A 57671-nucleotide genomic window follows, 5' to 3' on the forward strand; every position below is an offset into this window, starting at 1 on the left:
TTAGATTTTGGTCATTCCAAACCGTCAAATAGGTTGGGTCGATGTCATCTTGTTGACTCCAAATGAGCGAGCTGACGGCATCTTGTTCGATATCTTGGATACCGTCGCCGTTACCGTCACCTGTGCCATCGCCATAACGATTTGGGACGTTGGCCTCATCTAATATCGCGCCCTGATCCGTATCTTGCTTAACATTGAAGGTGGGGCCGTTCGCGCCGCCTAATAGGGCGCGATTGCCGACGTCCTTAATTCCATGCTCTGGGTTAAGGTTCACTTGTATCCGTCCGTTGCCGACAATATCGCTCACGACGATTTGATAGGTCGACGCATCGACGGCAATACAATCACTTAGGTTCGCACCAATCTCACCATCTAACTTTAAGGAGAAGTCAGATAAATCGACTCCGCTGACGCTTTCAGTAAATACGATGGTGTAAATCAATTGGTCTTGGCGTCCTTCCACCGGTGTAACCCGGTAGGAACTAATTTCTGGTGCGAAGCTATCTCGAACTTTGACGGTCAATGCTTGCACTATGTTCAATCCTCCTGCATCAGTACTACGAACTGTGATTTCGTAGTCGCCTGCATCAAGTACCGTTGGATGAGTGATATGTAGTTCATTGTTGATTATGTTGAACCAACGGCTGTTTTCGCTACCTGCTACGATCGTGTAGGAGTGCTGATCACCTGGATTGATGTCATTGGTTGAGAGCGTGCCCACTAGTGCACCGTCCCCAGCGTCTTGCGTTACTCTGCTATTTGAAAGCACGATTTTAGTTGGTGCAGCGTTCACTGCAGTACTTTGTACTGTCGTCAGATTATCGGTGTCGCTTGCAATACCATCATCGACTGTGACCGTGAATGTCGTTGTTTCAGAATCGCCTATCGCGACTCGTCCTTGGCTCGGTTGGAAAATTAGAGCGCGAAGTGCGGCTTGCATTTGTGCGGGGCTCGCCGCTGCGTGTGTATAACTGATGCCACCATCACTGGTACTGAAACCACTCGCGGCGAGTGAGGCAGTCGTGAACTTCCCTTTTGCAGCATTATCAAGTGTAACCGTGACAAATTCGACCGCGCCAGGATCTGGATCCGTGATAACGACATTTGCAAAAGGTGCCAAGTTCGACGTATCTTTGGTTACTTGATTGCTTACTGTTCCACTAATAATTGGATCGGTATTGACGGTATTGATGATGAAGTTATTCGAGTCCACGAAACCCTTGGCGGCATTCCCTGCAAGATCGCTAATGCCATGTAAATCTAGTTCTAAGGTATTCGTATTATCGTCAATCCCGAAAGTGGGCGTGAATGTAGCTGTCCAAGTTTGTCCGCCATCGCTCGAACTTACCGCGCTGAGTATCCCGTTAGGGACAGTCAAGTTGGCGTTGCTAAATCCTGTAACTCTTTCATTGAAGTTGAAAGTAACTACCGCAGTATCGCCAACCCCTAATTCGGTATCAGAGAACGAAATCGTGGCGTCGGGCAATAAGGTGTCGACCGCAAAATTGCTTGATTGATTCTTACCGTAACCGGAATTGCCTGCTAGATCTAGTACCCCCGTGTTATCGATGCTAATCACATTTATGGCGTCTTGTATCCCCACGTCAGGTGTGTAAGTCGCAGTCCAAGTTATTCCGCTATCAGCGCTCGAAAGTGCGCTGATTGTCGCATGTTCGACATTGATATCGGCAGTGGTAAATCCTGTCACCGCTTCGGTGAACTTGATTGTCAGTGTCGCCGTTTCTCCCTCGATTAGTGCAGCGTCACTGATACTGACGGTAGAAGTTGGTTGTAAAGTGTCTATCTTGTAGTTGCCTGAATCAACAGATCCTGTTCCCGCATTGCCAGCGACATCGGTGATCTTGGAGTAATCCAAACTGATCAAATTTTTTGTCGATTCAATAGCAGCAGTGGGAGTCAAGATGGCAGTCCACGTTGTGCCACCATCTGCGCTCGACAATTTAGTGATCGCGCCGTGATCGACTGTGAGGTCGGCAGTTGTAAAACCCTTGATGGCTTCGGTGAATGTGAACGTGATATCGGCGGTTTCTCCAACTTTTAGTGCGGTATTGGAGATGCTGATACCCGTGGCCAAACTCGGGCGCTCAGTGTCGATTTCGTAATTATTGGATTGACTGCTGCCGACACCTGCATTTCCGCTTGCATTGTTGAACCCGGTATTATCAACACTGACAAGGTTTGAACTATCTTCGATGTTCGAAGATGGCGTGAATGTGGCAGTCCAGGTGATGCCACCATCCTCTGTCGCTACATCGGTCAAAATGCCGTTGTCTACCGTAATATCCTTATTATCGAATCCAGTGACCGCCTCAGAAAATGTAAAACTGACTTTCGAAGATTCTCCGATATGCAGTTGTTCGTCATCGACAGAAATCGTGACCGTAGGGCGTTGGGTGTCAATCGCAAAAGTATTCGATTCGGTCGTGCCTGCTCCTGCATTGCCTGCAATGTCTTTGATGCCTGCATTATCCAAGCTGATCAGATTGCTTGCCGCTTTGGTGTTGACTGATGGTGTCAATGTAGCCGTCCATGTGACGCCACTATCGACTGATGACAAGCTGCTTAAAATGCCGTTGTCGATGGTAAGGTCATCATTGGTAAAATCAGTGACTGCTTCCGAAAACGTGATGGTGACCAATGAAGTCTCACCTGCAAGAAGATTGGTATCTGCCACGACGATACTGGCGGTAGGGCGTTCGCTGTCAATCGAATATTGAGCGGAGTCAGTCGTACCACTGCCACTATTTCCGGCCGCATCGAAAATCATGCTGTTATCAAGGCTAATCACGTTCCCAGATGCCGTAACATTAAGATCAGGCGTTAAGGTGGCGGTCCACGTGACTCCTCCATCTTTGGTCGCAGGATTGGAAATCGTAGCGTTGTCAATCGTCAGTGCTTTCGAATCAAAACCGGTGACGGCTTCCGAGAAGGTGAAGCTGACCGTCGCGCTTTCGCCAATGGCGAGATCTGCATCGTCGAAACTTATACTCACAGTGGGTCGTAAGCTATCGATAAGGTAGTTCGCTGAATCCGTGGAGCCGATACCCGCATTATCTTGTAAATCTGTATAGGCAGAATTATCGACACTAATTTGATTCGTATCATCTTCGACATCATCATCTGGCGTCAACGTCGCCACCCAAGTCTGTCCCCCATCACTGGAGCTAACCTTGCTTAAACTACCATGGGCAATACTGATATCTGTGTTGTCGAAATCTTTGACTGCTTCGGAAAAACTAAACGTGACTTCTGCTGTGTCACCAAGTTTGAGCGAACTCTTGTCAATCGAGATGTTGACAGTCGGTCTAGCGGTATCAACTGCGAAGCTATTTGAATCTGTGTTTCCATTTCCTTTGTTACCAGCGAGGTCAGCGACACCAGTGTTATCAAGTGTGATCAGATTGCTCTTCGATGTACTGTCTGCGGTTGGGGTAAAGCTAGCAGTCCATGTGATGTCGCCGTCGGTCGAACTCAACTTGCCTAGAATGCCGCCTGTGACGGTCAGATCATCTTGATCAAATCCGCTGACGGCTTCGTTAAAAGTGATTGTTACGAGAGAAGTCTCCCCAGCGCTAAGAGCTGTATCGCTGACGAGAATTGATGCGGTTGGACGCAACGTATCGATCTTGTAGTTGCCGGAATCGCTAGATCCGAATCCCGGATTGCCACTAGCGGAGCTAATATAGCTACTATTGTTGACACGAATGACATTCGAAGTTTCTTCTGTATCTGCGTCAGGTGTGAGGGTGGCAGTCCACGTGACGCCACCGTCGACGCTGCCAACAGTGCTGAGGGTGCCGTTCGACACCGCAATACCCCAATTGGCAAATCCATTCACCGCTTCCGAAAAGGTGAAGGTCACTTTTGTTGTTTCGCCAATTTTGAGCGCTGTATCCTCGATACTGATATTCACTGTTGGACGCACTGTTGTCACTGCATAATTAGGTGAATCACTTGTCCCCTTGCCTTCATTCCCAGCGAGATCTTTTATACCAGTATTATCAACACTGATGATATTGCTGGTATCTGTCGTTTCCGCTGTAGGCGTAAAGACAGCAGTAAAAGTAATGTGATCGCTGGTTGTTAGCGTGCCTAAAGTGCCATTTGCAACGCTAATATCAGCATCGGTAAAATCGGTGACTTCTTCGGAAAAAGTGAACGTGACAGTCGGATTTTCATTTGCAGTAATTCCATCATCGTCCATGCTAATAATTAGCGTGGGCCTAGTAGTGTCAATGGCATAGGTGTTGGATGTCGTTGTCCCTACTCCGGCATTGCCGGTAGCGACACTAAGCACTCCGGAATTGGCGACGCTTATCTGATTGCTGCTGTCTTCCACCTCTGTATTGGGAGTCAATGTCGCGGTCCATGTGATGCCATCGGAGGTGTTAAGTGCACCGAGGCTACCGTTCTCAACGGTGATATCGTCACTCGTCAAGCCACTCACAGCCTCAGAAAAGGTGAAGGTAACCGTGGTGGTATCGCCGATTTTTAAGCTAGTTGCGTCGACATCAATTGTGAGCGTTGGCCCGGCAGTCGCGACGCTGTATTTTCCGGAGTTACTTGAACCAACGCCATCGTTGCCAGCCATGTCTTTAACGCCAGACTGATCAACGGTGATGACATTGTTTGCGTTGGTGGTATCTGCTGTCGGCGTGAATGTCGCGGTATAAATAATGTTGTCAGAAGTCGAAATGCTGCCGAGGCTGCCGCTACCGACGGAAGTCACATCAGCGATGTCGAAGCCCGAAACCTTCTCAGAAAAAGTAAAAGTCGCCGTCGTCGTCTCACCTGCAGTTAAATTAGTGTCGTCTAAACTGATAGTGACCGTTGGTCGAGCAGTGTCAATATTGAAATTGCCAGAATTGGTGCTACCAGTTCCAGCATTTCCCGCGAGATCGGTGTAACCCGTGTTATTAACGGTGATCATATTCGAGGTGTCTTCTACGTCCGTATCCGGCGTAAAAGTCGCGGTATAAGTGAGACCGCCGTTACTGGTGCTGGCAAGCCCCAAACTGCCATTTGGGATGCTTGTTACATCGGCATTATTAAAGCCTGATACGACTTCGTCGAAAGAGAAAGTCACTGTCGCAGTTTCTCCCGCTTTCAGGTTTGTATCGGACAAGCTAATTGTTACGTGGGGGGCGGCTGTATCGATAGCAATGTTTTTATTGTTTGCCAGCGACCCTGCCGTACCAGGCGACGGCAAAGTTAATACCGCATCGGCTGCATCACTGGTTTGCTTGATAGTCCCGCTATTAAGCGTCAGTGAGGTCGTCGCCACATAATCAAGGTCTGCTGCCGTATCGCCTGCTTGAACGGTATATTGAAATACCAATGTTGCCGAGCCGCTTCCCGAGGTGTAAGTGGCTGAGCGATCGGTGCTACCAGTTTCCAATAATAGTCGCGGAACACCGCCTGTGGTGTCGACCGTAACTGCAGCACTGAACGTCACTTCGATAGAAATAATGTCGCCGGCGTTGTAGTTTCCATTGCTGCTGCTTGCGCTGACGTTGGTTACAGTCGGCGGGGCTACGACAGATTGGAATGTCCATACAGAATTCGAGCTAATTCCACTAAAGCTATTGGATCCGCTATCAATGAAAGCACCATTATCAACGCGAATATAGTAGTTGGTTTGACTGGACAAGTTAGACGTTGGATTAATGGTCACGACACTATTGCTTGCAAGACCATTGCTAAAGCTCACTTTTGCAACATCGTTCGCGGCGATGGTCTCTAGAACTGCGTTATCTGACTGGCGATAAATAACAATATTTTTTGAGGCCACCGCCGTCACCGTTTTACCAAAATCCATGCTGAAATTTTGGTTGATTGGCACGTCTACCGCGCCATTGTTGGGTGAGAGCGTGCCAGAAAATTGGAAAGTGTTGTCGTCATTAAACTCGTACGCGCCGATATCAATACTGCTACCTCGACCTAAGCCGCGAGCATCGTGGCTTGGTGCGCCTGTGCTGGTGCCCGCATTGATCGCATTGCTGCCAGTTGTGATCGAGATGGTTTGCACGACGCCACCATTAAACGCGAGCGAGCCTAATGCACTCCCGAGGCTTGTGATGGTTCCCGTTAGAGAATTGGTAGCCGAGCTATCCGTACCGATAGTGGATGTAATTAAGTTATTGCTGCCGGATAGCTCCGCATTGTTACCGATGAATACGTCGGTATCGATGGTTTGATTATTGGTACTCGTGTTATTCGCAATAATCGTGTTTTTAAGAACAACACTTGCTGCATTTGTTCTCAGGTAGAGTCCACCTCCACCTCCATTAAAACCATCGCCACCGTTGAATGCATTACCGACGATGGTTGAGTTGGTGATGGTTGTGACACCTGGCCCACCAATCGATATGCCGCCACCGCCACCAGCTAAGTCTCCGCTTTTGCCGATAGAATTATTGGCAATCGTGACATTGCTTAAGGTCGCACTATTCTCAGTATAAATTGAAATGCCGCCACCAAATCGGCCTTCACTATTCGAATTGCCGCTTATGGTGGTGTTGTTGATGCTAATTTGTGAAGCGTGTGCGTAGATAGCAACCCCATCCCCTGCGCTGTATTGTGCGGTCGATGTGTTATTCGAAAAAGTGCTATTACTGATAGTTAAGCTGCCTTTGTAAAAGGACAGTCCGCCGGTATTCGTTGATGAGGTACTGTTGGTGACGATGACGTGGTCGAGAGTTAGTGAGCCGGAGTATTGAAACGAAATCGCTCCTCCGCCAAATCCAGAGTCACCTACTTGCCCTTTGGCGTTAGTCAGGGTCATGCCAGAGAGACTCAATGAGGACGTATTCTGTGTCGCTCCGGTACCAGCGAAAATGCGTGAGCTATTGTTTCCGCTAATTGTGAGCAATTTTTCGCCTGGACCTATGATAGTTAGATGATCGCCATTGTCGGGTGCGTCGACATCCAATTCGCCAGTCGTTAAGGTCAAGGTTGCCGCACCACTCGCAAATAAGGCAGGGTCGAATACGATGGTGTCTGCTCCGCCGTCGCCAGTGGCGTTCGCAATCGCGTCACGCAACGAGCCTGTTCCACTATCATTCAAATTGGTGACTTTGATGGTAGCCAAATCATATTGGTAGTCGGTTGATGCGATTGCAAGTGCTTCAATTGCACCACTTTTGTATTCGAGTACCCAGTCTCCTCCTGACCCCGTATCGTTAGTCGATGCGGCGATATCGGCACCTGTCATGGCGCGAAATTGACGGACAAATTCTGCCCCTGTATCCCCTTTTGCGACGTCACAACCGTACAAGAGGATGTCGGCATTTTCACCCAGTGCATTCTGGATTGTGGCCATGCTCGTTTCATAGCTCGCTAAATTGTATGAAGAGAGCATGGTATTGCCGAGCACAAGAAATCCTTCTCCGCCATGAGAGACGATGTGTACGGCGGCGACTTGAGATTCTGTGCGCAATGCATCAGCGATTTGCTGGATTCCGTTCTGCAAAGGATCTAAGGTATGAATTTCTGAATTCGTTGGAAGGTCTTTTAATAGACTAGTCCAATTGGTAAGGGTGGTATCGACAAACACAATTGTCTTGCCATGCGAAGTAGCCGCCGTACTCGTGGAAGTTTCCTCACTAGTGGAGGGGAGATTGAGTTTATTGTCTGAGATCATTTTGCATTTCCTATTGAATTGGCGACAAATTTGGCGGTGATAACGTTGGCTTTACTTCCCTGTCCCTCTTTCCAAAATGAAAGTTGACTGTATTGGTGAAATAAATCAGGTGGAAGAATCGTGTCACGTGTTTGGAAGCTCACTTCCGGCCTGACTTTATGTAAGCCACGCATTCCTAGAGGGACATCAAATTCCGGAGCATCGTATTGGAGATGATGAAAATCGTGCTCGAATGGTTCGACGCCGATGAAGTCATAGATGAGAGGTAAAACTTTTTGTGGCGCTTGAGCCAGCAAGTCATAGTCGAGGACAAGCAAAGAGCTTGCATATTCACTGTAAAAAGCACTCTTGAGCGCGGCCCAGGGATAGCCAACCATACGGTTGCGTTGTGCCAAGGTTTCGACGCGGCTATAGACGGTGGCCCGTTCGTTATCGTCGTTGAAGAGTCGAGTGATCTCATAGGGATCGGATGCATATTTGCGCTCGATACTGTCCATAATCCACGCGACGTTACGTACACATGCAATGACTTTGGAATCGGGAAATTGATCCATCAGCATAGGCAAGTGCGCCGTCCACATACGATTGGTATCGAAAACGAAAGATTTGTCGGCCTGCTCCGCATAGTAAGAGTCAAATAGCCCACGTACGATGCGCTTTCTCTCTGCTTTTGTGATTACTGGGCCGAACTCAGAGCCAGCTCCGAATTGATGCAAGATGCTGTTGTACAAACTACCGATTGGACTAGTCATCCCCGCATGAAAGCGTGGGTTCTGGCGCAATATCGCCGAGAGCAAGGTTGAACCTGAACGAGGAAGGCCCGATATAAAATGAAATTGTGGCATGTTTGTGCTGAGCTGCTTTTTTGCAAATTAGTTGATGTAAGCGATCATCCCAGCTCGCTGAAGCGCGAACGTAGATAATCAATCTTCAACAATTCTGAGCAATTCGCATGCCACAGGAGATTTGTTAGCTTCTCCTAGTTAAACAAAAAACTTATGAAAATAAAAATTGTGTTTAACATGTAAATTGATACAAATTTATCCGTAAATGGGGCTCGTTACGTGTAATGTGCGGTTTCTTAATTGAAGATTGCTTGGTAGAACTGCAGGGGAGATCGATCGATTGTTTGTGGCTGTTCAAGTGGTGGAAGCGCGGGTGTTAAGCTTAAGAAGTGTCGACCAAGTTGTGCATGATCGAGGTAGTAATTGTCTTGCGCCAGTGCGGGTGATTGAGGCGCAGAGAATACCAAAATCATAGGCGTTCTAAAGCCATTCGCCCCCATGTTCCGGTTGTTCAATTCCTTCGCTTCGATCAGGCGTAATTCAACAGTTCCTGCTGAAGTGTGGGCAATAAAACTGGTGTGCAGTGACTGTACCGCTTGGGTAAATGAAATAGACATAGATATGGTCAATTAAGTTGAAAGAAGTGACAATGATTTTCTGGCACCCATTCGATTGGCGCCACGGCAGTTCGAAAATAGCAATTCGTATGCCAATTGATTTTCTATTGAGGCGCGATCCGCCATCGGATGATCGACACCCGAATTTGGATTTGGTACGTTTAGTGCTTGAGCAGAAACTGATTGTAAAATTCGTTGTTCATTGGATGCTAGGAGAATGTGTGTTTGAATTACCCCCTCTTTTGTCTGCGCGTAAAGCGATTGAATCCGATGCGGGAATTGTTTATCAACTGTTCCGTGATAGTCGGCCTGATCTGATGGATTTACCATTACCGATGGAGCGCAAAGAGCAGCTTATCGAGCTACAATTTTTGGCTCGGCAACAGGGAATTGTGCAAACCTATCCGGAGGCACAAATTTGGATTGTTGCTGAGCGAGGACAGGATATGGCTAGTTTGGTGTTAGCTTTCGAACACCAGACAATCCGATTGATTGATATCACCCTACTGAGTACGGCGCGTTTGCGAGGGCTAGGAACGCAGATGATCATGGCTTTGCAGCGTCACGCTGAACAGACGAATGCTTCACTGCATTTAGCGGTAGTTCGTGGAAATACCGTTGCGTTTCGCGTTTACCAAAAATGTGGATTTGTGATTGATGACGACGATGGATTTGTTCTGCAGATGTCGTATCGCACCCCGAATACGATGGAATCTCAAGTATCGCTATGACCCCTAGCTCTTATCTGAAACTGCCATTAAGTTTTGACCTTAGTCGCTTACGGCAGGACTTAGACACTGCCATGCATGCGAAGTGGATCAAGCATTTTAATACACGGGATTATGTCAAAGATTGGTCTTGTATTCCTTTGCGTTCTATCGATGGAGGTTCCGAGCATATTTTGCCGATAGAGAGTGATCGGTATGGGAACACAAGTATCTTGGATGCCTGTCCTTATTTTATTCAAGTATTGGATCAATTTGAATGTGAGAAGACATCTGTGCGTTTGATGTCGCTTGAAGCGGGCGGGGAAATTAAAGAACATCGAGATCAAGGGACCTGCCTAGAAGACGGTATCGCAAGACTGCATATTCCTATCCAAACTAGTCCGGAAGTACTCTTTCGTATCGACGGTGAGGAAGTGCATTTTTCTGCAGGAGATACCTGGTATTTGAATGCCAGTTGCTTGCATGGAGTGACTAACCATAGCAGTTTGGCACGGATACATTTGATGATTGATTGCATAAGCAATCCTTGGCTAGAAACATTGTTTCGACAAAGTCATTGGCAACCGCGCTCAGCGCCAGTTTACGGTGACCCTGCAATCAATGATGAGAATGTGAGTGCAATTATTGCGCAACTGCGTCTAAGTTCCTCGGAAACAGCTCAGATGATGGCGGATCAACTTCATACCATTTATGCGCAGCGTCAATTGAAAAAACCAACCTGACTTTTCTTTATACGACTGGCACATCGTTTGCTTATTGCTAAGAATACGGTGCCAGTTTGCTTTTCTGCGGTCAGCAACAACTATCGTATTGTTCATGAAAAATAAAGGCGACTAGGTTGCGGTGCCTGACTCATGAAAAAACGACCGCTTATTATTGTTTAAAGGAAATCATGATGGATGCTTTTATGGGAACAATTATGGCCGTAGGGTTTAATTACGCGCCACGTGGTTGGATGTTTTGTAATGGGCAAGTCATTTCAATCGCGCAAAACAGTGCAATGTTTGCCTTGCTCGGCATCACCTATGGCGGCGATGGACAATCGACTTTTGGTCTGCCCGACTTGAGGGGGCGGGTTGCGGTTGGATCACAGGCGCAAGGTCCAGGCTTGTCAAATGTTGTTCAAGGTGAGAAAGCAGGCACCAATAATGTCACTATCATCGCCAATGGTTCAGTCAGCGTGACCCTGACTTTGGCAAATATGCCAGCGCATAGCCATCCGGCTACACTGACGCTCAATCCTTTTAATGCGACAACCCAAATTACCGTCGGTACGGGCACCAATGGTCAAACCAACGCGCAGGCAAATAACGGTGGTTTGACGAATACCGCTGCACAAGGGCAAACCAGTGCGACGCTTTTCCTACCGCCAAATGCAGCACCCGCAAATCCAGTGAATCTTGGCGGCGTCTCCACCACGGTGACAGGTGGAGGCACGGTCACCACCAACAACGTTGGATCCGGAACCCCTGTTGTCGCACCGGTCATGACAACGGCAACGACATCAATCATGCAACCCTATCTCGGATTGAATTACATCATTTGTATGGAAGGAATATTCCCGTCTCGTAATTGAGATAAAGCGTCGACAAACCGTTGCTGATCGCTTTGTGGATATCGCAAATGGACATCTTCATACTGAGATAGTTTCCTAGGTATTCGATGGCTTTCTTTCGCTGCTTTCGACACCCTAAAGTCTTCGTGACTTCATATTGGACTTTAGGGATGTCGGGGCAGATACAAGCGAAGTTAGAGATTCAGTTGGAAAAGGCTGACAGCGATTGGGACAATGTCAACGAAAGCTTGGCTAATAATTTTGCAATTCTGCCACGTATTCACACGCAAGTATTACAATGAGCCTTTATTGAATTTATCAGGAGTCGGTATGAATCTTTTCCGAACCATAGAGGCGCAATTTGTAAAAACATATGGCTGCCAAGTCGTCGCCATCGGCGCCCTCGCGCTATTGAGTGCCTGTGGCGGACAACGCACCGCTGAACCGAATGCGGCTTTTAGTTCGATGCCACCGCAGGCCGCTCCACTCGAAAGTGAAACGCAAAGCTTCAGTGGAAATCGTGCGAATTACATCATCAGTAAGTTAAGCGGGGCGTATGTTGTCACTGACCTCGTTTCAAATGATCACGTCGCCGTCGTCAAGAATAAGAAGCAATTACGATTTGCCGATGTGACAGTCAATTTAGAGATTGGCGATTTGGTGAATCAAATTAGTTTCGAACAATGGCGATCAATCGTTGACTTGTATATTGCTTTTTTTAATCGTGTTCCTGATGCAGATGGATTGCAATATTGGTTGACGAAATTAAAGTCGGGTATGAGTGTCGAGCAAATTGCAAATAGCTTTTACAGCTCTGCGATTTATTTTTCTGCTCAGACAGGCTATACGGCCGAGATGAGTAATCAGGATTTTGTCCGAATAATTTATAAAAACGTGCTGGGTCGGACGGGTGACTTAGCCCCACCCGATGCTGACGTGAATTATTGGGCAGGCGAGTTGGCGCGCGGGGTTAGTAAGGGCAGTATGATCCAAAGTATGCTGAACTCTGCCCGGACCTTTTACGCTGATCCGACTTGGAAGTTCGTACCGCAATTATTGGATGGCAAGTTGCAAGCTGCACAGTATTTTGCCATTAATCATGGACTTACTTACGTCCGATCCGAAGACTCGATCCTAAAGACAGTTGCGATTGCCGCAGCTGTTTTACCAGGAAGTATCACTAACGCACTATCTTTGATGCCTGTTAAAGACATCACCTCGAATCTGGCATCGCCACCGAATGTCGAAAATCTCGCAGGCGTGTGTGTTCCTACCGCTGAGAAAAGTTGGGCGCGTGGCCATTTGGATGAGGTGTATCTCTGGTACAAAGAGATCGTCGAAGTTCCTATTAATGCGCAATTATCGCCTGCTGAATATTTCGATAGTTTATTGGTTCGTTCCAAGGATAAATTTAGCTTCACCTCGCCACAAGCAACTATCGACGACTATTTTCAATCTGGCACAAGTTACAGCTATGGATATTCCTTGCAGCGTCAGGGGACGCGTTTACGCGTGCTTTTTGTTGAGCCAGGATCGCCAGCAGATCGCGCTGGTATAAAACGAGGGACAACAATCGCTGCGGTCGACAATACCTCGCTCGCACAACCCGCGAATGAGGTGCAATACGCGGCTTTGTATCCGAGTAAAGTGGAAACACATTCTTTTACGATAGTGGAAGCTGGTTCCAGTGTGAGTCGAACTATCTCGATGCAGTCAGCCTCGCTTGCTAAAGCACCTGTCCTTGAATCCAAGGTGTTGACCGATAACGGTAAAAAAATTGGTTATTTGGTGTTTAACGATCATATTCGAACTGCTGAGCAGGCTTTGATTAATTCCATTACGTCATTTCGTGAGGCGGGAATTGATGAACTTGTCCTTGATGTGCGTTACAACGGCGGTGGCTACCTCTACATTGCCGACGAGTTGGCGGCGATGATAGGAGGAAGTCGCACAGCTGGGAATATCTTTGAAACGCTCATTTATAACGACAAACGTCCAGAGATGTCGGCTGGGGCAACTTCTTGGTTTTATGCTTACGATACCAAAAATCGCCCTTTACCATGGCTTAATTTATCACGTGTTTTCGTCTTAACCAGCAGCAGAACTTGTTCAGCCAGTGAATCCATCATCAATGGCTTGTCGCCGTTCATGGATGTTATTTTGATTGGCGAAAATACCTGCGGCAAACCGTATGGTTTCAGGCAAACAAATAACTGCGGATTGGCATATTTTGCCATTGAGTTTTCGGGTGTCAATGCAGTAGGAAAAGGTGATTACGTGAATGGATTTGCACCTAAGTGCCAAGTCCCCGACGATTTAGAGCACTTATTGGGCGATATGAATGAGAAGCGATTAGCTGCCGCAATCTCTTATGCGAAGACAGGACAATGTCCCGCCGCGACAAGTATTTATAGTCCCGCGTTACCGCCTGTTGGACCGTCCGAACGCGATCCCTACCCATGGCGTAGTATTCGTCTAGTGCAATAGCGTGAACACAGTGCGATTGATGGTGCCGACCTACGCGATCAATCGCGCTGCTTATCTGTCAATATCGTATGTTTAATGAAATGCGGAAAATGCAATGATTGTCTCCACCATACCGAGTGGTGACAATCATGGGTATTTTGGTAATAAAAATTGAATGCCTATTTGCTCGAATTCGCGCAAAACAGACGGTTTGCAATAATTGGTATGTATTGAGGAAAAACTCGTGTAAATTTTAAGAAAAATGTTGCGATCGACGACCAATGCCCGCCTTGCAGCGAGTCTAATAAATCGATGTTCATTCTCAAATGGGAAAAATTCATTTTTCATTTCTTGGTTTGATTGGATTGATTTTACCGCTGACGCTCAATCACGTTGTTGCCGACATCTTTCGGTGTACCAATGCTCAGGGCAAAATTCTCACTTCCGATCGACCCATTTCTGAGTGCCAGAATCGTGGCATGAAGGTCTATTCCAATGATGGACGTTTCAAAACCGAAATTTCAGCCCCGATGAGTGTCGAGGAAAAGCAAAAACTTGCCCTCGAAGCAGAACGGCAACGAGAAATCAGGCAGCAAGAAGAAGAGCGGAAGAAAGAAGAGCGTTTTCTCATGGCGCATTTTCATAGCGAGAACGATATCGAGGTGGCTCGCAAGAAAGCGGTCGAAGTCTTAATTGACAAGAAGAGATTGGCGACCGAGCAACTGACTTCACTTAGCGAGATCTTAGGTAAGATGCAGGCAGAAGTCAAAAATACAAAAAAGACCGCGAAAGAACTTGAAGCTCTGCGCCAGCGGGCTGAAGATATGTCGACGAATATCTTGACCGCCCGCAAGGCCATTGGATTCTATGACCAAGAGATACTAAGAACCCACACCGAGTTTGATCAGACCTTACAACGGTATCGCACCATCGTCATTCAGAGGCGCTAGCCGCCTCGCAGCAAAGCTGACTAGAAGTCCGTGAGCGATAATCTTCAATAAACTCGTCAAAACTTCCCGTTTGATTTTTTTCCATTGCCACCTGTTCGGCGATGGATTCTGCTGCTAGCTGATCGAAATAGGCTAGCTCGGTCGGATTCGGCGTCTTTGATCTGAATTCCTCTGCAAACTGCTGACTTTGCGCTAAGGCAAATTGCTCAAATGAATTGCCATACGATTTGATTGCCGCAAGCACTTGCGCCGAGGGCGTAGAGTCTGGATCTGCTAATTTTTGTGCCTGTACTGCAAGGCTCTCTTGGTGTTCGTTGAAACCGTGTTGGCGGTCGAGTAATTCAGCAACTGCCTGCATTTGATCGAGCAAATTTTTACCCCATGCTTGTAGGCTGATTGCTTGCCCATTTTGTTGCAACATCAGTCCAGGCTGACGCCCATATTTCACTGTTAAAGCGAAGTTACTTAAGTTTTCATCGCCTTCAATTTGGTTGGTTAGCGGGCTAGAATTGAATGCGCAAAACAGGAGAAAGGTATCCAAGAAGCGTGAACTCTTTAGGTCAATTCCTAGCGGCTCAAAAGGATTGACGTCCATACATCGAACTTCAATGTATTGCACACCGCGAGCACATAATGCCTCGACAGGACGCTCACCCGATTTGATCACACGTTTGGGGCGAATGGTCGCATAAAATTCATTCTCTATTTGCAGCACATTGCTGTTGATTTGCATCCATTCGTCACCTTGCTTGATACCTAATTTCGCGTAGGGAGGATGAGGTTTTCGAACTGCGAGCGATAGGCTTCGCATGTATTCCATCAAAGTGTTATAGGGTGGCACCAAGCCATCTTGCACATTATTTTGATAGCCTAGATCGCTCATCCGCAAACTCGTCGCATAGGGAAGATAGAGCGTATCATCCGAGAGGGTTTCAAGATTGTGTTGACGATTCCGCAGAAAATCTTTTGCCAGTGCAGGGGAGGCGCCAAATAAATACATCAATAGCCAACTGTATCGATGGAAGTTTCGGATTAAGGCGATATAACTTTCAGATTGATAATCTTGTGGGCGGCTATGGTCATTTTCTGCGTTGGCAAAAAGTTTCCACAAATCTTCGGACAAAGAATAATTGTAGTGAATACCTGCAATACACTGCATGCTTTTACCATAGCGGAGTGCAAGTCCTCGACGATAAACATGCTTGATCATTCCAATATGAGAATGGCCATACCAAGCGATTGGAATATCTTGCTCCGGCGGCAGTTTGCACGGCATGGAATTGTTCCACAACATTTCGCCATTAAACTTGGTATAGCTATAGCGATGAATACTATCCAGTTTGGCAAGTGCAATCGCAATATCTTGCTCCGCTGGTGTAATAAATTCCAGTAGGGATTCTGAATAGTCGGTGGTAATTTGCGGATTGGTCAACGCGGATCCTAAGCCTGCTGGATGTGGGGTCAACTTCAATTTGCCTTGCATATCAACACGCAGGGTCTCTCGCTCGATACCACGTAAGCCCTGCTGCAGCAGCGGGCGGTGTTGTGGGTTATCAATGAGTGTGAGACGTTGCTGTAGCAAATTGCGGTGTGAGCTGGTCAAGTTAAACATCCTTTGCCGTTGTCATTCATGCGAAAAAAAATCGCGTTCTTCAAATTTGTGCATAGCATAGCCGAAAATTGCATCATGCATATTTTTGCTCCAATTTTTACCCTAATTGGCATTTGATCTAACACAAGTAATCATAAATCGGCTGTTATCTCTGACTACAGCAATCATTGAATGTTTATAGTTTCTGAACTCATCATCGTGTAGGCCGTAGCGAAGTTTTGTTCGGTAAGGTAGTCAAACAAGCGATCCATCGTGGACATTGGCGCTTTATTCCGTACAGGTATTACTAACTAGTTTAAGATCTCGGCTTTGAAAATACGCTGTAGAGCAAGATAGGAAATGGCATGATGAGTGTTTGTGGTTTGGATTTTGGAACATCTAATTCGACGGTGGGTTTCTGTAGTGGGAGTGAGGTTCGTATGCTCCCACTCGAAGATGAAAAAATGACCTTGCCTTCGGTGGTCTTTTTTAATGCTGATTTAGACGAAATTCAATATGGCAGAGCCGCGCTCAGTGCCTATTTGGAAGGTTACGAGGGGCGTTTAATGCGCTCTATGAAAAGCTTATTGGGCACAGCTTTAATTGATGGTCACACCGAAGTGCAAGGGAGACGCTTGGGATACAAGCAGCTGCTCGTACAATACATCACCGAATTGAGACGACGCGCCGAACAGTCTGTTCAATCTGACTTTCAATACGCAGTTTTTGGACGCCCAGTTTTTTTTGTTGACGATCAGCCTGACGCGGACCGCAAAGCGGAACAAACACTACATGAAATCGCATTGGCGGCGGGCTTTCGCGAAGTGGCTTTTCAATTTGAACCGATTGCAGCAGCGCTCGATTATGAGTCTCGAATCGTACGCGAAGAGCTAGTGTTAGTGGTCGATATTGGCGGCGGCACTGCTGATTTTTCATTGATTCGACTGTCACCCGAGCGACGCCAACAAATGGATAGGCAAACAGATATTCTCAGCAATACAGGCATCCATATAGGAGGTACTGACTTTGACAAATATTTAAGTTTGCAACAACTAATGCCCAAGTTAGGAATGGGCGGGCGTTTGAATAACGGAGCCGATATGCCTTCCGCCAATTATTTTAATTTGGCAACTTGGCATACGATTAATCTGCTGTACTCTCAGAAGGTCGTGCGTGAGATTCAGGATATTTGTCGTGACATTCACGATCCAGAGTTACGCTCTCGATGTGAGTGCCTTCTTCACTTAATCGACCAGCGTGATGGACATTGGCTAGCGCTCAAAGCGGAAGAAGCAAAAATCGCGTTAAGTGAAACAGAGCATGTGACTTTAGAATTAGAACGGCTTCGTGAGATTCATCAATTGGGAAAGCCTATTCTTTCCATGAGTCGGGATCAACTTGATATCGCAATCGCACCTCTATTCGCTCAGTTGAATGTGACGATTACCCAAGCGATTAAGCTCGCAGGCGTTTCTCCGGCACAAATTGACACCGTGTTTTTTACTGGTGGCGCCAGTGGCGTGCGGGGCTTACGACGTGATTTGGCGTCTTTGTTGCCAAATGCAAAATTAGTTCAAGGTGATGTTTTCGGAAGTATTGGCGCGGGTCTTGCTTGGGATGCAATGCGTCGATTTGGGTAGGTTGGTAAGCAGCGATCTACATAAAATTGGGTGAGATTGTTTTTCTTTAGAAGTGGATCGACGCAAGAAAGTGTCTTACAAAATTGGTGAAAAAATATTATTTTTAATTGGCCTAGCCAGGGATGAGTGGATCATATTCAGGTTCGTTGTTTTCCGTTGATCCGTCTCGCAGTCAGGCGAGATTTTGTTGTTGCGTGGAAAGGTACTTGCTATATACTGAAAGTACTTTGTTAATGTGAGTTTCCATTTCTTTTGGGGGCGGCATGTCAGAACACTTCGATGATGACGAGATATTGATTGAGGAAGACCTCGATACAGAAGCCTTGGCGAATATCTCGCAACGCACTTGGAAAATTGCTATCGTCGATGATGACGAAGACGTGCATCGTGCCACCGAATTTTCATTGCTCGACGTCAAAATTTTGAATCGTCGCCTCGAATTCATTCACACCTATTCAAAAGCTGAAACACACGAACGATTTGCCGTTGAGTCGGACATCGCTGTTGTATTGCTCGACGTTGTAATGGAAACCGAGCATGCAGGTTTGGATCTCGTTTGTTTTATTCGCGATGAATTAAAGTGGCGCGACACGCGAATCATTTTGCGCACAGGACAACCAGGCTATGCGCCTGAAGAAGATGCAATTCGTGACTATGACATCAACGATTACAAAACAAAAAACGAATTAACACGTAAAAAATTACTGACAGCACTAACAGCCGCGATTCGTTCCTATGACCAATTGAGGACGATCGAAGCGAGCCGTCGTGGTCTGCATCAAATCATTACATCAAGTGCGGCATTTTCCATGCAAGATGGGATTGAAGGATTCGCATCAGGCGTGATTACCCAAATTGCGGCCTTGTGTGGCGTACCCTCTGAGGGATTGCTTTGTGCCCAATGCGATGAAGCACTGCAATTTGACAATAGCTTTCGCTATAGCGTGATTGCTTCGGCTGGCCACTATCGAAGTTTGATGAATCGACCGATTGATGAGATCGATAATCCCATTATTCGAGATTCTTTGCGACGCGCTCTGTCTGAACGTACCTCGCTGTTTGAGGAACATAACATGACCTTGTATTTTTCTGGTCGTGGTAAGCGTGCGATTGCTGCATTTATCGAACTACCCTATGCATTGTCGTCGATTGATCAACAGTTGCTTGAGATTTTTTGTTTTAATTTAGGTATCTGTTTAGACAATCTTGGCTTGGTCAGTCAGTTAAAAAATTATGCATTTCGGGACCAACTATTATTGTTGCCCAATCGCTTAAAATTTATTGAGCAAATTGGCAGCGTGATTGATCGACGTACGCCAGATCAAATGGTCGTACTCATCGACATCGATGATTTTGCCGAAATTAATGATGTTCTTGGACATCGGTACGGCGACCTTTTGTTGCGCGCTGTAGCCAACCGTTTGCAAAAGGCATTAGGCGAACAGGCGTTCTTGGCGCGTATCGGTGGAGATGTGTTTGGTTTGCTCGGCAGTATGCAAATGCTTCAGCCCGGCGAGTTGCAAAATTTATTTGTTGACCCTTTCATTATCGACGATACCTCGCATTCTGTTTCGATGTCGATGGGGATGGTAGCGTTGGATTCATATGCGCAATCAGGGGCCGATGTGTTAAAGGACGCGAGTATCGCCTTAAAACGTACAAAAGGTTATCAACGAGGATCACACACGCTCTTTACTCGCGAGATGGGGATTGAGATTCGCGAGCGTGCGCTCTTGATGCAGCATTTACATAAGGCTTTTGATGCTGAGCGCCTTTACCTCATGTATCAGCCTCAGCTGGATTTGGTGCAACGACGGGTGATTGGGTTCGAAGCTTTGTTGCGGTGGCGTACAGATGATGGGCAGATGATCCCACCAACGGATTTTATTCCATTGGCTGAGCATTCAGGGCTGATCATTAGTCTAGGAGCTTGGGTTTTACGAACTGCTTGTTTCACGATGATGCAATTGCTCGAAAAAGGATTTCAGCTGGACCGGATTGCGGTGAATGTATCTGTCATTCAATTTCGTCAATCAGACTTTATTGGATTGGTTGAGAATGCATTGCGCGACAGTGGTTTGGCACCGCATTACCTAGAATTGGAGATAACGGAGTCGGTCACGATGAGTGGTGCCGGGATGTTTGAAGAAGCGCTGGCAAGGTTAAAATCACTGGGTATTCAAATTGCGATTGATGATTTTGGTACGGGATTTTCCTCTCTAAGTTACTTAGATAAACTGCCTGTTGATAGACTGAAAATTGATCGTGCATTCGTGACACAGATCGATACGCAAGGTGGACCAAGAATTGCGGAATTAATCACGCAATTGGGTAAGAAATTGGGCCTGAAAGTGATCGCTGAAGGAATTGAGAGCGAGCATCATCTCGATGTCTTGCGAAAAATGGGCTGCGATGAGGGGCAGGGATTTTTGATCGCACGCCCTATGTTGGAGAGTGCGATCGAGCCTTGGCTACGCGAGTGGAAGTCCTTGTAAATCGCCTCGATAGGTAGGCTGCGAAGATAAAATTTTGCGACCGCTTGTTGGCTAATGGCAGCGTTTCAACGTCTACCTAATCTCGACTGAAAACGGCGTTCGATTTATCCTTTGCTCTCTAAATAGCTCCGGTATCCGTTGGCACGAAGTTCACATGCTGGGCATGTGCCACAGCCATGTCCCCAATCATGTAAGTGACCGCGCTCACCCAAATAACAGGTATGGGTATCTTGTCGAATCAAGTTGATCAGGGCAGTACCGCCGAGACGTTCTGCTAAGTGCCAAGAATCGGCTTTGTCAATCCACATTAAAGGGGTTTCGATATTGAGACGAGTCGCCATTCCCAAATTGATTGCTACCTGCAATGCTTTCAAGCTATCGTCCCGACAATCTGGATATCCAGAAAAGTCGGTTTCGCACATCCCACCTACTAGTACAGTGGCTTGACGGCGGAAGGCAAGCGTTGCCGCAGTCAGCATAAACATCAAATTGCGACCAGGAACGAAGGTATTTGGCAAGCCATTCTCTTGCATTTCTATGGCGATATTTTCTGTCATCGCAGTGCGAGATAATTGGGAAATTAGGCTAAGGTCAAGTAAATGATCCTCTCCTAATCCTTCGTTCCATTCAGGCTTGAGCTTACGCATTTTTTCTAACAATTGAGGACGCATAGTCAATTCAATAGCATGCCGTTGTCCATAGTCAAAACCGACTGTTTCAACCTTGTGATAACGTTCTAATGCCCAAGCTAGACAGGTTGTCGAGTCTTGACCGCCACTAAATAGGACGAGTGCTCGTTGCTTCATTTTGCTAGTTATCATATTGGATTATTCGTTGTTTATTCACTGTCTGTTGGATTGCATATCGTTCGGAGATCGAACAAAGGATAGCTCGAACCGAGCCATTGCAAGAGGGGCTAGCGTTGAACGCTGATAATCTTTTGTTCTAGCAAATCGCCATTGCCGTCTTGAAATCGAATTCGGACAGGGTAATAGTCTAACTCAGTTGCTAGCCACAGGTCTAATTGCTGCCCCTGTGCATCGGCAGGTGGTGCTTTGCGAATATGCATGACTTTCAGTTCCCCAATTGCGGTATCGAGTTTGTCAAAATCGAGGACTTTAAAACTCCAAGGATCAGCGTCACGCGTTCCAGCGACCAGCATATTCCACTCTTTTCCGATTTGAACCTGCTCTCCTGCCGCACGTGCAAACCCGACCAATTGCCAAGTCACACTGAGTCGGTCTTGCTCCCCACCTTGGAGCGGGTAATGCAGGTCTGACTCAGAGAAACGGAGGGTTTTTGTTTGCCGATCAAAGTAAGTGATTGTCTCGTTTCGACGAAATCGCTTTTCTGAGAAACGTTCTGGACTCAATCCCGATGTCTTGATTTGACCTTGACTACGACTCTGCAGAATCTTTCCAAATAAAGCAACTTTCGTTTCAGAACTTAATTGATATTGCTTGCCCGTTTCGCTACTTTCGCTCCATTTCCAACTGATTTTCGCTTCGCCACTGACCGGTATTCCCTTCTGACTTGATTTTAAGCTATAAACCAATTCAACATTGGGTGCTAGATTCCAGTTTTGCGCACTTGCGTGACACGACAGCGACGCGGCGTAGACGCAGAGCAGTAGAGATAAAGTAGGGAAATGAAGCCAAGTCTGCACCGACGTTTTAGCTGGCTGTATTGATTTTTTGCTTAAGTGAAATAACGCTTTGATTCGTGACATTACCATTGCTTTCTGTATTGCGAATTTGTACCGGATACCATCCTAATGACGGTGCCAGCCAGATATCGAGCTGGGAGTTATAGGCACCCGATTTGGGCGGTCTCGATATGTGTATTGTTTTTAATTTTTCCGAATTTCCTACGAGCTTGCTGTGGATGTCTTCTTCACCCACCACTTGAAATAAAAAGGGACTCGCGTCTTTTCCCTCGGCGACCTGTATTGAAAACGTCCTTCCAGGCGCAAGTTGAGTCGGATCTGCGTACCCTATTGCAGCCAATTGAATTAAGATGCTAGCGGCATCTTGTGCTCCGTTTTCCATTGATACCGTCTTGTTCGATGCCGAGAAGCTGATTGTTTTGTCCACGTGATTAAAATGTATTGCGGTTGTTGCACGGTTCCGTCGTTGATCTTGGCTGGTTGAAGGCATTAATCCAAAAATATCGATCACGCCTTCACTTTGGATCGTTAATAGATTTAGCGTTGTGATGAGTAAATTGATGCCGACTTCGATCGAAATCTTGTATTTCCCATTGTAACGTTCCCAATGTATGCTACCAACGCCTGTCGTTGGTTCACCGTTGACCTTGGTGTGCGTCACTTCGAGTTGCATTTCAGCAGACTCTGGTACCCGTAGTCGGAATTCCGGTGCGCTCGTAGTCTCTGCGCTCGTGTCGGATTTCATTTCTAGATTTGTGTCAGTTGCAATTGCTTCACTGCTGGTCTCAGTAGCAAGGGGGGACTGTTCAAGCGGCGTTTCAACTTGTGTTGTGGGCAGCACATCTGTCTTAGGAGTTGAGATGGGCTTGTTCTGTTTTTTCTTACTGGGAGAGGAAGCCAGTACAGATTCGTTCGATGGGGATGGCGTCGATATGGTCTGCAAGTTAACTCGAATGGGCGCAGGCGTTTCTAAATTTGCCTGAGGCGTCCATTCTTTCCAGCTTGCGGACTCTAATAAAACGATATGCAGTAAGATAGTGACCAGTACAAATAACCAAGTACTGGGTTTGGTCCATTGGTTGGAAAAATAGCGAGATAGAAAATGCTTGTTCATCATGATAGTGTAATCGTTCTGCTGTAATCTTGCGAATTGGGTTGACGTGTGAATTCCATTTTTGGGCGCGTTTTATGATTGTTAGTGACTGAAAATACTTTAAAACAGACTTAATCTCGATATTGACTTTAGAAACTAGGAGGAGTCCAAATGCAAAATCCGTTTCAACAAGCAGGTTCGCACGTGAATGACCCATTAGGATTTGTCAAAAAAATATGGGGAGACATGCAGCTTCCGGGGATGGTAACGCCAACTCTATCTGTCGATGAGCTCGATAAGCAGATTCAAGATTTGAAGACAGTCGAATCGTGGCTCACTGTGAATATGAATATGTTGAAAGGAACGATTCAAGCTCTCGAAGTGCAAAGAGCAACGATTGCAGCCCTGAAAGCAATGGGCGAGAGCTTTGCACAGACGAGTTCACGTGCGGAGTCAGCAAACGGTTCTCACTTTGGTACTGCTGGGCAATCGCCTTCTGCGTCACCCCACGCAACGTGGCCCATGCATGCTCAAGCTGCGGAGCCAAGTGTGGAAGAGAACGAGGAGGATGAGGAGTTGGATGAACTCGATGACGTTGATGCGCCGATCGAATCGCTGGATGCGGCTAAGGAAGAGGTGGACAGCGCGACAGATAAACCGGTCAAAACTGCTCAAGCGAGTACAGCGGAAGGTTTTCAAAGTCCCGCCGCATGGTGGACGCTATTGCAAGATCAATTCAAACAGGCATTGTCGAATGCGCTGAAAGACGAATCAGATACAGACAAAGCTGATGATATAACCGCCGGCTCCGACGAAAAAGCGCCATCGAAGCCACGCGCGAAGCGTTCACCGATGAATGCTAAAGGGCAAAGCAAGAGTACGGTTACGGCGAAATCGAGCACGGCGAAGGGAGTATCAAAAGCTGTGGCGAAGATTCCAAAAGCCCAGCAGAAAATCGAACCTGGCAAGAAACCCACTGGAACAACAAAACCTCGAGCCAAGCCAAAATCAACAAAGTCAGTACAGGGTGGCGTGCGTCAGACTCGCCAATCCAACTAGATAGAGTCCGCCATTCGGCAATTTAGTGTGCTGTTCATTCACGGAAGCCCTGACTTCCGTGAATGAACAACTTTCTCGTGTGATAGTGCCGGTGCAGTATCGAAAACGACGGATACGAGGTAAAACCGCTATTCCGCGAGTGCTTTTTCTATCGCTGCCACCAAACCCTTGTTTTCTGGTGTCGTAGTGCTTGCATAGGCGCTCAATACTTTGCCGTTACGATCGATCAAGTATTTGTAAAAATTCCACTTCGGGGTTGTCCCCGTTGCTTTGATCAACTGTGCGTAGAAGGGGTTGACATCGTTGCCACTGACAGAAGATTTCGCGAACATCGGGAATTTGACTCCGTAGGTGTTGAAACAAAAGTCGGCGATTTCCTTGCTCGTCCCCGGTTCCTGTTTACCAAAATCATTGGAAGGGAAACCCAGCACGACTAGTCCACGGTCCTTGTATTTAGCGTAGAGCGCTTCGAGCCCCTCATATTGTTTTGTGAATCCGCAATAGCTAGCTGTATTGACGACGAGTGCAACTTTTCCTTGATATTGACAAAGATTTTGTGGCGCCTCGTCTTGTAAGCGATTAAAGCTATGTTGTAAGACCTGAGGACAACTATTATTGCTAGCTGGCGCCTGTGCATGGCTATGAACGGCAAACGAACATAGTGCAAGCGCGAGCAGCTTATTGAATGTAGACATGGTCATTCCTTCATTGATGAGCTAGTGGGATTTGCTGAAAATGTCGAACAGAGTTTGTGTTCGTTTCGCATGGTAACGCAATATTTTGGTCTTTGCTGCGGGTTGCCCAAACTGTGCAGGCAAGGTAAAGTGGTCGCGACTCGCGGAGTAGGGTGAAGTTTGCTGGATCCCAGTTTGTCGTGAGAGGATTTCGTTCTAGATGGTTTACAGCTTGCTAGGGCAAATATGGGTAGTCGGCGCATACTTGTTTTGAGTCGATTCATTGTGTTTATCGGGACATTTTGAATCCAAAATTTTTGTTTATTTTTTTATGAAAATTCTTTATGCCTGATTTTGAGAATAAAGTTTGTGAGCGCGAACAATTGCTTGATCGTGTTAAGGCACTCGCGAAACCCGTTGTCCTGACCAATGGCGTATTTGACTTATTGCATCGTGGCCACGTCACTTATTTAGCGCAGGCTCGAGCGTTAGGGGCATCGCTCATCGTGGCCGTGAATACAGATGCATCCGTACGTCGACTAGGCAAAGGCGAGGAAAGACCAATTAATAGCTGCGAAGACAGGATGGCGGTGTTAGCTGCGTTGGCAGCAGTGGATTTGGTCGTTGCTTTCGATGAAGACACAGCGTTGGAAACCGTTCTTATTGCCAAACCAGATTTATATGTCAAAGGTGGTGATTACGAAATGCATACGATCCCCGAAGGGAAAGCAGTTTTGGCTTACGGCGGGAAAGTACAGGCGATTCATTTCGAGCATGATCGATCGACCACAAAGACGCTACAAAAAATGCGTCAAACTCCGCAAACATAAAACACAAAGATACTGTCGGAATCTGGCACAAATGCTGCCGTTTGGCGCTCGGCTCAGGTAATATTTTGAAGCATGGTGCTCGCGTCAATAAGATGTAAAAATTGGCATAGAGAATACGCGATTTCGTCATCCTCATCTTCTTTTTTCTAGTTATGTTGGTAAGTCAATTATGGAACAGGTAAAAGCCATGCTGGCCGCGTTACGTGAGAATTACTTGCGTGACCTACCTAGCCATATCGATGAAATTGAACAGTTGTTGCTGGAGCTGGAACGCGAGGGCTTCCAACTGTCTTTGTGTCGAGAGTTATATCGTCAGGTACATAGCCTGAAAGGAAGCGGCGGCACATATGGTATGAATTTTATTAGTGATATTTGCCATCCAATGGAAGATTTATTGAGCCATTTGATTGAGCATCCGCAGCAATTACAACAAGGTGTGATTGGTACAGCACTAGAATATGTCGATTTGATACGTAAAGCTTGTTTTAGCTATTCTGTTAACCTTGAGCCGAGTCAAGAACTCAAACTTAGCTTGCATGCGTTAAGGCAACGCGCTTCAAAAAGTCGCTATTCCGCGTTGATCGTTGAATCGTCAGAGGTGGTAGTTGGAATATTGCGAGAAGTTTTACTCGATGAAGGTTTTCGGGTTGAAGTCGTTCACGATGGCTACCTCGCCTTGGGACGAGCACTCTCAGAGCCTTTTGATTTGTTGGTAAGTGGATTGGAAGTACCACGTTTGAATGGACTTGCATTGATTAGTGCGATTCAAAAATCAGGGATTCGCAGTGGCAAAACGAAAACCTTGCTTTTGACGACATCGGATCACCTCGATCATCAAGTGCATCCTGATTTCCTCCTACGCAAAAATGCCGAATTGAAGCGTAATTTTAGGGCATGTGTCGCGGATTTACTCGCAAAAGCTGTACACTGACCAGTCGTCCTTGCGCCTTCTTATTGTCGTTGATTTGAAATACTCGGGATGCGAGTGGATTATCGATTGCCATACACTTCGATTAGTTGGGCGATCGTGTCGAGAGGGACAATCTTATCGACTGCGCCCAATTTCACGGCTTCCTTTGGCATTCCATAAACGACGCAAGTCTTTTCATCTTGAGCGATTGTTTCCGCTCCCGCATCATGCATATCACGCATACCTAATGCACCGTCATCACCCATGCCTGTCATCATGATGCCAAGGGCATTGCGCCCCGCACATTTAGCCACCGAGCGGAATAATACATTGACCGAAGGTCGGTGGCGATTGACGGGCGGCGCATCGAGAATTTCAACATGGTATTGGGCGCCACTTCGTTTTACCTGCATATGCCTGCCGCCAGGTGCGATCAGAGCTCGCCCCGGAATAACGCGGTCGCCATTTTTTGCTTCTATGACTTCGACCGCACAAATTTTGTTCAAGCGTTCTGCAAATGCAGCGGTAAATTTCTCGGGCATGTGTTGCACGATCACTATTCCTGGCGCGGTCCTTGAAAGCTGTGTCAATACCAGTTCCAAGGCTTGCGTTCCGCCTGTCGACGTTCCAATTGCGACCAACTTATCGGTCGTGACTGCCATTGCAGATGTTGCGTGAATGTCGAGTGCAGGAATGACTTCGTCGATATTGATTTTGATGCTCGGATACGCAGTATTCGTGGTCGGTGTTGATAGAGTATGGATGGGTGCCGTGGCATGCATCGCTCGTATTGGACGTAAGTTGGCGCCCGCAGCAGCCTTCACGGCTTGCACGATGTCACCTGCATCAAGTTCCAAAAAATTCTTTAAACCAGCCTTAGGTTTGGTGACAATTGCGACCGCCCCCGCAGCTAGTGCTTGCATCGAAGTTGCTGCACCTTTCTCTGTTAAAGTAGAACAAATAATCACGGGCGTTGGACGAATTGCCATAATCTTTTTGAGAAAAGTAATCCCGTCCATGCGTGGCATTTCGACGTCGAGAACAATGACATCTGGCCAGTTCGAGTTCAACTTATCCATCGCAAAAATGGGATCAGATGCAGATGCAATCACTTCAATGCTGTCGTCTTTTCCTAATAGTGCAGTCAATACTTGACGTACCACGGCAGAATCGTCAACCAGCATCACTTTGGTTTTTGCTTTCACTAGTCCATCACCTTATCAACGTGTTTGACCCAAACATCACCCGACCATAAATCAAACATAATATTTCTGTGACCATTTCCTCCCAAGTGTTCTGACTTAATCTTGAAACCGTATTGCGCAAGGAGCTTACGCCCAATTTCGACGTTTTGCTCCGAGACTGAGAATACTCGACGATCTTGACCAGGAAACTGATTGCCCCCACCAAAAATTTTGACTTCGTAATCGTGTGCCGACGTGTTTGCCTTTTTGATTTCATGCATAAAGAGGTGGATGGTATCTTCAGCATATTTACCGTCAAGTTCATGATGGCCATGTCGTTTATTCTTAGGCAGCATGTAGTGACACATTCCACCAATATGCTTTTTGGGGTGCCACATCGTAATTGAAACGCAAGATCCCAATATGGTGCGGATACGGGTCTCTCTATCACCAAAGTAAAATTCACCTGGCTGCAAGAAAATATCAATGTAAAAACCTGGTTCATTCATAGGTATGTTTGTTCAACTGTGGCGTCGGTTAGCATGTTTTTCGAAATCTCACTAAAGTTAAGTCGTTTTTTGATAGACCGATGGCGCCACTAGCTGCAGGGGCGAATCTAAGCCATTAAGCGTTTCGGAATGACTAATAATAAAATACCCACCAGGCTTTAATTTGTCAGTTATTTTTTTAACTAAATTTTTCTTTGTCTCTCGATCAAAGTAGATCATGACATTCCGTAGAAAGATAACCTCAAATTGACCTAAATCAGGCAAGGGCTCGACCAAATTTGCAATACTGAAATGGACTCTTTTGCGGATAGTTTGATCGATCAAAAAGAAGTCCTCAAATTCCTCTTTCCCCTTAAGACAATATCGTTTTAATAAAGTTTGTGGAATTTTTTCTGCTGCCAGCATAGGGTACAAACCGCGACGCGCTTTATCCAACACGCGCGTCGAGATATCGGTTCCGATCACTTCCCAGTTTTCCGAATCAAAGGCGTCAGCGAGAGTCATGGCAATTGTATAAGCCTCTTCTCCACTTGAACTGGCAGCACTCCAAATGCGAATTTGCCGCTGTTTTGCAAACTGTGGACAAACAACTTTCTGCAAGAACTCGAAATGCTTAGGTTCCCGAAAGAAGTAGGTTTCATTCGTTGTTAGTAAATCTATTGCTGCAGTCGTTTCATCCTCGTAGCCAGGTCTACCGAGTAATGCAAAATAGTCGCTGTAGCTTCTTAGTCCTAGTTTGCGTAAACGTTTATCTAAACGTCCCATCACTAGGGCTTGTTTACCATCATTCAATGCGATACCGGTTCGTTCATACAAAAAGCGCGAGATCCATGCGAACTCGTCTTTTTGTAAATGAACAGGTGCGCTTGCACGTATCGTATTAATGCTCATGAATCAATCTCTCACATGCTGTACTGTGGATAGCTCAATTTACCTTAAAACCGTTCAAATTTGGCGTCAATTGTGTTGATGTTCGATAAGCTTGTTCTACTTTCTTTGGATTTCGCCTGTGCTCTTTTTGGGGCTGTGATGGAGGTCTGCGGAATCCCTTGATGGGAGGGGCTTTTAAGTTGAAAAAAGCCGATGAGGGACATCAGTTGTTCCGCTTGATCTGTCATCTCCTCGGCTGTTGCCGCGAGCTGCTCGCTAGATGAGGCATTTTGCTGTGTAATTTGACTCATTTGATTCATCGCATGATTAATCTGTCCGACGCCTGCGGATTGTTCATGTGAGGCTGCTGCAATTTCTTGTACCAAGTCAGAAGTTTTACTAATACCTGGGACGATTTGCTCGATTAACTTACCCGCATGCTCCGCCGTCTGCACGCTTCCGCTTGCCAAATCTCCAATTTCTTTCGCTGCAACTTGGCTACGCTCAGCGAGTTTACGTACTTCTGCCGCGACGACTGCGAAACCCTTGCCGTGTTCACCAGCACGAGCCGCCTCAATTGCCGCGTTCAGCGCCAGCATATTGGTTTGATAGGCAATATCGTCAATAATTCCAATCTTTGAAGCGATTTGCTGCATTGCTAATACGGTTGCCCTGACAGCCTCTCCACCTTCTTTCGCTTCTTCGGATGCTGTTGCAGCGATTGCATCGGTAACTTTTGCATTTTCCGCATTTTGCGTGATTCCCGTGGCCATTTGTTCAATGCTGGCACTGGTTTCTTCGACTCCACTGGCTTGTTCGCTCGCAGCTTGAGATAGTGCTTGAGAGGTGGCGCTCACTTGCTCTGATGCATTGGAGAGTGCATTGGTCGCATTGATCACGTCGCCGACGATCAGGGCGAGTTTGTGAACCGTTTCATTGCTTGCCTCTTTTAGTTCTGCAAAAGTTCCTTCATAACGCTTATCAATTGTTTGTGATAGGTCACCTCGTGCCAAAGCTGCAAGGACGCGTAATAGTTCATTTAAGCCCTCGTCACTCGTTTGCATCAAGCGATTGAAGTCTTGGCTTAGTTTTGCAAAGAAACCTGTCTTGCCCTCTTCATTTAAACGTTCTTTGAAATTGCCAGCGACCGCTTGCTCAACAACGGACTCAATTTCCTTCTCGATTGCGACCTCAGTCGTGCGGTCCACCCATTCAACCACGCTCCCTAAGCGTATGCCATTTTCATCGATGACTGGATTCGCGGATAGTGCATAGATCCGACTGCCAATCTGAATTTGCGCTCGATGCGTTGTTGTAAAGCTTGCGAGTATCGTACTTTGATGCGTCGGGCTTTTATGAAATTGATCGATGCTAGAGCCGATTAGTCGAGTCACGGAGAAAGTCGGCATCAACTTTTGGAAATCCGTTTCTGCGCGCCGCAGCATTTCGAGCACAGCGCGATTTGCATAGATGATTCTGCGGTCATTGTCTGCAATCATGACATTGGTTGCACTACCGTCCAAAGCGATCTTTATGCGCAAGTTTTCCGCGGCGAGTTTTTGAGTTGCTTCGAGCGCGGCCAGTTCATCGGTCATGTCGTTCCACTCAATTACACTACCAAGACGTTGCTTAAGCTCATTGATGACCGGATTGATCGCTAGATTGAAAGTGCGTCCTCCCAATTTCATCTGGGATTTATGAGTGCCATTGAGTTCTTCCAGCATTTGTGTTTGATACCCAGAATAGGGATGAAATTGATCAATGTTCGAACCTAATAGGAGGTCTACGCTAAATGTGGGGAGGTCTTGGCGGATGGCAGACTGCGCTTGCCTGAGCATTGCCATCATTGATTTGTTGGTGTAAATAATTTTGTGATGAATGTCCGCGATCATGACATTGGTGGTCGAGTTATCTAGCGCAATTTTGATACGTAGTGTTTCTGCTGCGTTCTTTTCGCTCTCTAAGATTCGTTCGCGAATTGTTCCCACCATTTTTTTTAATGCTGCTGCAATACTGAGATCGTCTTTCTCTTGCAAGCTAATTTGCGCGTCGAGTTTGCCGCTCGCAACTTGATTGGCAAATTCTGCCACAATAGCGGGCTCATTCCCGATTTGACGAATGACAATTCTGATCATATAAAACATCAGTCCGGCAACAACACTTAGCAATAGGAGGCAAGCTCCAATCGTCCTCATACGTGCTTGTTCGATTTCCTCGATGAGGGCTGCAGTACGCTTATCGAGCTCTTTGACCAAATTCATTTCAAGTTCAACATTGCCATCGACAACTTCGCTGAGCTGCCGGAAATAGTCGCTTGGTGAAAAGTTGAGTTTATCCGCTTCAACAATTTTGTCAGAGATTAGATTGAGGATTCCTTGAATTCTTGTTTCTTGCGTCTTCAGTTTCTCGCTGTAATGACCATAATCTGAATTAATTGCGACCAATTTGTCGAAGATCGTGCGATTTACTTCAATCGCATTTTTGATTTGGATTTGACGCCCTATCAATTCGCTACGTTCTTGTGTCGAGATCTGAGCTTTCGCTAAGATTGCGGCGCCCATTCCGCGCGCAATCGCCACGTCTTCATTCAGTTTCAAGAGCGTGTTTGTGGTCATTAGCATCAAAAAATAACTAGCGCTATCAGGGCTAAAAGTTAGCCCACTGTTGTCAGCAATTTTATCTACTAAAGCGAGAATATTTTTTATTAGCGCGGTATGCTGGGCGAAGCTTTGCGCTGGTGTTAAGTTGTCTCGATTTGTTAACAGCGACTTCCAGTTTGAATTTAGCAGTGCTGTCGCTTGCTCCGCCTGTAGTATAGGCCGTTGTTTGATTTCGGCTAAAAGCGTATCAAAAGCGCGACTGAGTTCTATACTGGCATTCTCACGTTCACGTTTTAGATCCGTCGCGCCAATTAAAACCGAAGTGTGCAGTCCTCGATGTTTCTGTGACAGTTGCAATACTTTAACGGCATAGGGTATGGTTTCTGATCCTCGTCGTTCGCCTGTTACAAAATTGACTTCTGCATTGACGGTTTTTAAGTACAAAATAAAAGGTAAACCGAATAACCCCAAAACAAACAAACCAACGATGGCAAATTTTTGCCACATTTTCAACGACGCGATTAATGATGTCATCGCTAAGTCCTCCGTACACGCTTTTGAAGTAAGAGTAATCGCTTCCAGCCACAGCCAAATCAGACCTCAACATGAGCCTTTCCAATCTTGCATTGGAACGGATCTGGTCATGTTGTGTTTTTCTCTTTGGCTTTGTTTCCTGAATGGCGTTACTTTGGGCTAACCTTCTTTGAGGACTTTCCCGCTGTTTTCTTGGTGTTATTCTTTACCTTGCCTAGCAACTAAAAAGTACTTGGTGATTGGTAACTGATTCGATCGATTTAGATTTCGGTATCGTCGGCTTTGCCATCGCCCCAATTATCTACCGATTGTCCAAGCGCAAGCATTTCATCAATGGATAAAACTTGGTCTAGATTTAATACGATAATAAACCGACCGTCTTTTTTCGCCATTCCACTGATGAAGTCGGGTCGAATCTTCGCCCCAAATGATGGTGGTGGCTCAATTTCCTTTCCTGGAATATCCACGACTTCGTTCACCGCATCAACGACAATCCCAATGCTTTGTGTATCTTCTTGATCACTCTGTTCCATTTCAAGTATGACGATGCTAGTACGCCTTGAAATAGTCGTCGTGCCTCGATTGAATCGTGCCGTCAAATCGACAACGGGGACGACACGACCGCGTAAATTGATGACGCCGCGAATAAAATTCGGCATCATCGGAACTTCAGTCAAATCGCCATACTGAATAATCTCCTTGATATTCAATATGCCTAAGGCAAAGACTTCCCCCCCAAGTACAAAAGTTAAATACTGACCAGACTCAGGAAAAGTTTGCGCGTTCGTTACCAGTTCGTTGCTTTGTTTTGTTTTGATGATTGCATTCATTGCCGTCTCCTAGAAGCGTTCAAATTTAGCTTCGTCGAAACCTGATCCTGACGGAATTGCTTTGGTAGATTTGACGACACTACGTCGGACAATATTGTTGCTTCGAGTGGGGATTTGCGTTTGAATTGGACTGCTGGTGTTGACTTGATCCAATTGAAAAAAGCTGACCAACTCGAGTAACTGTTCTGCTTGGCTTGTCATTTCTTCTGCTGTTGCAGCCAACTCTTCACTTGAGGATGCGTTGGTTTGCGTGATTTGGTTCATTTGATTCATCGCGGTATTGATTTGCCCAACACCTGCCGATTGTTCCTGTGATGCGGCTGCAATTTCTTGAACGAGATCAGAGGTGCGACCGATACCTGGCACGATTTCATCGATCAGTGTTCCCGCGCGTTCCGCTGTTTTCACGCTGCCACTTGCGAGGTCTCCAATTTCTTTTGCTGCGATCTGACTACGTTCGGCCAACTTACGTACTTCAGCGGCGACGACGGCAAATCCTTTACCATGTTCACCAGCGCGGGCAGCCTCGATCGCAGCGTTGAGTGCCAACATATTAGTTTGGTAGGCAATGTCATCAATGATGCCAATGCGCGAGGCAATTTCTTTCATTGCGACCACGGTTTGTTTTACTGCCTCTCCACCCTCAATCGCTTCTTTGGAGGCTTTCGCAGCGATACCGTCGGTGATGGTTGCATTTTCCGCATTTTGGTTGATGCCAGCGGCCATCTGTTCGATGCTAGCGCTCGTTTCTTCGACACTGGCGGCTTGCTCACTTGCTGCCTGTGACAAGGCTTGTGAGGTTGCGCTCACTTGTTCTGACGCGTTTGACAAGGCATCGGTTGAATTAATCACGTCAGCAACGATATGGGCTAACTTGTCGACTGTTTCGTTTGCGGCATTCTTCAACTCGCCAAATGTACCGTTGAAATCCGCTTCTATGGTTTGCGTCAAGTCACCTTGGGCCAACGCGCCGAGGACTCGTAAAATTTCATTCAGGCTCGCTTCATTTGTTTCGACCAGTCGATTGACATCGGTACTTAGTTTGGCAAAGAAGCCGCTCTTGTCATCCATCGTAATACGCGATGAGAAATCGCCATTCATCGCGGCTTCGACGACTGTACTTACTTCGTTTTCGATCGCAACTTCGTTCGTTCGGTCTATCCATTCGACAACGCTTCCGAGGCGTTCACCTTGCTCGTTGATGACGGGATTGGCGGATAATGAGAAGTGTCTCTCACCAACTTTAATGTTCGAACGGAAGTTGCTGGTGAACGTCGCTAGCAGGTTCTTTTGATGGCTAGGATTTTTATGGAATTGATCAATATTCGAGCCGATTAACTTTGCCGCAGAAAAATTCGGCAAGACTTTTCTCATATCGGCTTCTGCATTGCTCAACATCTCAACAACGGATTTGTTCGTATAAATAATATTCCTGTCATTGTCGGCAATCATGACATTCGTTGCACATCCATCGAGGGCGATTTTGATCCTGAGATTTTCATTCGCCAAACGGTCAGCCTCGGCTTTCGCGGCGAGTTGTTCTGTAATGTCAGCCCACTCGACGACGCTGCCTAGCCGTTGGCCGTGATCATCAATGACGGGGGCAGCCGACAATGTGAAAGATCGGCCACCCACACTGATCTGCGCTTTGTGTATCGTCGTGAAAGTGGACAAGAGATTGCGTTGATGAGAAGGGTTTTTATGAAATTGATCAATACTCGAACCGAGCAGTTTTGCGACACTGAAGTTTGGTAAGTCCTTGCGAACATCATTTTCTGCATTACGCAACATTTCTACTACGGATTTATTGAGATAGATGATATTTCTATCGTTGTCCGCGATCATCACATTTGTACCAACGTTGTCGAGCGCGATCTTGATACGCATCGTTTCCGCCGCATTGCGTGCACTTTCTTCTGCACGCGCACGAATTTGGCTTACCATCTTCGAGATATTGGCGGCAATACTGGTATCGTCGCCATCTCGAAGTTCCAATTCTACGGTTAGATCGCCACTCGCAACTTTCTGTGTGAAGCTCGAAACATCTTTGGGTTCCCCTCCAATCTGCGTACGAATATTCTTCGCTATGAAATACGCGGCGATAATCCCGACCAGAAGTGCTAAGGCAGAAAGAATTTTGATTTCATCAACAATACCCTCAAAGGTTTTTTTGTTTTCATCACTGCGTTCTTTGACAATTTTGTGTTGAAATTGAATGTATTCACGAACGACTTCATTCAACGCTGTCGCTTTGGCGTAGCCTTCAGAGCTAGCAAGTTTTAAAGCGTCCTCTTTCTTTCCGCTATCGACTAACGCATTGACTTGATTTTGCACTGCTAAAGATGCTCGGTTATTCTCTTTCATCTTGACGTGCATTGCTTTGCCTTCAGGTAAATACAATAAGGGTTCTAACTTATTGAGGGCATTAGTAAGTACTTCATTGTTCTTTGCGAGTCGCTCACGTGCCGTTGCAAGCTCTTGTTTGTCAGTTGATGCCGCAATTTGGAGTACACGTCCGATAATTCCACGTGCTTGATCCAAGATTTCAGTCGCGACTTCTGTTTTGACAAATTCGCGGCTTAACACTTGTTCAGACTTTTCATTGATCGAGGAAAATTGCGTCAAGCTCGTGACAGCCATTGTTAGCATCATTGCTAAGATGAGGCCAAAACCTAGAATCAATCTTTGCATTATCGTTAAATTTTGCAGTTTCATTCTGAGTGTACTTTCTGTGACGTTAATCGGTGAGATATGAAAGGCGAAGCGACTGAATTTTCGCCGTTCGCGTGTTTATATATGCTTGCTTGTATCGGCTTTGAATTGGAGTGCTGCGGGCTTGTGTTGCGCGCGTCGCGTCACTTGCTGCATCATTGACGCAATGCTTAAAATAAGTGCGACTTCACCACTTCCCAAGATGGTTGAGCCGCCGATGCCTTGTAAGTGCTGGAAGAGTTTGCCAAGGGGTTTAATGACGGTTTGGAATTCGCCCATCAATTTATCAACGACGAGACCCGCTTTATTTCCAGCATAGCCAACGACGACCACATTTTGCCGGCGTGGAACTTCGCCGCGAATATCGTAAAGCTGACGTAAGCGGATAAATGGCAATACTTCGCCGCGCAAATCCATGTAATCGTTCTCGGTAATTGTTCTAGGCAATTCGAGGCACTCGATCACATTGTCGAGCGGAATAACAAATGAAGAATCACCGACGCCAACCAGGAAGCCATCGATAATAGCTAGAGTAAGTGGCATGCGTATTCGCATTGTCGCCCCCACTCCAATTTGACTGTCGATATCGATGGTGCCGCGTAGCGAGGTCACATTACGCTTGACAACATCCATCCCAACACCCCGACCCGACAGGTTTGAAACTTGGTCGGCCGTCGAAAATCCTGGCTCGAAAATGAGGGCATAAATTTCTTTGTCACTCAGTGATGTCCCTGAGCTGATTAATCCTTTTTCGATCGCTTTGGCTAATATTTTGTCGCGGTTCAAGCCGCCGCCATCGTCGCTCACTTCAATGACAATACTGCCGGATTCATGATAGGCGTTCAGTCTTAGGGTGCCTTGGGCGGGTTTGCCGCGGGCGACACGGATTGCAGCCGACTCAATGCCGTGATCCATGGAATTACGAACCAAGTGCATGAGTGGGTCGCCGATTTTATCGACGACTGATTTGTCGACTTCGGTATCTCCACCGGAAATTTCTAAGACGATGTCTTTCCCAAGTTCAATACTAACATCGCGTACGACCCGTTGGAATCGACTAAAGGTTGTGCCAATAGGAACCATTCGGAGTTGTAGGGCGCTATCGCGAACTTCTTCAACTAAACGCATGACTTCGCTCGTGGCTTCGAGTAATGCCATGTCATCTGATTTGTTGGCGCGTAAATTTGCACCGGCACCTGCGATCACTAACTCACCAACCAGATCAATGAGTTTATCTAGACGTTCGGCATCGACGCGGATATTCTGCTTTTCGCGCGCTTTCGTGTCTTTGACCTGCTGCTGTTTTTGAAGAGCTGCATTTAAGATCGGTTCTTGGAGCATCTCCTGTTTGACTAGAATCTCTCCAATCGGTGCTTCTTTTGTTTTGCCATCTTGTAGGCGATGACGCTGATGTTGCAAGCGAAGACATTCGTCGAGCTCGTGTTTCGTTAACACACCACTCTTAATTAAAATCTCACCAAGGAGCTCGTCATCATTTGGTAAATTGTTGATGATATCGATATACTCATCAATCTTGCTTCGTGGCGGAACGATACGAATGATGCTGTCTTCACGTACGAATTCAAATACGTTTTCAATTGCTTCTTTGGTCGCGCTGCTTTTTAAAACAACTTCAAATCCTAGATAGCAAGTTTCGGCATCCATGTCGTCAATCGCAGGAATGCCATCGGTAATGGTCATCAAATTAACGACATCGCCCAGGGTGCTGAGATAGCGGATGAATGAGAGTGGGTCCATCCCATTCCGTAGACAATCTTTGCTAAAGCGCAGAGATAAATACCAATTACCCGAGTCAACGACGCCACCGCCCGATGCTTGCGCATTCTGCTCTTCATTGTGAGTCACAACTTCTGTGCTGTAATCTGCAGATTCGCCATTAATGAATTCACGTAGCTTTTCGTGCAATATCGCGCCAGCGTTTTTTTGTTCTGCCGTTTCTTCTGTAATTCCTACAGCGATCCCGTCGACTAAGCTGCTAATATGATCGCGGCAAGGTAGTAGCACCGCAATCAATGCAGAGGATACTGGGATTTCTTCGTTGCGTAACATGTCGAGCAGGCTCTCGACGACATGGGTAAAGTGTACGATGTGGTCGAGCCCGAATAGACCAGCAGAACCCTTGATGGTATGCGCCGCGCGAAATATTGCGCCAATTGAATCTTCAGGATTCTGGTCGTGTTCTAAACCGAGTAGACCATCTTCCATATCTTGTAATAGCTCGCGACTTTCAACTACAAAAGTATCGAGTGCCGCTTTCATTTCATCTTCGAAACTCATACGAATCTCCTGCGTATCGCTCAGGTCAATATGACTTGGTCGCCAAAGCTTGCGGTCATATTGCACATTTCCATCACTTCGAGCACGGCTTTGCTGTGCATTGAATAACGCAATTTTTTATTCCGTCGAGCGGCTTCTTGCTTCATGAGTATGAGAACCTGCAAGCCCGCACTATCCATTTCAGAAACCTGTGATAGATTGAGTTCTAGATCGTCGTCCGTTTCTAAAAAATCTTGCAGATGCTGTTTTTCATTCGCAGCAGTATAGATCGTCAATTCGCCAGATATTGCGAGTGAATTCACAATTCACCTCAATTCAAAAGTTTAAGGAAGGATTAACTTTGACACCGCTGCAAGCATTTGCGCGGGTTGAAATGGCTTGACTACCCAAGCTTTTGCGCCGGCGGCCTGGCCTTGGAGTTTCTTACCTTCTTGCGATTCAGTGGTGAGCATGATAATGGGTGTAAATTTGTACATAGGAAGTTTTTTCACTTCTTGTACAAAAGTAATACCATCCATAATGGGCATGTTGACGTCGGAAATGATTAGGTGAACTTTCTGGCCTTTTAGCTTGCTGAGTGCGTCCTGACCGTCTACACCTTCGATGACGGTGTATCCTGCGCCGCGCAGAGCCAAACCGACGACTTGTCGGACTGATGCGGAATCATCCACAACCATGACTGTTTTTGACATGTTTTACCTCAATTAATAACGTTTAATACATCGACCAAAAATTTAAAAGAAAGTGATATCGGACTCGGGCTCTTGATGTTGTGGAGTCGTTCCGCCTGCTCGTGATTGTGCTTGATTGATATGTTGATCATTCATTGTGTAGTACTGCTCTAATTCGTTCAGCCATTCAGCGGTTGAAGGAATACCTTGTTGTTGATTGATGATGGATAATAATTTTCCAATATCGCGATCAAGTACGTTGAGCATTTGGCTGACTCGATCTTGATACTGCAAGGTCACGAGCAAATTCTCCACCTCATTTCGAATCACTTCGCCTTGACTGCGCATCACTTCCGCCGCATTCCCCAAACTCTCTACATGTCCTAAAACAGCTTTAACGACATTCCCTGAGCGGAACAGGATTTCTCTGTCCTGGTCGTTGGCTTTTCTTGCTGATTTTAAAGTTTCTTTTACCACGCTAGTGATTTCATTGACTCGACCGGTGATTGTTTGACCGGTTTCCGATGAGATCAAGGACAAGCGGCGAACTTCACCTGCAACCACAGCGAAACCCCGTCCGTGCACACCGGCACGCGCAGCTTCAATCGATGCATTGATCGCTAAGAGATTGGTTTGTGCTGCAATTGTACCCACACTATGTGCCATATCTTTAAGGTCAGCTGTGGAAGCCGCTAGCCCTGCAATTGCCTCCAAAAGATCATTTTTATTATTGATCATGGTGTCAAGATGTTCAATAACGGGCTGCAGTTCATCGCGGCACAATTTGAGCAAGTGCATGGTTGCGGTGTGGCTGGCTGATTCTTGATTGTCATACTGCGCGCCAAATCCTGCCGCGTCAAATTGCTCAATAATTGAGCTAAAACTGTGAATCAGTTCAGCAACTGCATCCTCGGTCTTATCTTTAACAGAGACGACATGGTTCTGCCAAACGGGAAGCACGCCCTGAAAAAAATCGGTCTCTTGTTGATTGGGTGTGTAGCGAGTCACGACAATTTCTTTAACGGTCTCGCTCGTGCTGGATTTTGAAGTGTCCTGTTCTGGGATAGTAAATTTTTTCCAAGCCCAAGCGCTTCCAATGACGCCGATCAATGAGATGAGTTCTAGCGGGCCAGGTTTGGAAAAAAGAGGCAACACCGCGAATATCCCAAGCAAAATTGGCAAAATCAATGCGATATTGACCGCCCCTTTATTGCGAAGATTAGTCAGTGAGTGAATTACTAAATGCATGTCAGAGTCTGAAAAATTGTAAATAGAAATGCAGCGCATCATTGTGCTTCGATGTGCTGTACAACATTTAGCTGCTTTGAAAATAGAACACTATCGCATTCAGTCAGAAAGTCGTAGTATGTGTTGCTCTGTGGATATAGCTTAGCATGCTTCCAAAAAGACTTGTTGTATTATTCAATATGGGTGTTGTAGTTTGTTTAGTCTACATTTCTAAGAGGGGCTTGCTGCTCAAGGAGGCCCTGAATCATTTGATACAGATCAAAAAAAACGCAAGCTGAATTACAAAATCTTGTTAGATCGGGATGTTTTTAATCGATTCGGATTTATTCATGGCAACATCTTAGCTTGCGTGTTTGAATGAATTGCACATCGGTTGCATTGAGAATAATAGTTCGCCTTAGTTTGTCTGAGCGAAGCGGGGGAGAGTTGAATGAGTGAGCAGGCAGCACTAAAAGTTTTAATTGTGGATGATTACGATATGACGCGGACGCTGCTGAAGATCATCTTGCGCGGGCAACGTTTTGAAATCGTGGGTGAAGCGGTTGACGGCGAGGAAGGGGTCGCCATGTGCACAAACTTGCAGCCGGATATCGTTTTGCTTGATGTGGTGATGCCGAAGTTGAATGGACTAGAAGCACTCGCAAAAATCAAGTCGATGGCAAGGCAACCCATGGTTTTAATGGTGTCCGGTGCGGAAGAGAGCGGTGTTGTAGAACAAGCAGTTCGTTTGGGCGCCAGCGGATATATTCTTAAGCCGTTCAATACAGCGAGTGTGATTGAAACCATGAACCAAGCTCGTGACACATTTATTTTAAGGAATGCAGCTGAAATTAAACGCCATTAAGTTTGGCATTACCTAGCTAGGTTCAATAGGGTGTCTTGAGTGCTAAATTGAAGAGGGGAGTCCTTCCAAAGGAGGTCTCGACATAAATTGAGCTTGGATAAGTATTGGTAAGAACGTTTTTTGGTTGTTGGGTATTTGCGCTTAGACTCCCCCAAGGTAGTCATGTTGGCGCCACGCTTCGTAGACAACAATTGCAACGGTATTCGATAAATTTAAACTTCGATTGTCTGGTCGCATTGGCAGGCGTATTCGTTGTGACACAGGGAATGATTCTCGTAATTGTGACGCTAGCCCACGTGTTTCGGCTCCGAAAACAAAGAAGTCACCGGCTTGAAATGCAGTTTTTGCGAAGCTGGTTGATCCATGGGTAGTCATCGCGAATAAGCGGTCGAGAGGAGGTTGTTCACTCGTAAGAAACGCTTCCCAGCTTTTGTGAACCTTCATCTTTGCATACTCGTGATAATCCAGGCCTGCTCGTTTTAATTTGCTATCTTCTAAAGGAAATCCGAGCGGCTCTATTAGGTGTAGCTGGGCCCCAGTATTGGCACACAAGCGAATGATGTTCCCTGTGTTGGGTGGAATTTCTGGCTCAACTAAGACTACATTAAACAAAATGATTCCTTTAGATAAATCGAAAGTGGAATGATAGCGTAAAGCTTGAGATTGCGGTTTGGACTAGCGAGGTGTGAAACGATTGTACGACCATTCTTCCCTCTTTGATTTTATTTTTATCTCAGTTGTTAATGAAGCCATTGTGCACATTGACACTGATTTAGAGCGAGCAATCATTTGCCGCATATTTTTAGCGCCAGACAGTGCGCGCAAAGATAAAATTGGTGACTGTGGCTGCGCCGTGCCGCTTTAGAAGGCCGGCGATTTCATTTAGCGTTGTTCCCGTTGTTATCACATCATCGACGAGGCCAATGTGCCGCCCTTCGATTTGAGCTTGTTCCGCTGGATTGATTACGAAGGCGCCTCGGACATTATGGACTCGTTGCTCGGGATGTAAGCTACTTTGCTGTTCCGTATCCCTTGCTCGCCAAACTAGATCTGGGCAGATTGGCAATTCTAATGCTTGCGCTAAAGGTCGAGCCATTTCCATTGATTGATTAAAGCCTCGCGTACACAAGCGCTGTCGGCTCAAAGGCACTGGGCAAAGTAAGTCTGGCCAGATCTGATCCTGTTGTTGCAATGGTTGAATTCGGCTCGCAAGTTGTTCCGCGATGATGCGAGCATACCGGAGATTTTTACCGAACTTTAGCCCAAGAACAAGACTGTCTACTTGTGCTAAATAGTTCGTGCAAACGATAGTGCGGTCAAATTTGGGTCGGGTGAGTAAACACTGTCCACAAACACGAGCAAATGAGTCTTCCAACGGGATGGCACATTGCCGGCAGCGGTTGACTGCGTTTCGAAAGTAGTCGTGTTGGCAAGCTTCGCATATCCCTTTTGGTGAAGTTAAACCACAAATCGCGCAATGCTCAGGCAGGAGTAAGTCCAGTAAACGCTTCGAAGTAACCGAGAAAATGCGTCGCATTGTTTGTCCGAGAGATCGCCAGGTTTGCTGCCGTCATTGAAAATTCGCGTGTCGCGTGTAAACTGCGACGCTTGAACCCAATAAAGGTTTGACAATTTTGTCTAGTTATTTAATCACTAAAATCTACTATTATGTTGAGTGCCCCTATCGATATGTTGCAAGTCCGTCGTTTGTTTGCAACGCCTAAAAGACTTGTCGAGGCGCAATTTTTACGAAGAGAAGTTGCTCAGCGCATGGCGGAGAAGCTCGATCTTGTAAATATTTATCCGCGTCGAGTTTTGGATGCCGGTTGTGGATCAGGTGAAGATCTTCTGCGTTTGGCAGAGCGTTATCCGCAGGCAGATCAAATAGGTATCGACGCGTCTTTGATGCAACTGCATGAACTGCGTCATCATGCAAAATCTGTGGCTGATATAACGGGAATTGGGGGGCGCTTACGCCACTTATTGAAACCCTTGATTGGCCAGTCCCACGGTGCAGCAAATTCTGTACAGCTAATTCAGGGCAATTTCGCGCAATTGCCATTTGCAACTAACAGTGTCGATATCGTTTGGTCAAATTTGGCACTTCATTGGCACCCGCAACCCGATCTAGTCTTGCAAGAATGGTTTCGGGTAATTGCGCGGGAGGGCTTGGTCATGTTTTCCTCTTTTGGACCCGATACCTTCATTGAACTTAAGCGAGCCTTTCAAACGGTTGACATGTATCCTCATTGCTTACCTTTTGTCGATATGCATGATTTTGGTGATATGTTGGTCTCTGCAGGGTTTGCGACACCTGTAATGGATGTAGAACGCATTACATTGAAATACCAAAACGTCGAAAAATTACTAGCGGACGTTCGCGCATTGGGTGGCAATCCGTTGCAAGATCGACGTCGTGGCTTGCTTGGAAAAGGCGCTTATGCGAAATTGTCCTCCGCATTAGAGATGCTTAGGACAGCGGACGGACTGATCCCGCTTTCGATTGAAGTTGTTTTTGGCCATGCATTCAAACCCGTGCCAACAAAACTTGCAACAGGGGAATCGATTATTCGATTTGATCCGTCGATTCGAAAAGCAAATTGAATCCCAATTTGTTGACCAAAGAAAACACTTTTCGCTCAATTTGTCTAGCAAAAATCTTGCCTGTCAATATGATTTTGCTTAAGCGAACCGTGATTTCTTCTTGATATAGCTCAGCTTTACGCTTTATACTCTCGCAGTTGTGGGAATTGTCAGTGTTACCCTTTGGCAATTTCTGTTGAAAATTCTAATAGGTTTTTGGGGAAATCATGAAACATGCTATGCGATTAAAGTCGAGAACGCTTGGCGCCTCTTTGGTGCTGGGTACGTCGCTTTTGGCTGCTGGGATGCCAGCTTGGGCCGTTAAAGATAGCCCAGGTGGTCCTGCCGTCAAGCAGTTAAACCTGCAAACACCCGTGACGCAAATCGCGGAGCAAATCTACTCCATTCACAACCTCATGTTGTATATCTGCTTGGCAATTTTTGTCGCAGTGTTCGGGGTGATGTTTTATTCAATTCTGAAACACAGAAAATCGTTGGGACATAAGCCTGCGACCTTTCATGAAAGCGTTACAGTTGAAATTCTTTGGACGATCGTGCCTTTCTTCATCGTGATTGGTATGGCATTGCCTGCAACAAAGACTGTTGTCGCGATGAAAGATACCTCGAATGCGGATATCACGATCAAAGCAACAGGGATGCAATGGAAGTGGGGTTATGACTACCTGAAAGGCGAAGGAGAGGGTATCTCTTTCTTGTCGACTTTGGCGACACCTCGCACGCAAGTTGGCGCTCCAGGTCAAGTTCCGACAGAAGCGCGTAGCGTTAATTACTTGTTGGAAGTAGACAATGAAGTTGTTGTTCCAGTGAACAAAAAAATTCGGATTATCACCACGGCAAATGATGTGATCCACGGCTGGACGATCCCAGCCTTTGGCGTGAAACAAGATGCGATCCCAGGTTTTGTACGTGATACATGGTTTAAAGCAGAAAAAATCGGCACGTATCGCGGCCAATGTGTTGAATTGTGCGGTAAAGAACATGCTTTCATGCCTATCGTGGTGCGAGTGGTCTCCGATGCAGACTACACTGCGTGGGTCGACGCGAAGAAGAAAGAAATGGCGGCAAAAGCCGATGATCCAACTAAAGTTTGGACAGTCGATGAGTTAAAACAACGTGGTGAAGCAGTTTATGCTGCTAACTGTGTCGCTTGTCATCAAGCAACTGGTAAAGGAGTGCCAGGCGCATTCCCAGCATTGGACGGTTCAGCAGTTGTGACCGGTCCAAAGGCTGGTCAAGTTGATATCCTGTTGAACGGTGTTCGTGGTATGCCAGCTTGGAAAGCGACATTGTCTGATACAGAAATTGCTGCGGTAATTACTTATACCCGTAATAGCTGGTCGAATAAGTCTGCAGAAAATATCGTCCAGCCAGCCGAAGTTTTGGCTGCGCGTAAGTAATTGAACAGGAGATAGAGATGAGTAATACAGTAGCTGATCACGCACACGATCACTCACACGGTCATGATGACCACCACGACCATCCGCACGGCTGGCGTCGATATTTGTTTGCGACCAACCATAAAGACATCGGTAACTTGTATTTGTGGTTCGCATTCACCATGCTGATGGCTGGTGGTGTGATGGCCTTGTTGATTCGTAGTGAGTTGTTCCAACCTGGTTTGCAATTGATGCAGCCAGAGTTCTTCAATCAGTTGACGACCATGCACGGTTTAGTTATGGTTTTCGGTGCGATCATGCCGGCCTTCGTTGGCTTTGCTAACTGGATGATTCCTTTGCAAATCGGCGCGTCTGATATGGCGTTCGCCCGTATGAATAACTTTTCATTCTGGTTAATGCCTCCAGCAGCCATCTTGTTGATGGCTTCTTTCTGGGTGCCAGGCGGCGCGACTGCAGCTGGTTGGACTTTGTACGCTCCATTGTCGACACAAATGGGGCCAGGTATGGACATGGCGATTTTCGCTGTGCATATCATGGGTGCTTCTTCCATCATGGGTTCGATCAATATCATCACAACCATCTTGAACATGCGCGCTCCTGGCATGACTTTGATGAAGATGCCAATGTTCTGCTGGACATGGTTGATCACAGCATACTTGTTGATCGCAGTGATGCCAGTGTTGGCAGGTGCGATCACGATGACTTTGACAGATCGTCATTTCGGTACCTCGTTCTTTAACGCTGCTGGCGGCGGTGATCCAGTTATGTACCAACACATTTTCTGGTTCTTCGGACATCCAGAGGTGTACATTATGATTTTGCCAGCGTTCGGCATCATTTCTCAGATTGTTCCAGCGTTTGCTCGTAAACCTTTGTTCGGTTATGCCTCAATGGTGTATGCGACTGCTTCCATTGCGATTTTGTCTTTCATCGTTTGGGCGCATCACATGTTCACGACTGGTATGCCGGTGACAGCACAATTGTTCTTCATGTATGCAACGATGTTGATTTCTATCCCAACTGGTGTGAAAGTTTTCAACTGGGTTGCAACGATGTGGAAAGGTTCGATGACGTTTGAAACACCGATGTTATTTGCCGTTGGTTTTATTTTCGTGTTCACGATGGGTGGATTTACTGGTTTGATTTTGGCTGTGACGCCGATTGACATCCAGTTACAAGATACTTACTACGTTGTTGCGCATTTCCATTATGTTTTGGTTGCCGGATCCTTGTTTGCTTTGTTCGCTGGTTTCTACTACTGGGGTCCAAAATGGACTGGTTTCATGTACAACGAAACGCGCGGCAAGATTCACTTCTGGTTGTCGTTGATTTTCTTTAACATCACATTCTTCCCCATGCATTTCTTGGGACTGGCTGGTATGCCACGCCGCTATGCTGACTACCCAGCGCAGTTTGCCGATTTCAATATGATTGCTTCATTCGGCGCTTTTGGTTTCGGTTTGATGCAGGTTTACTTCATGTTGTTCGTGGTCATTCCATCGATCAAAGGCGGTAAGCCAGCTGAAGCGAAACCATGGGAAGGTGCAGAGGGATTGGAGTGGACAGTACCAAGCCCAGCGCCATTCCATACATTTGAAGAGCCGCCTGAATTTAAATAAATAGCTTGACCCCGGCAAAAGCCGGGGTGTCAAACATATGAAAAACCAAAAGAAAAGCAATCTAACAACAGCGCTGATTCTTGCTTCAGTTGTTGTGGTTTTTTTCATTGGCGTGTTTATTAAACAGTCTCTGTTGCGCTAGTGTGACCACGGAATCAGTATGACTGAAGAAACAAAGCAGGATGTAGTTGAAGAACGGCAATGGATCCAGCACCACAATTTTTTGATGTTAAAAAAATTATTGGTGATTGCGGTTGTAATGTTTGGTTTTGGCTATGCGTTAATTCCGATTTACAAGCAGATTTGCGAAATCACTGGAGTTAATATTTTGACGCCAAAAGATATTTCGGCCGATGCTGTGGTGAATTCACAGGTCGACAAGAGTCGTTTGGTGACGGTAGAGTTTGATGCAAACACCCAAGGGCCTTGGCGATTTCGGCCCACGGTGTCAAGCCTGCAAGTGCATCCAGGTGAAATGGCCCAAGTGATTTATGAGGTTGTGAATAAGCAATCTTACAAGATGGATGCGCAAGCGATCCCAAGTTATGCACCGCAACAAGCTGCACCATTCTTCAAGAAGATGGAGTGTTTTTGTTTTAAGCAGCAAACCTTGGAAGCGAACGAAGCACGTCAGATGCCGGTCTCGTTTTTTATTGATCCAGCACTGCCAAAAGAGGTAAAGACGATCACTCTGTCTTACACTTTTTTTGAAGTTGGATTAAAAGCAGAAACAAAGCCCGGAACCTGAAAGAATGAGAGTAAATAAGCCATGGACGATTTGAAGCAAGCATCAAAACGCAAAGCCTCTTTTTTAGCAACGGTAAAAGCGGTATTGTGGTCGTTCTTGGGAATACGTAAAAAGAGTGGCTATGAAGAAGATGCTGCACAATTGAATCCAATTCATATCGTGATTGCCGGTTTGATCGGTGCAGGTATTTTCATTACGAGTCTAATATTGATCGTAAAGCACGTCGTCGCAAAATAGAATAAGTAGTTTACAACTGAGTTTAAAATTGTATCGGGAGATGGAAATGAGTTCTCATAACGCTAATGCACCTTATTATTTCGTGCCAGGTCCTTCACAGTGGCCAGTTTTGGGTGGCATTACTTTATTGTTGACTATGCTCGGCGCGTCTGCCTGGGTAAATGGTGCAGCATGGGGTGCCTACCTGAATTTTGCTGGCATATTGTTGACTTTGGTGGTTTTGTACAAGTGGTTTGGTGATGCGATTGCTGAATCAGAAGGTGGAAAATACAGTGCACGTATTGACACGTCATTTCGCTGGAGTATGAGTTGGTTTATCTTCTCTGAAGTGATGTTCTTTGGTGCATTCTTTGGTGCTTTGTTTTACGCCCGTAGTATCACGATGCCTTGGTTGGCGGATCTTGATCACAAAGTTCTCTGGCCTGACTTCGCAGGGCAGTGGGGCACGGTCGGTCCAGCAGGAACCGTTGAGGCGTTTAAAACCATGGGACCATTCCCTATCCCAACAATTAACACGGCGCTGCTCCTCGCATCGGGTGTGACATTGACGATTTCTCATCATGCCTTGCGTGAGGGCCAGCGTTCAAAAACTGCATTCTGGTTATTTGCAACAGTTTTGCTCGGCGCTATATTTATGGGCTTCCAAGCTTACGAGTACATGCACGCTTACAGCGAGTTGAATTTGAAATTGACTTCTGGTATCTACGGTTCAACTTTCTTTATGTTGACTGGGTTCCATGGATTCCATGTCACAATGGGCGCAATCATGTTATCGGTTGTGTTATACCGAGTCATGAAAGGTCACTTTACACCAGAACAGCATTTCGCATTTGAAGGCGCCGCTTGGTATTGGCACTTTGTCGACGTGGTTTGGTTGGGCTTGTACGTTGTTGTGTACTGGTTGTAATCTTTAGTTGAATAAACAAAAAGCCGCACGTTGTGCGGCTTTTTGTTTATTGTGCACATGCACGACAGGACATTCTTCCGTGCATATTGGGCTGGATACGTAGGTTTAATAAATGAAATTTTCTTAGCGTATCCCAGTTGGTTGAATCAGTCCAAAGTGATTCGCAACAAGAATGAGTATAAATAGGCTGATAGAAAAACCAACACGAAGCGCCAGTGCTTTGACCGTTCTATTACTTTTACCTTTGTCTTTCATTAAGTAAATCAAAGCAGATCCCAAGCTGAGTAAAATCAGCAGAAATGCAAGTGCGACTAGAATTTTCATATGATTTTATTTTCTGCAAAAGCGCTATTGTAATGCTTAAGTCAATTATCACCCGAATTCTGCCATTAGTGGCGACCCTATGTTTATGTTTAACCGGTATTTTGCTGGGTAATTGGCAAACAAGACGGGCGGAAGAAAAAGAATCCTTGGCGGAACAAATAAAAACGCAAAAGATTCAAGTTGCGGTAGAGGTTGATGACGCTGCGTCCTATGCCCAGTTGAAACCTCTTCAAAAGATTCAACTTAAGGGGCAATTCGTGGCGACATGGCCGCTTTACTTGGATAACCGACCTATTGGTGGCGTCGCTGGATTTTACGTTCTAATGCCATTTAAGCTAAAGTTCGCAAATCAATATATTCTAGTCGCACGCGGCTGGATTCCACGCGATCCCTCAGATCGGACTAAAATACCGCCTTTGCAAACTCCCGAAGGAGAGATTCAAATTCAAGGGATGGTACGAGATCATTTGGATCGTACCATGCAGCTTGGCAATGCGGATGTATTGAAGCCAGGGGCGATTGTTCAGACGGTCTCAATTCCCTCGCTGTCGCAGCAGACGCAACTGCATTTATTGGACAGAGTGGTCGAACAAACCTCAGATTTGCCTGATGGCTTGAGCCGAAAATGGCCTGAACTGAATGCTGGAGCAGACAAACATAGGGCTTACGCATTTCAATGGTATGGCTTGGCATTGATGGCCGCCATTTTTTTTGTTGTTACAAGGATTCGTCGTGGAAAAAATCGAAACTAAAAAGTCAGCTGGGCGTTGGAAACTTTTCGCGGTTATTGCGGTGTGTGCTGCACCGATGATCGCTTCGTATTTCACTTATTACGTAATTAAGCCCGGTGCGAAGAATAATTACGGAGCCATTTTGGATGCCCGCATGCACCCTATCCCTGACCTCAAACTTCAATCCTCTGAGGGGGGCGAGAGAGAGCTCAGTGATTTCAAAGGCAAGTGGCTTATGTTACAAGTTGATGCGGCCACTTGTACTGAAGTTTGCCAGCGCAAGCTGCTAGAAATGCGTCAATTGCGCCTAGCACAAGGTAAGGAGATGGATAGGATCGAACGTATTTGGTTGATTACTGATACCGCGACGATTTCTGAGCAAATCAAGCCAGGAATTGCAGGCACACAATTACTGCGTGCTGATCGAGCGAAACTGGATAAGTGGTTACCGACTGAGCCCACAACCAAAATTGAGGATCATATTTACCTGATTGATCCTCTCGGCAATTTGATGATGCGTTTTCCAAAAGACGCCGACCCGAATAGAGTGAAGAAAGATTTAAGCAAACTTCTGAAGGCTTCTTCGATAGGTTAATTAAACATTATGCTTGCTCAACTTGCCATTACTGGGTTGTTGGTCGCCCTTTTCCCGCTCACCATAGTATGGGCTTCGAAAGATAGTAACAAATACCGCAAATTGATTGCCGTCACTTTATTTCTGACGTTCGATTTAATTGTTTTTGGCGCGTTCACCCGACTGACTGATTCTGGTCTCGGATGTCCTGATTGGCCAGGGTGTTATGGACAAGCGAATCCATTTCAAGCGCATAGCGAGATTCGTGCAGCCGAATCTTTGATGCCCACTGGTCCCGTTACTTTGGTCAAAGCTTGGATAGAAATGATTCATCGATATATCGCGATGAGCGTCGGTGTATTGGTGAGTTCTATGATGGTTATCGCTTGGTGGCGACGCGCATCGATGCGTTTCTCTCCTCGATTACCCACGGCACTTTTCGTTCTTGTCTTGGTGCAGGGTGCTTTTGGTAAATGGACTGTTACGATGAAATTGCAGCCTATTATTGTGACGATTCATCTCCTGCTGGCTCTCTGCATCTTGTCTCTTTTGGTTTGGGCATGGATGCGAGAAACACCGTTCGAATCCTTTGCATTGCCGCGATGGTTGCGCCAAATCAGTTCTATCGCCATGATTGTGTTGTTATTGCAGGTCGCACTTGGCGGTTGGGTCAGTACAAATTATGCAGCACTAGCCTGTCATGACTATCCGACATGCAATGGACAGCTGATCCCTGAGCTAGATGTACAGCATGCCTATGCACTTTGGCGGGAACTGGGGAAGACATTGGACGGGGACTTTATTCCGCATTCTGCTCTAGTCACAATACATTGGGTGCACCGTAGCTTTGCGTGGGTTGTTTTTATCGTATTAGGGATAACGGTCGCACTTGCTCGGCGATCTCCGGAGCTAAAGCAGCTGGCAAATGGGGTTGGTCTCATCTTGTTTTGCCAATTCTTATCAGGTGTTGCGACGATTTATTTTTCATGGCCATTGACTATCGCTGTCCTGCATAACGCTGGTGCAGCAGCGCTCGTTCTATTGCTTAGCATGTTAAACTATCGGGTTCGCTCAAGCGCTAAAAGTATTTTCCAATGACCAATCCAAGCACCTTGCCCCATCGCCTTTCACAGTATCTTGCCCTCACTAAGCCCAGGGTAACGCAACTTGCTGTTTTTTGCGCTGTGATAGGGATGTTTTTGGCAACGCCTGATCTACCCGATTGGCGCTTAGTTATTGCTGCGACCGTGGGTATTTGGCTATTGGCTGGTGCTGCCTTTGCTGTGAACTGCTTGGTCGAACGCGAGATTGATGCACGGATGGCGCGTACTGCACGACGTCCAAGCGCTCAAGGAGAAATGACGGCGGTACAAATCATGGGTTTTTCAGTACTGATTGGTGGCGCTGGAATGGGTATTCTCTATGTCTTAGTGAACCCGCTAACCATGTGGTTAACATTCGTCACTTTTGTTGGTTACGCGGTGATTTACACAATTATTTTAAAACCCGCGACACCCCAAAATATTGTCATTGGTGGCCTTTCTGGCGCAATGCCTCCGGCACTAGGTTGGGCGGCGGTTGCGAATGAGGTTCCAATGCAAGCTTGGTTATTGGTCTTAATTATTTTTGTTTGGACGCCGCCTCATTTCTGGGCGCTTGCTATGTATCGGCGCGATGACTACGCCAAATCGGGCTTACCGATGCTGCCTGTAACACATGGCCCCGAATTTACTCGATTCCATATTTGGCTTTATACCATCGCTCTGTTCGCTACCAGTCTTTTGCCATATGCTGCAAAGATGAGTGGTTTGATTTATCTTGTGAGCGCTGTGTTGCTTGGACTGGCGTTTCTCTGGTATGCCTGGAGGATTTACCGCCACTATGATGATGTGCTAGCGCGCAAGACTTTTACTTTTTCAATTATCTATTTGTCCTTGTTGTTTGTGGCTTTATTGGTCGATCACTATCTAAAGTATTGATATGAATAAATCACCGTTATGTTCGCAACTTTTAAAGTGGATTGTTTGTGTGGGGGCAAGCTTGATGCTCACGAGTTTGGTCGCCTGCAACAAGTCCGAAGAGAAATTTCTCAATACCGATTTGACTGGGCTGGAATACGCGCGTGATTTTGCTTTAATCGATCAAAATGGACAACCGAGAACTTTGGCAGACTTCAAAGGTAAGGCGGTCATTTTGTTTTTTGGCTACACGCAGTGTCCAGATGTTTGTCCAACGACGATGTTTGAAATGTCGAAGGTAATGACACAAATGGGGCCATTAGCCGACAAAGTCCAAGTCTTGTTTGTTACGGTTGACCCCGAGCGAGATACCCAAGAGCTTTTGGCCGCCTATGTTCCGAATTTCGATAAGCGTTTCTTAGGTTTGTATGGCAATGCCGAAGCGACTGCGAAGGTGGCAAAGGAATTTAAGGTTTTTTATCAAAAAAGTCCCGGTAAAAATCCTGATAGCTACACGATGGATCATACCGCTGCAAGTTATGTCTTTGATCCGCAAGGGCGCATTCGTTTATATATTCAATATGGTCAAAAAACCGAATCAATCGTGCATGATTTGAAGGTCTTGTTGAAGTAAAGTGTCGACATCGTATTTCGATATTATTGAATTTAGAAGAGAAAAGGCACTCTATTGAGTGCCTTTTTTTATCGTTCGCATGTCGCTGTTGCGTGGTTGAAAATCTTAAGCAAAACTGCTTAATGTACCTTTCATTTTCTTTAAAGCGGCACTTTCGATTTGACGAATACGTTCTGCGGACACGCCATACTCATCGGCCAAATCGTGCAAAGTCACGCCAGATCCATCATCATTTTGCAACCAACGAGATTCAATAATGTGCCGAGAGCGAGGATCCAGTTTTGCGAGAGCGGTTTCCAATCCTTCACTTTGCAAGCGATCATATTGTTGCGCTTCAATTACTTGAGTGGGTTCTTCTGCCTCAGTTTTTAAATATGCGATCGGCGCAAATTTTTCATCTTCGTCATCGCTTGAAGCATCTAAAGCGACATCATGCCCAGATAAGCGCATTTCCATTTCAATGACATCTTCCCGTTTGACATCAAGCTTGCTGGCAAGCTTGTCAATTTGAGCAGGAGTCATGGAGTCGAGGCTTTCTTTATTTGATCGCAGATTGAAAAACAATTTGCGCTGGGCTTTGGTTGTTGCAACCTTCACCAAGCGCCAATTTTTCAAAATGTATTCGTGCATTTCTGCTTTAATCCAGTGCATTGCATAGGAAACCAAACGAACACCTTGGTCTGGATCAAAACGTTTTACAGCTTTCATCAAACCAATGTTTCCCTCTTGGATCAAATCGGCATGCGGCAAACCATACCCTAGGTAGCCGCGTGCGATTGAGACCACCAAACGTAGATGCGACATAACCAGTTGTTGTGCAGCATTCAAATCATTTTGGAGTTTGAATTTGGTTGCAAGATCAGTCTCTTCTTCTTGCGATAACATAGGCAAACGGTTGACCGCGGAGATATAGGCATCGATATTACCTAGTGTGCCGGTAAACCCCAGAGCTAAAGCGGTGCTATCCGAAGAGCGCAAAATGCCTTGTGCTGATGTTTGTGTCATGTTTCCTCCTGATTTTGAATCAGATTAATTCTTTAAAGCCGAACCGAAATGGAGATTCAGGGTCTTTCAAATATCTATATTAGCACTCAATCGACATGAGTGCTAATAATCTGTACGTTTTGAAGAATTTCAAGTCTCTTGCTGTAAATAAATTAATATTTGGGTTAATTCTCACGGCGATCTTAGTCAAGTCCAACTTTCGACAATTCTTGAGATCAAAAAGTTGCATTCCGGAATGCAAATTGAGGTGCTGAACTTGATTTTGGCAGTGGAATACTAAATGACGCTCTTTGCTAGTTGGCGACGAACCGATAAATAGGCGCCGCATAGGCCAAGAATTTTGCTAATTAAAATTAAGGCCAAGCTCGGAAAGATGCCAAGAGGACTGAGGTGGAACTCGGATGCGTACAATTTTGCAAATTCAGCAATGGCTTGATTCAACGGTTGCAAGGACAGGGCTACCAGTCCCAAAGCTAGGCATCCAGCCAGTACGCCGAGCATTGCACCAGTGTAGTAATAAGGTTTATGAATGAAACTGTTGGTCGCGCCTAGCATTCGACTCACGCTAATTTCCGCTTGATGGGAGATCACTTGAAGTCGTGTTGCATTGAAAATCACCACAATGACGACCACAGCGAGTGTGCCTGCTAAAAACAGGAGGGCAATTTGCATGACTTGTAGTAGAGCTGCGAGGCGCTTAACCCAAGCCGAATCAACTTGCACGACGTCGACTTGGTCAAGACCTTGGATTGTCGCACTTAGTTGTTCCAGTTTATCACTATCTGAATTCGACAATGCCAAAACGTACGCATCGGGTAAGGGGTTGCCTCCCAACGTTGCTAAGACTTCGGCTAGGTTGTTTGTGCCTTCCATAGCCGCAAGTGCCTTGTCTTTTGGCACAAATCGGACTTTGGCGCTCACTTTTAATTCTTTGAGTATATTTTTTATTTGTGCCTGCGTTGCCACGGCATCTTGCGATGCCAGATCTGGCTTCAAGAAGACACTTAATTCAGGCTCGATCGAAAGTTGGGAGGCGACGGGCTGAATGTTTTGAATGACAGTTAGGCCGGCAATGGGCAGTGATAGTGCGATTGCGACCACGAGCACATTAAACAAGAAATTTCCAGGCGCTGCACGTAAATGGGTCAAAGCACTGCTAAGTGCATAAGCATGTTGACGGAACCAGTTAATCATGATGGGTTGAAATCCTTAGTCTTTAAAACTCAAGCATGGATCGGCTGCATCTCAGTTGCAGGTTGCCCAGAAGTCCATGAATCGACGACTTCGCCCTTATTTAGGTAAATAACGCGATTTGCCTGATCGAGAAATTGTTCATCGTGACTTGAAATAATGCAGGTCACGCCGGAACGCTGAAAGGCTCTTAGCGCATTCACTACGATAACAGCATTGTCTCGGTCAAGATAAGCAGTTGGTTCATCGGCTAAGATGATCTGTGGTCGATTGACGATCGCGCGCGCGATGGCCACGCGCTGCTGCTCCCCACCGGATAAGGCAAGTGGCGAGGTATGCGCTTTATCTGACATATTGAGCCGTTCTAACGCAGCGTATGCACGGATCTCTGCTTCCTGCACTGACTCACCAACCACAATCATCGGAAGCATGACATTTGCTAAGACGCTGCGGTCATTCAATAATCCTTGACCTTGAAGAATTAAGCCGAGTTTGCGTCGCAAATATGGGAGACTACTCGCAGTTAACTGGTCGATACGTTGTCCGTTCATGACGACCGTACCACTAGTCGGCTTTTCCAGTCCAGCGATTAAGCGCAGTAAAGTGGATTTTCCGGCACCAGAAGGACCAGCCAAAAAAACTAGCTCTCCATCTCCGATACTCAATGTAACGTCACGCAATGCAAGAATGCCTTGTGCGTAGGATTTACTAACGTGCTTTAATTCGATCATTGCAAGCTTTCAACGGTCGTTTTTCAATCTCATTTACTGAAGTAAGGCATCAACGAACTCTTGTGCATTAAATGCTTGCAAGTCTTCGATTTGTTCACCTACACCGATGAAATACACGGGAATTGGGCGTGTCTTCGCGACGGCCGCAAGTATTCCCCCTTTGGCTGTTCCATCGAGCTTGGTAATAATCAGTCCAGTTAATTGCAAGGCATCGTCAAACGCCTTTACTTGAGCGAGTGCATTCTGTCCGGTATTTCCGTCGATCACCAGCAAGACTTCTTGTGGTGCTCCGTCCATGCCTTTGCCGATTACACGCTTGATTTTTTTTAACTCCTCCATGAGATGGAGCTGTGTAGGCAAACGTCCGGCGGTATCGACCATCACCACATTGGTGCCGCGCGCCTTGGCCGATGCAACTGCATCAAATGCGACGGCAGCCGGATCGCCCGATTCTTGAGCGATGACAGTAATATTATTCCGCTCACCCCAAACCATTAACTGCTCGCGTGCCGCAGCGCGAAACGTATCGCCCGCGGCAAGCACGACTGATTGTTGGTGATTTTGTAAATGTTTGGCTAATTTGCCGATTGTTGTGGTTTTGCCTGCGCCATTTACGCCTGCAATCATCATAACGAGCGGCTGGTGACGTCCTAACTCAAACGGTTTCTGTAGTGGCAATAATAATTCTATTAGTAGTTCTTTCAGAGCGCGCTTCACTTGCTCTGCTTCGGTCAATTTTTCTTCTTTGACCTTACGTTTGAGTTGGTCCAACACATAGACCGTCGCCTCGACGCCAGCATCTGCGCTGAGCAGGGCGGCTTCCAGATCATCGTAGAGGTCTTCGTCGATTCTTGCGCCTATAAAAAGTGTGGTGAGATTTGAGGAAGTCTTCGCCAAACCTTGTTTTAGTCTTGCTATCCAAGATAATTTTGCAGGCTGATTCTCGCTTGGCTTTGAATCCGGCACCGAGATGGTTGCTGGAACGCTCTCTAATTTCGATCCACGTTCTGAGTCCTCTTTGAACGAGGTTTCAATGGCTTCATGTGAGTCTGGGGTTACGACTTCGGGTGTTTTTTTTCTGAAAAAGCTAAACATGGATCGTCTTTTGACCTAGAAAATTAGATAGGAGGAATCGCAATCAGGATCTGTGAGCTGAAGTCGCCGGCATAGCAGGAAAAATGACAGCGTTCGCCAGAGAATTACCGGGCTACCGCGAAAAACCTTTAGAATGCTGCCATTCTAACAGAGCATGCCGTCGATTTTTCGGCAACGTTTATGAATCATCACAAGAATCTACAGAAACCGACCAATGTCCTTGGAAAACAAACAAAGCATGGCCAAGCAAGTCACCAAGTTCGAATCATTGGTGGGGTTTGGAAGAGGACGCCTTTGACGGTAATTTCAGCGAATGGTTTGCGTCCGACCCCAGATCGAGTACGTGAGACAGTTTTTAATTGGCTGCATCATTTGTTTGCTGGGCAGTGGGGTTCCGTCCGTTGTTTAGATATGTTCTCTGGGAGCGGAGCATTGGGATTTGAGGCGGCAAGTCGGGGGGCGCGTCAAGTTTGCATGTTTGAAGCTTATCCGCCAGCGTTCCGTCAGCTAGAGCAAGTTAAAGTGAAACTCAGGGCGGAGCAGGTTGAATTGATTCGAGGGGATGCCCTTCTTCTTGCGCAACACCGTATCAACGCACAAGAGCAGTTTGATGTAATTTTTTTGGACCCCCCGTTTCACCAAAATATGCTGGAGAAGATCCTCCCTCTTTGCCTTAATCTACTCGCCCAAGGTGGGGTAATATATGTTGAATCTGAAACTGTTTTGGCACCTGATCTGCTTGGCTCTGATTTGAGTGTAGGTTCGTTTTGGCAGGTTATCCGACAAGATAAGGCAGGCACTGTGCACTTTCATTTGTTGCAACGCAGCACGGAAACGGGTGAAGCCGTTTAAAATCTGGGATAATGCGCTTTCTATAAAGAACGAGGTAGTTTT

Annotated in this window: 49 protein-coding genes; 24 read left to right on the forward strand and 25 right to left on the reverse strand. The window is 46.2% G+C overall.

The genetic code is table 11. The features are described 5' to 3' along the window. From KDM90_RS11925 to KDM90_RS11935, 3 genes are all read right to left on the reverse strand, one after another. A partial coding sequence (locus KDM90_RS11925; protein ID WP_212675852.1) for an Ig-like domain-containing protein occupies positions 1 to 7663 on the reverse strand: 7663 nt, incomplete at its 3' end. Continuing rightward, complete coding sequence (locus KDM90_RS11930) at positions 7660 to 8508, reverse strand: sulfotransferase family protein (RefSeq protein WP_212675853.1); 849 nt, start codon at positions 8506 to 8508, stop codon at positions 7660 to 7662. The genes KDM90_RS11930 and KDM90_RS11925, both read right to left, overlap by 4 nt. A gap of 236 nt (positions 8509 to 8744) precedes the next feature. After that, entirely contained in the window at positions 8745 to 9065 is a 321-nt protein-coding gene (locus tag KDM90_RS11935) for a DUF6916 family protein (protein ID WP_212675854.1), read from the reverse strand. Between the two features lie 32 nt (positions 9066 to 9097). Between KDM90_RS11935 and KDM90_RS11940 the strand changes: the two genes are divergently transcribed. The 5 genes from KDM90_RS11940 to KDM90_RS11960 all read left to right on the forward strand — a co-directional run bounded on the left by KDM90_RS11940 (position 9098) and on the right by KDM90_RS11960 (position 14764). Further along, entirely contained in the window at positions 9098 to 9796 is a 699-nt protein-coding gene (locus KDM90_RS11940) for a GNAT family N-acetyltransferase (RefSeq protein ID WP_212675856.1), read from the forward strand. Beyond that, positions 9793 to 10515, forward strand: coding sequence for an aspartyl/asparaginyl beta-hydroxylase domain-containing protein (locus KDM90_RS11945; protein WP_212675857.1), 723 nt, complete (start codon positions 9793 to 9795; stop codon positions 10513 to 10515). Before KDM90_RS11940 ends, KDM90_RS11945 begins: the two co-directional genes overlap by 4 nt. Positions 10516 to 10685: 170 nt before the next feature. Continuing rightward, positions 10686 to 11369: a phage tail protein gene (locus KDM90_RS11950; protein ID WP_212675858.1), complete on the forward strand. Its 684-nt coding sequence runs from the start codon at positions 10686 to 10688 to the stop codon at positions 11367 to 11369. Positions 11370 to 11678: 309 nt separating this feature from the next. Next, the gene (locus tag KDM90_RS11955; RefSeq protein WP_212675859.1) at positions 11679 to 13835 is read left to right on the forward strand and encodes a DUF4214 domain-containing protein; all 2157 of its coding nucleotides are present in this window, start codon (positions 11679 to 11681) and stop codon (positions 13833 to 13835) included. 335 nt (positions 13836 to 14170) lie between these two features. Continuing rightward, the gene (locus tag KDM90_RS11960) at positions 14171 to 14764 is read left to right on the forward strand and encodes a hypothetical protein (RefSeq protein ID WP_212675860.1); all 594 of its coding nucleotides are present in this window, start codon (positions 14171 to 14173) and stop codon (positions 14762 to 14764) included. Here KDM90_RS11960 and gshA read toward each other — a convergent pair. Beyond that, positions 14748 to 16367 (reverse strand): glutamate--cysteine ligase, encoded by a 1620-nt coding sequence (gshA, locus tag KDM90_RS11965; RefSeq protein ID WP_230409773.1) that lies wholly within the window; start codon positions 16365 to 16367, stop codon positions 14748 to 14750. The genes KDM90_RS11960 and gshA overlap by 17 nt on opposite strands. Positions 16368 to 16720: 353 nt before the next feature. On the opposite strand from gshA, the gene KDM90_RS11970 reads away from it, so the two are divergent. Beyond that, positions 16721 to 17995 carry an Hsp70 family protein gene (locus KDM90_RS11970; RefSeq protein ID WP_212675862.1) on the forward strand — a complete coding sequence of 425 codons (1275 nt, stop codon included), beginning with the start codon at positions 16721 to 16723 and terminating at the stop codon, positions 17993 to 17995. A 263-nt stretch (positions 17996 to 18258) separates the two neighbouring features. Next, positions 18259 to 20490 carry a bifunctional diguanylate cyclase/phosphodiesterase gene (locus tag KDM90_RS11975; protein ID WP_212675863.1) on the forward strand — a complete coding sequence of 744 codons (2232 nt, stop codon included), beginning with the start codon at positions 18259 to 18261 and terminating at the stop codon, positions 20488 to 20490. A 104-nt stretch (positions 20491 to 20594) separates the two neighbouring features. Here the strand turns inward: KDM90_RS11975 and queC are convergent, their stop codons facing one another. From queC to KDM90_RS11990, 3 genes are all read right to left on the reverse strand, one after another. Continuing rightward, complete coding sequence (gene queC, locus KDM90_RS11980; RefSeq protein WP_212675864.1) at positions 20595 to 21311, reverse strand: 7-cyano-7-deazaguanine synthase QueC; 717 nt, start codon at positions 21309 to 21311, stop codon at positions 20595 to 20597. Positions 21312 to 21406: 95 nt separating this feature from the next. Next, complete coding sequence (locus KDM90_RS11985) at positions 21407 to 22219, reverse strand: DUF3108 domain-containing protein (protein ID WP_212675865.1); 813 nt, start codon at positions 22217 to 22219, stop codon at positions 21407 to 21409. Beyond that, positions 22164 to 23273 (reverse strand): DUF3108 domain-containing protein, encoded by a 1110-nt coding sequence (locus KDM90_RS11990; protein ID WP_212675866.1) that lies wholly within the window; start codon positions 23271 to 23273, stop codon positions 22164 to 22166. The genes KDM90_RS11985 and KDM90_RS11990 overlap by 56 nt, the downstream gene beginning before the upstream one ends. A 147-nt stretch (positions 23274 to 23420) precedes the next feature. Between KDM90_RS11990 and KDM90_RS11995 the strand changes: the two genes are divergently transcribed. After that, on the forward strand, positions 23421 to 24308 hold the full coding sequence (locus KDM90_RS11995; protein ID WP_212675867.1) for a PhaM family polyhydroxyalkanoate granule multifunctional regulatory protein: 888 nt from the start codon (positions 23421 to 23423) through the stop codon (positions 24306 to 24308). A gap of 128 nt (positions 24309 to 24436) precedes the next feature. Here the strand turns inward: KDM90_RS11995 and KDM90_RS12000 are convergent, their stop codons facing one another. After that, a complete protein-coding gene (locus tag KDM90_RS12000) occupies positions 24437 to 25003 on the reverse strand; it encodes a glutathione peroxidase (RefSeq protein WP_212675868.1) in 567 nt (188 codons plus the stop codon). Positions 25004 to 25326: 323 nt separating this feature from the next. On the opposite strand from KDM90_RS12000, the gene rfaE2 reads away from it, so the two are divergent. Further along, a complete protein-coding gene (gene rfaE2, locus KDM90_RS12005) occupies positions 25327 to 25812 on the forward strand; it encodes a D-glycero-beta-D-manno-heptose 1-phosphate adenylyltransferase (protein WP_212675869.1) in 486 nt (161 codons plus the stop codon). 169 nt (positions 25813 to 25981) lie between these two features. Further along, positions 25982 to 26743, forward strand: coding sequence for an Hpt domain-containing protein (locus KDM90_RS12010; protein ID WP_212675870.1), 762 nt, complete (start codon positions 25982 to 25984; stop codon positions 26741 to 26743). 59 nt (positions 26744 to 26802) lie between these two features. Here KDM90_RS12010 and KDM90_RS12015 read toward each other — a convergent pair whose 3' ends face one another. The 10 genes from KDM90_RS12015 to KDM90_RS18025 all read right to left on the reverse strand — a co-directional run bounded on the left by KDM90_RS12015 (position 26803) and on the right by KDM90_RS18025 (position 40178). Next, positions 26803 to 27906, reverse strand: a complete 1104-nt coding sequence (locus KDM90_RS12015; RefSeq protein WP_212676178.1) for a protein-glutamate methylesterase/protein-glutamine glutaminase — start codon at positions 27904 to 27906, stop codon at positions 26803 to 26805. A 20-nt stretch (positions 27907 to 27926) separates the two neighbouring features. Continuing rightward, the gene (locus KDM90_RS12020) at positions 27927 to 28415 is read right to left on the reverse strand and encodes a chemotaxis protein CheD (RefSeq protein ID WP_212675871.1); all 489 of its coding nucleotides are present in this window, start codon (positions 28413 to 28415) and stop codon (positions 27927 to 27929) included. A 57-nt stretch (positions 28416 to 28472) separates the two neighbouring features. Next, a complete protein-coding gene (locus KDM90_RS12025; RefSeq protein ID WP_212675872.1) occupies positions 28473 to 29306 on the reverse strand; it encodes a CheR family methyltransferase in 834 nt (277 codons plus the stop codon). A 44-nt stretch (positions 29307 to 29350) separates the two neighbouring features. Then, positions 29351 to 32419 carry a methyl-accepting chemotaxis protein gene (locus tag KDM90_RS18560; protein ID WP_438947434.1) on the reverse strand — a complete coding sequence of 1023 codons (3069 nt, stop codon included), beginning with the start codon at positions 32417 to 32419 and terminating at the stop codon, positions 29351 to 29353. Between the two features lie 260 nt (positions 32420 to 32679). Continuing rightward, positions 32680 to 33249, reverse strand: a complete 570-nt coding sequence (locus KDM90_RS12035; RefSeq protein ID WP_212675873.1) for a chemotaxis protein CheW — start codon at positions 33247 to 33249, stop codon at positions 32680 to 32682. 9 nt (positions 33250 to 33258) lie between these two features. Next, positions 33259 to 35964 (reverse strand): methyl-accepting chemotaxis protein, encoded by a 2706-nt coding sequence (locus KDM90_RS18350; protein WP_212675874.1) that lies wholly within the window; start codon positions 35962 to 35964, stop codon positions 33259 to 33261. Between the two features lie 75 nt (positions 35965 to 36039). Continuing rightward, positions 36040 to 38259 carry a chemotaxis protein CheA gene (locus KDM90_RS12045; RefSeq protein ID WP_212675875.1) on the reverse strand — a complete coding sequence of 740 codons (2220 nt, stop codon included), beginning with the start codon at positions 38257 to 38259 and terminating at the stop codon, positions 36040 to 36042. A 20-nt stretch (positions 38260 to 38279) separates the two neighbouring features. Further along, positions 38280 to 38561 carry an STAS domain-containing protein gene (locus tag KDM90_RS12050; protein ID WP_212675876.1) on the reverse strand — a complete coding sequence of 94 codons (282 nt, stop codon included), beginning with the start codon at positions 38559 to 38561 and terminating at the stop codon, positions 38280 to 38282. A 21-nt stretch (positions 38562 to 38582) separates the two neighbouring features. Then, entirely contained in the window at positions 38583 to 38951 is a 369-nt protein-coding gene (locus tag KDM90_RS12055; RefSeq protein WP_212675877.1) for a response regulator, read from the reverse strand. 42 nt (positions 38952 to 38993) lie between these two features. After that, positions 38994 to 40178 (reverse strand): methyl-accepting chemotaxis protein, encoded by a 1185-nt coding sequence (locus KDM90_RS18025; RefSeq protein ID WP_230409774.1) that lies wholly within the window; start codon positions 40176 to 40178, stop codon positions 38994 to 38996. A gap of 430 nt (positions 40179 to 40608) precedes the next feature. Here KDM90_RS18025 and KDM90_RS12065 point away from each other — a divergent pair, with 430 nt between their 5' ends. Continuing rightward, positions 40609 to 41022 carry a response regulator transcription factor gene (locus KDM90_RS12065; protein WP_212675878.1) on the forward strand — a complete coding sequence of 138 codons (414 nt, stop codon included), beginning with the start codon at positions 40609 to 40611 and terminating at the stop codon, positions 41020 to 41022. A gap of 141 nt (positions 41023 to 41163) precedes the next feature. Here KDM90_RS12065 and trmL read toward each other — a convergent pair whose 3' ends face one another. Then, positions 41164 to 41634 carry a tRNA (uridine(34)/cytosine(34)/5-carboxymethylaminomethyluridine(34)-2'-O)-methyltransferase TrmL gene (trmL, locus tag KDM90_RS12070; protein ID WP_212675879.1) on the reverse strand — a complete coding sequence of 157 codons (471 nt, stop codon included), beginning with the start codon at positions 41632 to 41634 and terminating at the stop codon, positions 41164 to 41166. Positions 41635 to 41824: 190 nt separating this feature from the next. Then, entirely contained in the window at positions 41825 to 42559 is a 735-nt protein-coding gene (locus tag KDM90_RS12075; protein ID WP_268977749.1) for a ComF family protein, read from the reverse strand. A 131-nt stretch (positions 42560 to 42690) separates the two neighbouring features. Here KDM90_RS12075 and KDM90_RS12080 point away from each other — a divergent pair, with 131 nt between their 5' ends. The 7 genes from KDM90_RS12080 (at position 42691) to KDM90_RS12110 (ending at position 48534) form a co-directional block, all read left to right on the forward strand. Further along, positions 42691 to 43626 (forward strand): methyltransferase domain-containing protein, encoded by a 936-nt coding sequence (locus tag KDM90_RS12080; protein WP_212675881.1) that lies wholly within the window; start codon positions 42691 to 42693, stop codon positions 43624 to 43626. A gap of 206 nt (positions 43627 to 43832) precedes the next feature. Further along, the gene (gene coxB / locus KDM90_RS12085) at positions 43833 to 45023 is read left to right on the forward strand and encodes a cytochrome c oxidase subunit II (RefSeq protein ID WP_212675882.1); all 1191 of its coding nucleotides are present in this window, start codon (positions 43833 to 43835) and stop codon (positions 45021 to 45023) included. A gap of 17 nt (positions 45024 to 45040) precedes the next feature. Further along, positions 45041 to 46642: a cytochrome c oxidase subunit I gene (gene ctaD / locus KDM90_RS12090; protein WP_212675883.1), complete on the forward strand. Its 1602-nt coding sequence runs from the start codon at positions 45041 to 45043 to the stop codon at positions 46640 to 46642. 37 nt (positions 46643 to 46679) lie between these two features. After that, positions 46680 to 46784, forward strand: coding sequence for a cytochrome oxidase small assembly protein (locus tag KDM90_RS12095; RefSeq protein ID WP_212675884.1), 105 nt, complete (start codon positions 46680 to 46682; stop codon positions 46782 to 46784). 18 nt (positions 46785 to 46802) lie between these two features. Further along, positions 46803 to 47390, forward strand: coding sequence for a cytochrome c oxidase assembly protein (locus KDM90_RS12100; RefSeq protein WP_212675885.1), 588 nt, complete (start codon positions 46803 to 46805; stop codon positions 47388 to 47390). A gap of 21 nt (positions 47391 to 47411) precedes the next feature. Beyond that, positions 47412 to 47627 carry a DUF2970 domain-containing protein gene (locus KDM90_RS12105; RefSeq protein ID WP_212675886.1) on the forward strand — a complete coding sequence of 72 codons (216 nt, stop codon included), beginning with the start codon at positions 47412 to 47414 and terminating at the stop codon, positions 47625 to 47627. 46 nt (positions 47628 to 47673) lie between these two features. Continuing rightward, positions 47674 to 48534 (forward strand): cytochrome c oxidase subunit 3, encoded by an 861-nt coding sequence (locus KDM90_RS12110; RefSeq protein ID WP_212675887.1) that lies wholly within the window; start codon positions 47674 to 47676, stop codon positions 48532 to 48534. A gap of 123 nt (positions 48535 to 48657) precedes the next feature. Here the strand turns inward: KDM90_RS12110 and KDM90_RS12115 are convergent, their stop codons facing one another. Continuing rightward, the gene (locus KDM90_RS12115; protein WP_212675888.1) at positions 48658 to 48858 is read right to left on the reverse strand and encodes a twin transmembrane helix small protein; all 201 of its coding nucleotides are present in this window, start codon (positions 48856 to 48858) and stop codon (positions 48658 to 48660) included. Between the two features lie 32 nt (positions 48859 to 48890). Here KDM90_RS12115 and KDM90_RS12120 point away from each other — a divergent pair, with 32 nt between their 5' ends. From KDM90_RS12120 to KDM90_RS12140, 5 genes are all read left to right on the forward strand, one after another. Then, positions 48891 to 49610 (forward strand): SURF1 family protein, encoded by a 720-nt coding sequence (locus KDM90_RS12120; RefSeq protein ID WP_212675889.1) that lies wholly within the window; start codon positions 48891 to 48893, stop codon positions 49608 to 49610. Beyond that, the gene (locus tag KDM90_RS12125; protein ID WP_329605327.1) at positions 49600 to 50184 is read left to right on the forward strand and encodes an SCO family protein; all 585 of its coding nucleotides are present in this window, start codon (positions 49600 to 49602) and stop codon (positions 50182 to 50184) included. The genes KDM90_RS12120 and KDM90_RS12125 overlap by 11 nt, the downstream gene beginning before the upstream one ends. 9 nt (positions 50185 to 50193) lie before the next feature. Then, the gene (locus tag KDM90_RS12130; RefSeq protein ID WP_212675890.1) at positions 50194 to 51261 is read left to right on the forward strand and encodes a COX15/CtaA family protein; all 1068 of its coding nucleotides are present in this window, start codon (positions 50194 to 50196) and stop codon (positions 51259 to 51261) included. Then, positions 51258 to 52142, forward strand: coding sequence for a heme o synthase (gene cyoE / locus KDM90_RS12135; protein WP_212675891.1), 885 nt, complete (start codon positions 51258 to 51260; stop codon positions 52140 to 52142). Before KDM90_RS12130 ends, cyoE begins: the two co-directional genes overlap by 4 nt. A 64-nt stretch (positions 52143 to 52206) precedes the next feature. Beyond that, positions 52207 to 52755 (forward strand): SCO family protein, encoded by a 549-nt coding sequence (locus KDM90_RS12140; RefSeq protein WP_212676181.1) that lies wholly within the window; start codon positions 52207 to 52209, stop codon positions 52753 to 52755. Positions 52756 to 52860: 105 nt separating this feature from the next. Here KDM90_RS12140 and rpoH read toward each other — a convergent pair whose 3' ends face one another. The 4 genes from rpoH to ftsY all read right to left on the reverse strand — a co-directional run bounded on the left by rpoH (position 52861) and on the right by ftsY (position 56777). Then, entirely contained in the window at positions 52861 to 53760 is a 900-nt protein-coding gene (rpoH, locus tag KDM90_RS12145) for an RNA polymerase sigma factor RpoH (protein ID WP_212675892.1), read from the reverse strand. 276 nt (positions 53761 to 54036) lie between these two features. Further along, positions 54037 to 54954 carry a cell division protein FtsX gene (locus KDM90_RS12150; protein ID WP_212675893.1) on the reverse strand — a complete coding sequence of 306 codons (918 nt, stop codon included), beginning with the start codon at positions 54952 to 54954 and terminating at the stop codon, positions 54037 to 54039. 29 nt (positions 54955 to 54983) lie between these two features. Further along, positions 54984 to 55682 carry a cell division ATP-binding protein FtsE gene (locus KDM90_RS12155; RefSeq protein ID WP_212675894.1) on the reverse strand — a complete coding sequence of 233 codons (699 nt, stop codon included), beginning with the start codon at positions 55680 to 55682 and terminating at the stop codon, positions 54984 to 54986. A gap of 33 nt (positions 55683 to 55715) precedes the next feature. Further along, on the reverse strand, positions 55716 to 56777 hold the full coding sequence (gene ftsY, locus KDM90_RS12160) for a signal recognition particle-docking protein FtsY (protein WP_212675895.1): 1062 nt from the start codon (positions 56775 to 56777) through the stop codon (positions 55716 to 55718). A 180-nt stretch (positions 56778 to 56957) separates the two neighbouring features. On the opposite strand from ftsY, the gene rsmD reads away from it, so the two are divergent. Beyond that, positions 56958 to 57629: a 16S rRNA (guanine(966)-N(2))-methyltransferase RsmD gene (rsmD, locus tag KDM90_RS12165; RefSeq protein WP_212675896.1), complete on the forward strand. Its 672-nt coding sequence runs from the start codon at positions 56958 to 56960 to the stop codon at positions 57627 to 57629. The last annotated feature ends 42 nt before the right edge of the window (positions 57630 to 57671 follow it).

Origin of the sequence: Affinundibacterium fentianense (assembly GCF_018139545.1) — a bacterium.
GTDB classification, from domain to species: domain Bacteria; phylum Pseudomonadota; class Gammaproteobacteria; order Burkholderiales; family Burkholderiaceae_D; genus Undibacterium; species Undibacterium fentianense.

Excerpts from the sequence above, each read along its gene's own strand:
- KDM90_RS11930 (WP_212675853.1), bottom strand. The coding sequence starts at position 8,508 with ATGCCACAATTTCATTTTATATCGGGCCTTCCTCGTTCAGGTTCAACC.
- KDM90_RS11935 (WP_212675854.1), bottom strand. The coding sequence starts at position 9,065 with ATGTCTATTTCATTTACCCAAGCGGTACAGTCACTGCACACCAGTTTT.
- KDM90_RS11940 (WP_212675856.1), top strand. The coding sequence starts at position 9,098 with ATGATTTTCTGGCACCCATTCGATTGGCGCCACGGCAGTTCGAAAATA.
- KDM90_RS11945 (WP_212675857.1), top strand. The coding sequence starts at position 9,793 with ATGACCCCTAGCTCTTATCTGAAACTGCCATTAAGTTTTGACCTTAGT.
- KDM90_RS11950 (WP_212675858.1), top strand. The coding sequence starts at position 10,686 with ATGATGGATGCTTTTATGGGAACAATTATGGCCGTAGGGTTTAATTAC.
- KDM90_RS11955 (WP_212675859.1), top strand. The coding sequence starts at position 11,679 with ATGAATCTTTTCCGAACCATAGAGGCGCAATTTGTAAAAACATATGGC.
- KDM90_RS11970 (WP_212675862.1), top strand. The coding sequence starts at position 16,721 with ATGATGAGTGTTTGTGGTTTGGATTTTGGAACATCTAATTCGACGGTG.
- KDM90_RS11975 (WP_212675863.1), top strand. The coding sequence starts at position 18,259 with ATGTCAGAACACTTCGATGATGACGAGATATTGATTGAGGAAGACCTC.
- queC (WP_212675864.1), bottom strand. The coding sequence starts at position 21,311 with ATGATAACTAGCAAAATGAAGCAACGAGCACTCGTCCTATTTAGTGGC.
- KDM90_RS11985 (WP_212675865.1), bottom strand. The coding sequence starts at position 22,219 with ATGTCACGAATCAAAGCGTTATTTCACTTAAGCAAAAAATCAATACAG.
- KDM90_RS11990 (WP_212675866.1), bottom strand. The coding sequence starts at position 23,273 with ATGATGAACAAGCATTTTCTATCTCGCTATTTTTCCAACCAATGGACC.
- KDM90_RS11995 (WP_212675867.1), top strand. The coding sequence starts at position 23,421 with ATGCAAAATCCGTTTCAACAAGCAGGTTCGCACGTGAATGACCCATTA.
- KDM90_RS12000 (WP_212675868.1), bottom strand. The coding sequence starts at position 25,003 with ATGTCTACATTCAATAAGCTGCTCGCGCTTGCACTATGTTCGTTTGCC.
- rfaE2 (WP_212675869.1), top strand. The coding sequence starts at position 25,327 with ATGCCTGATTTTGAGAATAAAGTTTGTGAGCGCGAACAATTGCTTGAT.
- KDM90_RS12010 (WP_212675870.1), top strand. The coding sequence starts at position 25,982 with ATGGAACAGGTAAAAGCCATGCTGGCCGCGTTACGTGAGAATTACTTG.
- KDM90_RS12015 (WP_212676178.1), bottom strand. The coding sequence starts at position 27,906 with ATGCTGGTTGACGATTCTGCCGTGGTACGTCAAGTATTGACTGCACTA.
- KDM90_RS12020 (WP_212675871.1), bottom strand. The coding sequence starts at position 28,415 with ATGAATGAACCAGGTTTTTACATTGATATTTTCTTGCAGCCAGGTGAA.
- KDM90_RS12025 (WP_212675872.1), bottom strand. The coding sequence starts at position 29,306 with ATGAGCATTAATACGATACGTGCAAGCGCACCTGTTCATTTACAAAAA.
- KDM90_RS18560 (WP_438947434.1), bottom strand. The coding sequence starts at position 32,419 with ATGACATCATTAATCGCGTCGTTGAAAATGTGGCAAAAATTTGCCATC.
- KDM90_RS12035 (WP_212675873.1), bottom strand. The coding sequence starts at position 33,249 with ATGAATGCAATCATCAAAACAAAACAAAGCAACGAACTGGTAACGAAC.
- KDM90_RS18350 (WP_212675874.1), bottom strand. The coding sequence starts at position 35,964 with ATGAAACTGCAAAATTTAACGATAATGCAAAGATTGATTCTAGGTTTT.
- KDM90_RS12045 (WP_212675875.1), bottom strand. The coding sequence starts at position 38,259 with ATGAGTTTCGAAGATGAAATGAAAGCGGCACTCGATACTTTTGTAGTT.
- KDM90_RS12055 (WP_212675877.1), bottom strand. The coding sequence starts at position 38,951 with ATGTCAAAAACAGTCATGGTTGTGGATGATTCCGCATCAGTCCGACAA.
- KDM90_RS18025 (WP_230409774.1), bottom strand. The coding sequence starts at position 40,178 with ATGCATTTAGTAATTCACTCACTGACTAATCTTCGCAATAAAGGGGCG.
- KDM90_RS12065 (WP_212675878.1), top strand. The coding sequence starts at position 40,609 with ATGAGTGAGCAGGCAGCACTAAAAGTTTTAATTGTGGATGATTACGAT.
- KDM90_RS12075 (WP_268977749.1), bottom strand. The coding sequence starts at position 42,559 with ATGCGACGCATTTTCTCGGTTACTTCGAAGCGTTTACTGGACTTACTC.
- KDM90_RS12080 (WP_212675881.1), top strand. The coding sequence starts at position 42,691 with ATGTTGAGTGCCCCTATCGATATGTTGCAAGTCCGTCGTTTGTTTGCA.
- coxB (WP_212675882.1), top strand. The coding sequence starts at position 43,833 with ATGAAACATGCTATGCGATTAAAGTCGAGAACGCTTGGCGCCTCTTTG.
- ctaD (WP_212675883.1), top strand. The coding sequence starts at position 45,041 with ATGAGTAATACAGTAGCTGATCACGCACACGATCACTCACACGGTCAT.
- KDM90_RS12095 (WP_212675884.1), top strand. The coding sequence starts at position 46,680 with ATGAAAAACCAAAAGAAAAGCAATCTAACAACAGCGCTGATTCTTGCT.
- KDM90_RS12100 (WP_212675885.1), top strand. The coding sequence starts at position 46,803 with ATGACTGAAGAAACAAAGCAGGATGTAGTTGAAGAACGGCAATGGATC.
- KDM90_RS12105 (WP_212675886.1), top strand. The coding sequence starts at position 47,412 with ATGGACGATTTGAAGCAAGCATCAAAACGCAAAGCCTCTTTTTTAGCA.
- KDM90_RS12110 (WP_212675887.1), top strand. The coding sequence starts at position 47,674 with ATGAGTTCTCATAACGCTAATGCACCTTATTATTTCGTGCCAGGTCCT.
- KDM90_RS12115 (WP_212675888.1), bottom strand. The coding sequence starts at position 48,858 with ATGAAAATTCTAGTCGCACTTGCATTTCTGCTGATTTTACTCAGCTTG.
- KDM90_RS12120 (WP_212675889.1), top strand. The coding sequence starts at position 48,891 with ATGCTTAAGTCAATTATCACCCGAATTCTGCCATTAGTGGCGACCCTA.
- KDM90_RS12130 (WP_212675890.1), top strand. The coding sequence starts at position 50,194 with ATGCTTGCTCAACTTGCCATTACTGGGTTGTTGGTCGCCCTTTTCCCG.
- cyoE (WP_212675891.1), top strand. The coding sequence starts at position 51,258 with ATGACCAATCCAAGCACCTTGCCCCATCGCCTTTCACAGTATCTTGCC.
- KDM90_RS12140 (WP_212676181.1), top strand. The coding sequence starts at position 52,207 with ATGCTCACGAGTTTGGTCGCCTGCAACAAGTCCGAAGAGAAATTTCTC.
- rpoH (WP_212675892.1), bottom strand. The coding sequence starts at position 53,760 with ATGACACAAACATCAGCACAAGGCATTTTGCGCTCTTCGGATAGCACC.
- KDM90_RS12150 (WP_212675893.1), bottom strand. The coding sequence starts at position 54,954 with ATGATTAACTGGTTCCGTCAACATGCTTATGCACTTAGCAGTGCTTTG.
- KDM90_RS12155 (WP_212675894.1), bottom strand. The coding sequence starts at position 55,682 with ATGATCGAATTAAAGCACGTTAGTAAATCCTACGCACAAGGCATTCTT.
- ftsY (WP_212675895.1), bottom strand. The coding sequence starts at position 56,777 with ATGTTTAGCTTTTTCAGAAAAAAAACACCCGAAGTCGTAACCCCAGAC.
- rsmD (WP_212675896.1), top strand. The coding sequence starts at position 56,958 with ATGAATCATCACAAGAATCTACAGAAACCGACCAATGTCCTTGGAAAA.